Source organism: Pseudomonas sp. MWU16-30317 (genome assembly GCF_020515695.1).
In the GTDB taxonomy this organism is placed as follows: Bacteria; Pseudomonadota; Gammaproteobacteria; order Pseudomonadales; family Pseudomonadaceae; genus Aquipseudomonas.
Genome location: NZ_JAIWJA010000002.1, coordinates 112,172 through 168,488 on the forward strand (window position 1 = coordinate 112,172; position 56,317 = coordinate 168,488).

The window sequence follows — 56,317 nt, forward strand, 5'->3', positions numbered from 1 at the left end:
TCTGCACGTCGGTGCGGTTGCCCAGATGTGCGACCAGTCGGCGGAACGCGGCGGCTTCGAGCTCCAGGCGTTGTTGATCGGTCATGTTGGCTCCTCGCGAGCAGCGCCTGTGGCGGCGGCGCTGAAGTGAATTATCGAAGGCGCGATGATAAGAGTCGCAGGCCGGGGCGGCAATGCCCCAGCGGCGATCAGCGCTGGGCGGCGAGGGTGATCGATACCGATTCGGCAAAGCGCAGCGCGTGAGGCTTGTCGACCTCGACCTCGGCGTACCGCACGGCCTCGTGCTGCATGACCAGGTCGAGCAACTCCTGAGTCAGGCGCTCGAGCAGGGCGAAGCGATTGCCCTCGACGTGCTGAATCACCGCCTTGGTGATGGTGCGGTAGTTGAGGGCGTGATCGATGTCGTTGTCGCGCACGGCCTCCTGGGCCGGGTAGAGGATGGTGAGGTTGATCAGCACATCCTGCTTGTTGACGATCTCGTCTTCGTTGATGCCGATAAACGTGCGCAAGCGCAGATCCTTGACCCGGATGCGCGCAGTGCCTGGCTCCAGTTGTGGCATTAATCGTTACTCCGTCGAATCAATTGCAGAAATTCCTGGCGAGTGGTGCTCGACTCGCGAAAGGCGCCGAGCATCACCGAGGTATTCATCAGCGAGTTCTGTTTTTCCACGCCGCGCATCATCATGCACATGTGCTTGGCCTCGATCACTACCGCCACGCCGGAAGCTGCGGTAACGCTCTGTATGGCGTCGGCGATTTCGCGGGTCAGGTTTTCCTGGATCTGCAGACGCCGGGCGAACATGTCGACGATGCGGGCGATTTTCGACAACCCCACCACTTTACCCGTTGGAATGTAGGCCACGTGCGCCTTGCCGATAAAGGGCAGCAGGTGATGTTCGCACAACGAGTAGAGCTCGATGTCCTTGACGATCACCATCTCGTCGTTGTCGGAGGCGAACAGCGCGCCGTTGACGATCTCCTCGACCGTCTGGCTGTAGCCGTGACACAGGTATTGCATGGCCTTCGCGGCGCGTTTGGGGGTGTCGCGCAGTCCTTCGCGGTCCGGGTCTTCGCCCAGCTTCTTGAGAATTTCACGGTAGTGGTCTGGCAGATTGGAAGTCATCGCAGGGTCATCCTCGCGGGCGCTTTATTTCAGATGGCGGCCGCCGTTGACGGGCAGAGTGGTTCCGGTGACGTAGGGATTGTCGAGCAGATAGCGCAGGCTCTGGTAGATCACTTCAGCGCCGGGCTCGATGCCCAGGGCCGATTTGCTCAGGGCTTTGGCTCGATAAGCCGCATCGTCATCGGGATTGAACTGGATCAGTGCGGGGGCGATACCGTTGACCTTGATCGCCGGGGCCAAGCGGGCGGCGAATGACAGGGTCAGGCTATCGAGGCCGGCTTTGCTGGCGCAGTAGCCGATGTGTCGGGCACTGCCCTTGCGGGTGACATCGTCACTGATATGGATGATGTCGGCCGGGCCGCCGTGCTGGAGCAGCTCGGCGCAGTGCAGGTTGATCAGGTAAGGGGCGCGCAGGTGCACATTGAGCATGCGTTGCAGCGCGTCCTCGGCGTCGTCGGTCAGCCACAGCGATGCGTTGTGGACGATGGCGCGTAGCGTCGCAGTGGTGGCCTTGAGCGTGGCAATGAAGGCTTCGATGCCGGCCTCGGTGGCGAAATCGGCAAACAGCGTTTGCGCGCCGGCGGCCTGCAACTGCTTTACCCCAGGGCGTTCGCTGCGATAGCTGGCGATGACCGGCTGCCCCTGTTCCAGCAGGCGCAGTGCGCAATGCAAACCGATGCGCTGGCTGGCGCCGGTGATCAGAATAGGGGCGGGGGCAGGCATGACGGGCTCGTGGTGTGTGCAAAGGGCCGTGGCATCCTGGGGCCGGGTAGCACGGGGTTTGCAGCAAAGTTATACCACTGGCCAGTCTTGTACAACCTTACCCGTGCATTAGCGTGTGGACGTTGCGGCCTGCACAGGGGACGCTATCGCGGGCTTCGGCGCCGGATGCAACCAGCCGGCCAGCAGGCGCGAAGAGAGCGGTATGAACCAGCACACCATGATCGGCGTCAGCACCAGGGTGCTGAGCATGATTCGTGGCACCAGGCTCATCTCGCTCAACCAGTGGCCCAGCAGAAAGTTGAAGGCCAGGTTGACCGGGAAAAACGCCAGCCACACGGCCACGGACTGCTTCCAGCGCGGTGGGTGAGAAGGGTGGGCGACGTTGCCGAACCAGCCGTCGGTGCCGGCCACGCGGTGCTCGTGGGGCTGGGCGAACAGACCGCTGCCACGCTGTAGCCAGGATTGGCGCGAGGCCGAATGCTCCCAGGCGTGCAGGGTTGCTTCATCGGCGAAGCGGAAGATGATCTGGAATTCGTCGTCGTCGGGGGGCGGAGCCAGCACGCCGGAACCCAGGTAGCCAGGAAAGTCGGTGGCCAGGTGTTCGCCTTCGTGCAGCCAGGCAATCAGTTCCTGGTAATGACCTTCGGCAGCGCGGCGCGCGACCATGAGGGTGACGGGTGAGGTCGACATTGTGTATCTCCGTACGTATCGAGCGTCCTGGGTAAGGGGCTCAAAAAAAGCGCAGCGCCGGGGTGGTGGGCTGTGCTTCAGGGCTGGGCGGCTGCAGGTAGTGCAGCCATCGGCGATAACGCCTGATCAGACAAGCAAGGATTATTCCGGATTGTGAGGTGTGTTGCAGCATGTATCGGACAGGCCGACGAATTCAGCGGCGCTATCCTGCACGAGCGCCATGAGGGTTAGAATGTCGGCACACTCGCTAACCCTCGGTTTTGCCCGCAATGACTGATTTCTCCTCCGATCTGCGCGATAGTCAGGCTCTGCACAGCGAAGAGCTGTTCCCGATTCGCGAGGTGTCGCGAGTCACGGGTATCAATCCCGTCACGCTGCGGGCCTGGGAGCGGCGCTACGGTCTGATCCAGCCAACGCGCACTGAAAGCGGGCATCGCTTGTATTCGCGCGCCGATATCGACGACGTCCGTACCGCGCTGATGTGGATCGAGCGTGGCGTAGCGGTGAGCAAGGTCGGCAAGATTCTTGCCCGCACCCATGGCGCTCATGGCGACAACGCCGAGCAGGGCGGTGCCCGTGCCGAGTGGCATGAGTGGCAGGCCCAGGTGCGCCGGGCCGTGGCCGCGTTCGATGAGCCACAGCTGGAGCGCATCTACGGCCAGGTGTTCTCCAGCTACCCGCTGGTGGTGGCATTTCAGGAAGTGCTGATGCCGGTCTGGCAGACCTTGCTGGGGCGCCAGGAAGGCTACGGGCATACCAGTGAATGGCTGTTTCTTGACAGTTTTCTGCGAGCCCGTGCCCTGCAGCGTCTGCAGCTTACCCGTGGGCATGGCCAGGCCTGGGTCGTGGTGGTGGCCGCCATGCCCGGGCCGACCCGCGAACTTGAAGTGCTGGTGGCTGGCTTGATGCTGGCCGGTCCGCAGGTGGACGTCCACGTGCTGGCGTTGGGGCAGCCCTTGAACGAACTGAGCCTGGTGTGCGAGAAGATCCAGCCCCATGCTCTGGCGCTGTTCTCACATCGCCCGCTCAATGGCGAGCAGCCGCGGCAGTTGCTCAAGCTGGGGATGACGCTCGAGTGCCCGCTGATGCTGATGGGCGAGGCTTCCGAGCTGGCGCATGAAGTGCTGATCGGCACGCAGATCGCTTGCCTGGGCGGCGAGGGGCGATTGATGCAGCGACGTCTTTTGCAATATCTGGAGGGCCATCTGGATACTTGAGCGAAGGCGTTGCATGTGTACAGGCTTCACCGGTCCCCTCGCCGCCGAACGCGCACCCTTGCCCCCACAGGGTTGAGCGTGAGTCGTACGCCCACAGGAGCAAAGCTTGCTCGCGAAGAGGCCAGCGGACGCGACACAAAGCGGCGATCAGGCATGCAGCTGAGGATGGCTCAACTGGTGCTGCTGCAAAATGAATTGCCGCAGGCGCTCGGTTTCCTGTGCGGTATTTTCCTGCAGGCGGTACGCGAACAGGCCATCGGCGGTCTTGCGCTGGCGCTTGCCTTTCATGGCCATGGCACTGAAGCCGTCTGGCGCGAACCACGCCGACAGTACCAGTGGCGCCGCGCGGTCTCGGGCTTCGATGAGCATACCGTTGAACGACAGCTCCCGTGCCCACAGGCCAGTCGGCTTGCCGTCATCGCTCTGCAGCGAGACTGGCGTCGCCAGCGTCAAGCGCCACGGGCGAATCATCGGGCCATCCTCATAAATGGTCGGCGCCCCGAGCTTGATATGCTGGGCGTGAAACTCGTCTTCAACCAGCTGTAGCGGAAAGCTGATCTGCTGGTTTTCGAATTGTGCCTGGATCGTCACGTGATCCTGGGCCACCAGTCGGGTCAGCAAGTCCTTTATCTGCACACCGCCATTCACCAGCAAGCTGGCCGTGGCATCGCGCACGTTCAGCTGCGGGTTGTGTTGCATCGTCTGAATGAAGTCCAGCTCATCCTGTGTCAGGAGGGCGTCAGATTGCATGCTCGTGCTCGACAGATAAAAGACGGAAGGGCGACTATTTCGACCGCAGTTTATCAATTTTGTTACGGCCGCTGGTCACCTTCTTGCTGTTCGCCTTGAAGTGCTGCGATTTGCTTTTGAGCCCGCTCAAGGCTGCGCTCCAGTTCGACGATTCGCTGCCGTGCCGCCACCACGTCGCTGACGTCCTTCTGAATACCGATGTAATAGGTGCGTTGGCTGGCGTCGTGGCGCACCGGGGTAATGGACAGTTCGTTCCAGAACAGGCTGCCGTCCTTGCGATAGTTGCGCAGAATCTGCCGGCTCGGCTGGCCGTTGTCGATCGCCTCGCGCAGCGATCGCAAGGCAGCGTCATCCCGTTCGCCGTTCTGCAGGAAGCGACAGTCGCGATACAGGGTTTCATTGGCCGAGTAGCCCGTGAGGCGCTCGAAGGCCGGATTGGCATAGATAAGGATGTTGTCTTCGCCTTCCTGTTCGGCAATGACGATGCCGTCGTTTGAGGCGTTGACCATCAGCTGTAGCAGATTGGCATTGATCATCGAGCTTTTTTGCTCCACTGATTGGCCCCTATAGGCGCGATTGAGCGGGTATTGCAGAGGATACGCAAAAACCGGCGGCGCGGATCATGGCTAACTGCGATTGGCGCGGGGGCATTCGAAGTCTTTCGGGGCAGCTGGTATCATCTGGCGTTTAACCTGTTACAGGACCTGCGCCATGAAAGTCGCTGTGTTTTCCGGTTCCGTCTACGGTGTGGCCGAAGATGTCGCCCGCCGCGCCGAGTCGCTGTTCAAAGCGGCGGGCTTCGAGGTGTTCTACAGCCCTCGCGCCACGCTCGACGAGTTGCTGGGCTTCGCACCCCAAGCGCTGCTGGCAGTAACCTCGACCACGGGCCTGGGTGAATTGCCGGACAGCCTGCAAGAGCTCTACGGACAATTGCGTGATCAACTGCCGGCGGCCTTGCGCGGTTTGCCAGGCGCGGTGATCGGCCTTGGCGATGCCAGCTACGACGACACCTACTGCGGCGGCGGCGAGATCATCCGTGAGCTGTACGCCGAGCTGGGCGTAGAGGAAGTGCAACCGATGCTGCGCCTGGATGCCAGCGAGACGGTCGACCAGGAAGACGATGCCGAGCCCTGGTTGCAGGCACTCATCGCCCACCTCAAGGGCTGACCGGCGTCAGTCCACGTTCGCGCAGCAATTGCAGCCAGGCTTGGGCCGCCCGCGACAGATAGGCGCCCTGGCGCCAGATGAACGCGATATCCCAACGCAGATGGCTCGCCTCCACCAGTCGCAGGCGAATCACCCCCGGCCGCACCAGGGCGCGGGCGACCACGCTGGGCAGCAGCACCACGCCTTGGCCAGCCGCCACCAGTGCCGCGAGGAAATCCGCCTGGCCGCTGCGGCCGCCCTCCTTGGGCGTGAAGCCTGCCGCCTGGCACGCTTGCAGCAAGCGATCGTTGAGTACGAAGCTGCGCTGATATAGCAGGAACGGCGTATCTGCCAGTTCCGCCAGGTGCACTTGTTGATTACCTGCCAAGGGATGGTCGGCGGGCAACAGCGCATCGAGCGGCTCATCGCAGAACGGCTGGGAAGCGAACGCCGGATTGTTCGAGGTCAGCGCACCGCCCAACTCGAGCTCACCGTTGAGCACCGCTTGCTCGATTGTCCGGCTGCCGCCTTCGAGCAGGTGCACCTCGATGTTCGGATACCGCAGGCGATAGGCCGCGAACAGGCTGGCGAACAAGGTGTTGCTGCCCAGCAGCGGTAGCCCCACGCGCAGCTCGCCGCGGGCCAGTTGGCTGAGGTCGTCGAGTTCGCGGTGCATCTCCTGGCGCAGCCGCAACATGGCGTCGGCATGTTGCAGGACGGTATGGCCGGCTGCCGTCAGTTGCAACGGTTGGCCCTGGCGCTCGATGAGCTTCACCCCCAGGCTCTGTTCAAGCTGCGCGACCTGTTTGCTCACTGCCGATTGGCTGATATGCAGGGTCAGGGCCGCTTGGGTGAATCCGCCTTGGCGTACCACTTCGGCAAAGCTGCGTAACTGCTTGAATTCCACGATGCAGCCCCATTGGCATTCCGGATTGGAATCGAGTGTAGTCTAATAATTCTCTTTTGGGATGGTGGGGTGGTTCGTAAACTGCCTCTACTGCAGAGGTCCAATCGATGAATCCCACCCGCGTTAAATACTGGTCCAGGGCCGCCACCGAAATGGCTATCCTGCTGGCACTCTGCCTGTTTGGCGGTCAAATGGCTGCATGGTTTCACTGGCCCATTCCGGGTGGCGTGATCGGCCTCGGTTTGCTGCTGCTGGCTTTCGCCTTCAACGTGGTCAAGCCCGCTTCGCTGCAACTGGGCGCCGGGCTGTTGATGGCCGAAATGCTGCTGTTCTTCATACCGGCGCTGATGAGCATGCTCGACTACGGCACTCTGCTGCGTCAGGAGGGCCTGCGTATCGGCGTGGTGATCGGCATCAGTACCCTGGTGGTGATGCTGGTGACGGCCTTTACCGTGGATGCCGTATGCCGCTGGAAAATGCGCCATGACGCCTGAACCTATGCCGTTGTTCTGGCTCGCGCTGACGTTGCTGGCCTATCTGTTCAGTCGCTGGTTGTATCGACGGACTCGCCGCTACTTGTTGTCGCCGCTGATTCTGGTGCCTGCGCTGCTGTTTGCGGTGGCAGTACCGATGCACACAGGCTATGCCGAATATTCCAGCAGTACTCATTGGTTGCTGCTGGTGCTGGGGCCGGTGACCGTGGCCTTTGCTATTCCGATCTGGCAGCAGCGGGCGTTGCTGGCGCGGCACTGGCTGGCGTTGCTGCTGGGCATGCTGGTGGGCAGCTGCGCCTCGATCGCCAGTTCCTGGTGGTTGGCGCGGGCCTTGGCACTCGACAGCTCAGTGGCGCTTTCGCTGGTACCGCGCTCGATCACCACACCGTTCGCCATGCCGTTGTCCCATGACCTGGGTGGCTTGCCGGATCTAACGGCGGTATTCGTGCTGTTCACCGGGGTATTCGGTGCGATGCTCGGCGGTATCCTGCTCAAATGGCTACCCTTGCGCAGCCCGCTGGCGCGTGGCGCATTGTTTGGGGTAGGCGCACACGGCGCGGGCGTCAGCCGTGCGCAAGAGGTCGGCAGCGAAGAGGGCTCGGTGGCGGGCCTGGTGATGGTGCTGACCGGCCTGCTCAACCTCTTTGCCGCGCCACTGCTGGGCGCGATTATCTGATCAGCGGTGACGTGTCTGGCAGCCATGGTCTGAGGCGTTGGCGCCCTCAGGTCGCGCCTTGGCGCCCAAGGCCTGACTCGCAAGGCCATGAAGCTGGCTGCCAAGGCAACTGCCCGCTGCCTCTTGCTCTGCGTAGACTCGCCCCAAGGACGCACAAGCAAGTGCCTGGGTGAATGCCATGATTGCAATCCGTATAGGCGCCGTCGCGCGTGCCTCATCGACGATACCCGACGCCCCGCACTGCGCAATCCCGCGCAGTGGCGGCCGTCGACAGCCGGGGCAGCGATGATGCCCCTGGGCGAGATCCCGCTGGGCGTCTGGCGCACGCGGTCGCAGGCTTTGAGCTTCAATGGCCACAGTATCCGCTACTGGGCTGCGGGGCGCGGCGAGCCGTTATTGCTGTTGCACGGCTTTCCCACCGCCAGCCACGATTGGCATTATCTGTGGAAGCCGCTGGTCAGCCAGTACCGTGTGATCGCCTGCGACATGCTGGGGTTCGGCGACTCGGCCAAGCCCGGTCGCCACGCCTACAGTCTGCTGGAACAGGCTGATCTGCAGCAGGCACTGCTGGCGCATCTGAATATCACCGAACCCGTGCATCTGCTGGCCCATGATTACGGGAGCAACGTCGCTCAGGAGCTGATATTTCGCCATACCCAGCAGCAGATCCGAATTGCCAGCTGTGTGTTTCTCAATGGTGGGCTGTTCGCCGATGCCCATCGCCCCGCCAGGCTGCAGCGGTGGCTATCAGGGCCTGTGGGGTGGTGGGTGGGGCGGGTCTTCGATCGCGCCGCTCTGGTGCGCAGCATTCCCGAACTTTACGGCCCCGACACCGGCCCCAACGAAAGCGAGCTGGACGATTGCTGGCAACTGCTGACGCGCAATCAGGGCCCGCGGGTGTTTCATCGTTTGATGGGATATCTGCAAGAGACCCGCGCCCATGGCGAACGCTGGACTCAGGCCATGCAGGAAGGGGGCGTGGCCATGCGCATGATCGTCGGCGGCAGCGACCGTATCGCCGGTGTGCGCATGCTCGAGCGCTATCGGCAGCTAATGCCCGGTGCCGATACGGTGTTGCTGCCGGATATCGGCCACTACCCGCATACCGAAGCGCCGACCCAGGTGCTGCGCCATTTTCGCGAGTTTCATGCACCCGTCACACGTCGCGTTGCCGTGCTTTGACGCCACGCGCAGCTGTGTGCAAGTGATCAACCCCCACAAAATGCAGGCATAAAAAAGGCCACTGCATAGGCAGTGGCCAAAACAAGACGTTCACTTGAAGGAGCAACAAAACGTCAGAACAACGGAACAACACAGGAGCAAACAAACACAGTTCGACAACAAGGGCAGGATGCAGCGCTTTGATTAACAGAGCGTTAACCGCCGTGATCGTCGATCAGTGAGTTGATTTTAGGCGCTTGAGGTGTCGGGAAAAACTACTGATCGCGACATTCACTGTTACCTGCACCGCAACAGTAAGGACTGCGCCATTTCAGTGCATGACGGTGACGGCCGTCGGCAGGTGATGCAAACGGTCGGTCAGGCGCAGGCGCTGGATCGGGTCCTCTGTGAGCAACAGGGCGTGCTCCAGATCGTAGCGCTCGGCCTGCGGGCACTCGAGGCGCTGGTACAGTCCGGCCCTGGACAGGTAATCGGCGGCGGTGGCCGATCCCAGCTCCATTACGCGTTCGGCATCCTTGAGGGCCGCGATGGGATTGTCGTGGCTGGCATGCAACTGGCGCAGATTGCGTGAAAGCCGTTGCAGCATCTGGCGTCCCGAGGCTTCCAGCAGGTGATCGGCTTTCAGGGATACCTGTGGGCCGAACTGGCGACCGAGCAGTTCGCGGCAATCCACAGGATAGAGACGGCGCCCACCGCAAGGGTCCAGCAGGTGATCGGCACCGGGCACACGGAGCAGAAAGTGACCGGGAAAATTCACGCCTGTCAGTGGAATATCCAGGCGACGCGCCAGCTCCAAAGCAATCAACGCCAAAGGCAGGGATTGCCCGCGCTTGCGCTCCAGCACTTTGTCGAGCAAGGCGGCCTGGGGGCGCAGGGGGTGGAAGTCGTCTTGTTGAAAACCCAGGCTGTTGAGGCGGCGCAACAAGGGTTGTGCAAGTTCGCTGACGGGCAGCATAGGCAGCCCGATACTGACTTCCAGCTGTAATTCGCGAAAGCCGCGCAGGATCTTGTCGGGATGCACTTGCGGGTCGTGCTCGGCGGCGATCCACAGCGCCGCCTCAAAGGTCGCGACAGGACTGCGCGTCAGGCATTCGAGGCAAGCATTGCGTGGGCTCATGGCGGTCTCCGCGTTTGCACCAGTTTTAGTCCTGCCAGCGAGTTTCGTCCAGTGTCACGGGCGCCAGTGGTGAAGAGATCGTCATTCATGAATCTTTCTGCATGGCAACGGCGGGCTCCTATACTCATCCGATAACAAAAAACCGGAGCTCGCCGATGTTCGCGCTGATGCAAAGCACCCGTACCGAGTCCGTGCACCTGGCCTACGACCAGCCCACCGGGTTGCGCGCCGTCATCGCTATTCACAACAGCAGCGCCGGCCCCGCCATTGGCGGTTGTCGCTACCTGGCGTACCCCGACGACGAGAGCGCCATGGGCGATGCCATACGCCTCGCCCAAGGGATGAGCTACAAGGCGGCGCTGGCTGGCTTGCAGGTGGGCGGCGGCAAGGCCGTGATCATCCGCAGCCCCCATGTGGAGAATCGCGCGCTGCTGTTCGAGGCGTTCGGGCGTTTCATCGAGGGGCTGCAAGGCCGCTATGTGACCGCCATCGACAGCGGGACTTCAACGGCGGATATGGACTGCATCGCCCAGACCACCCAATACGTCACCAGCACCTCCGCTGCCGGCGACCCCGCGCCACATACGGCCATGGGGGTGTTCGCCGGCATCCGCAGCACGGCCATGGCGCGCTTGGGCACTGATGACCTGCACGGTTTGCGGGTAGCGATACAAGGGCTGGGGAAAGTCGGCTATGCCTTGGGCGAGCAGTTGCATGCGGCGGGTGTGGAGCTGCTGGTCAGTGATCTCGACCAAGGCCGGGTACAGTTAGCGATGGAGCAATGGGGCGCCCGCCCGGTGGCGGCGGAAGCTTTGCTGTCGACCCCCTGCGATATCTTCGCGCCTTGCGGGCTGGGTGGCATTCTGACCGGGCAAAGCGTTGGTCAGCTGCGCTGCGCCGCCATTGCCGGTGCCGCCAACACCCAACTGACCACCTTGAACGTCGCCGATCAGTTGGAAGCGCGGGGGATACTTTACGCTCCGGACTACGTCATCAACGCAGGAGGATTGATCTACGTCACCCTCAAGCATCAAGGCGACGCGCTTGGCAGCATTACTCAGCGCCTGGCCGGGATCAGCACGCGGCTGACCGAGATCTTCGCCCATGCACAGGCCGAGAAGCGCTCACCGGCGCGAGTCGCCGAGTTGCTGGCGGAGCGCTTGGTGTACGGGGCTTGACGTAGTCGGGGCCAAGCTCCTCGTTACACCAATCCCCTGTAGCGAAGGGCTGCCCCCAAAAAGGCCCTCACGCGGCCGCAACACGGCGCTGATTACTCATCGGCAGCGTTCTCGGCACCCAGTTCGGCCAGCGCGCTGGCGTTGTTCTTGAAGGCGGCGGCGAATACCGCGCGATTCTTGGCCATGTAGATACTGGCATCTTCGGCATTTTTTTCCGAAAGTCCCGGGACATTCTTGAGCAAGACTTCGGTCAGGGATTCAGCCAGCTCGAGCATTTGGTCGTGTGCATCGGCGAGTTTACGATCCACGAATGTCGTCTCCAGGTCTCGGGTGCTGCGATACAGGGTTTCAACAGCCATTGTTTGGCCTCGTCGTCAGTTGCAGTGAGGGAGGCGAAGCTGCCTCGTCAAGTACTGTGTATTTATACAGTTAAATGTCAGGCAGAGCAATACCTCTGGCCTGCGAGGTTTATAGCAGCCCAGCGACATCACGCCACGTGCCTAAGCATCGCCGACAACCATCTTATTGAACGCAATGGCCTTTTTTCTGCATGGAAGGGTCATGTTCGTCCCGTACTCTGCCTCACGGCGCGACGCCGTATCAGGGTCTTCTCAGCTACCGAGGTGTGATCGATGGAAATGAAATGGGCCGACAGGCTGCGCAAGACCCTGCATTCGCAGGCCGATTCCCTGGGCAATCTGTGCGTGGAGGCATTCCACTACCTGGCCTTGTTCGGGATCGGCGCAATTACCGCCTATGCAGCAGTGGCGACGTTTGTCGGCATGCTCGAGAAGGGCAGCGTATCGGTAGACGACATCCTGCTGCTGTTCATCTACCTGGAGCTGGGGGCGATGACCGGGATCTATTTCAAGACCAACCACATGCCCATCCGCTTTTTGCTCTACGTCGCCATCACTGCGTTGACACGCCTGCTGATTGGCGATGTCTCGCACCACAATCCACCGGATCTGGGCATCATCTATCTGTGCGGCGGGATTTTGTTGCTGGCGTTTTCGATCCTGGTGGTGCGCTACGCATCGGCGCGTTACCCATCGGTCAAGGAGAAGGCAGAGGGCTGATCAGCGCGTCCGCGAATAGACTGCGCACCATCGCCACCCAGAGCGCCCATGCGTGGGCCTAAGTGGTGCGGTCGATAGGGTAGGGGATTTCCCAAACCCGGTCGGAAACCGGGTGTTGGCAGGTGATGAATCAAAGCCCGGCGAGGTTGGCGGATCGGTTCCAGCCCTTGTCGGGCTTGGGCAACAGCGCGGGGCTGTCGCGATCGGTCATGGCGGCGAGGATGGCCATGGCGCTGTCGCCCTGCTCGATAGCGATGCCGAATTGCACGCTCTCGATCAGACGTTTCAGGCGCTTGGGATCGTTGCGCTGGGCGGCACTGATCATGCGCTTGGCGACCACCCCGGTTTCGTTGGACAGCGTCAACATGATGCTGCCGTCGAGGCGCTCGATGCTCAGATTGACCCGATACTGAGGTTGAAACGCGTCACTGATACTTTGAAAGGGATTGTCCATGGCGTTTCACCTGATCTGTTCAAGACTGCACTTATTGACTGGGCGTGATCACGATTAGTTCGCCGCGCCAGACCACTGGTGGGTCCTCTGCTCCTTGCTGGCAATTTGACTTCGAGATGTACGTCAAGCGTCGTTTGTAACAGTAGTGATAAAGCAAGGGCCATGCCGGTTTTGTCAGACAATCGATTGACGGTCATAAAAAAAGGCGAGCCCTTGGCTCACCTTTTTTGTGTGGACAATCAATCAACTATTGCGTAATTGCTCTTTCTCGAGGAATTCCTCTTCAAGCAGAGCGTCGGCTTCGCTGCCCTCGGTCGAGGTGCCGGGAGCGGATGCGCGCCGCTGGCGAAGTTTGCCAAACAGGTGCTCCAGTGCGTGATCGAGCTTGACCGCCGCGCCGTCCACTGCCAGGTCCAGGGTGGGTGCCTTGTGGGTCACGGAAATCGGTTGGTGGCCCTTGGGCCGTGCTTCCATCTGGCAGCGTTTGTCCTGCGGACCGGCCTTGTCGCCGTTCTCGTCGCTGAGATGGACTTCAATACGGGTGAGGTCTTCCTCGTAGCGCTCCAGCGTGCTTTCTACTGTGGTTCTTACCCACTCCTCCAGTCGGATGCTGCTTTCGATATGGTTGTCGCTATTGACTTGGATTTGCATAGTTCAGCCCTTATTCAGCTAGCTCGCAAGAAGTCGGATGGACCATCGCGAAACGCGGGTATTTCCATCCGCTCTTGATTACAAGGTCAGGCACCGGGAGTTGGAATTCAACCCCCAGAACTAAATAAATAATTAGTGAACGTTTCAGAAAGCCACAGAAGTCTGGAGATAGACGGTTCGCGGCTGCCCTACGTACTTGCCCTTGTTGTTGTCGTCGTACGAGCGCGTAAAATACTCGTGGTTGAACACATTCTTGACCCCCACGGCGACGTTCAGGTTCGATAACTGCGGGCCGAAATCGTAGCCCGCGCGGCCATTGAACAACACGTATCCGGGGATTCGCCCGGTGCTGCCGTCGGCACTTTCAGCCACGGTATTCTCGTTGTCGGCGAACTGGCTGCTCTGGTACTCGCCATCGACGTTAAGCTTCCATTGGCCCTTGGTATAAGACACGCCCAGGGTGCCTTTGTGTTTTGACGAGAACGGCACGCGATTGCCGTGGTTGACCCCCGCTTCGCGGATAGTCGCGTCAACATAGGCGTAGGTGGCATACACCTCGTAACCGGCCAGCGCCGGGCTCAAGCCATCCAGCGCGTAGTTGATGCTGCTCTCGATGCCTTGGTGGCGGGTCTTGCCGCGCGCGATGACGGTGTCGTTGGTCTGGTTGCTGTCGTACTGATTGTCGAAGTCGATCAGGAAGGCGCCCAGTTCGGCCTTGATGCGCCCGTCGTCATAGCGAGTCCCCAGCTCCCAGGTGCGTGCTTTCTCGGGTTTGACTTCGCCGCTGGTGACGCGGTTGGGCATCTGGCTGTACTGCACGCTGCCGAACGACCCCTCGGTATTGGCGTACAGATTCCAGCTGTCGGTCAGGTGATACATCACGTTGAGTGCCGGCAGCGGCGTGTTGTAGCTGCCGGAGTACTTGGCGCGGGTGAGCAGGTTGGTCTGCTGCGAATCGATCATCTCGTAACGAATGCCGGGGGTGAACGTCCACTTGCCGATGTCGATGCGGTCATCGATGAAAAACGCATGGGCTTCGGTCGAGCCGCGGGTATCTCGGTCGTTGCGGCTGTCGGTGCTGGGCATCAAGCCTGAGGCGATGGACTCGCGATAGCGTAATTCGTGGCCGGCTTCGCTGATATAGCGATAGCCCATGCCTACCTCGTTCCAGCTGTCACCCAGGGCGAAACCCTGAGAGAAGTGGGTCTCGACCCCGCGCACCCAGTATTCGCGTGGCGACAGCGACATGAACGTGCCCTGGTCGAGGTAGCCGCTGCGCAGGGTGTTGGTGAAGAAGCTGTTGACGGTGAACTCGCGGGCATCCTGCTGGTAGCGATAGCCGACGTTGAACAACGTGCGACGGCCCCAGAACTTGTCTTTCAGGCGTGTGGACTGGTAGGGATCGTCCTTGTAGGCCGCACTGCTCAGGCCGCCGGGCATGTCCGCTTCGCCCTCGTAGTACTGGGCCATGGCGTGCACGCTGTTGGCCTCGTCGATCTGATAGTTGCCCTTGAGGATCAGGTCGTCGATCTGCGTGTCGCTGTGTTCGCGCCAGTCGCCGCCGCGCACCCCGGAGTAGAGGATCGCGCCGCCCAGGCCGTTGGCGTTGGTGCCGCCGGCCATCAGGTTGCCGGTGGTCTTGAAACCGTCGTGGCTGGAGGACGGCGCGGTTTCGGTCTGCAGGCCGCCCTTGAGGGTCGGCTCGTCGGGAATGGCGCGAGTCACGAAGTTGACGATGCCGCCGACGTTCTGCGGGCCGTAACGCACCGCGCCGCCGCCGCGCACTACATCGACGGCGTCCATGTTGCCCATGCTCACCGGCGCGAATGACAGTTGCGGCTGGCCGTACGGTGCGAACGGCACCGGGATGCCGTCCATCAACACGGTGGAGCGGGTCGCCAGACGTGGATTGAGGCCGCGGATACCGAAGTTCAGCGCCATGTCATGGCTGCCGGTACCGTTGTTGAGCGGCGCGTTGACCCCAGGGATGCGATTGAGGACTTCGCGGGCGCTGGTCGCACCGCTGCGCTCGAAGGATTCACGGCGAACCACGTCGCGTGCACCCGGATGTTCGAAGACGTTGGTCTGGTCGGCCTGGCCCAGCCAGTCGCCGACGACCGTGGAGGCGCCCAGCTCGATAGGGGCATTGACCGTGGCAGCCGCGCCGGGGGCTTTTTCGAGACTGTAGGCATTGGCGCCGGACGCCTTGGCTTGCAGGCCAGTGCCTTGCAGCAGCCGTTGCAGCCCCTGTTCGACGCTGAATTCCCCTTCCAGGCCGGGGCTTTGCAGACCGCCGACGCTGTCGGACGCGAAGGAGATCAGCACGCCGGTTTCCCGGCCGAATTGATTCAGGGCGCTTTCCAGCGAACTGGGCGCGATGTGGTAGCTGCGGGTCGGCGTTTGCGCGCCATGGGCCAGCGGCAGGCCGCTCAAACTGAGGCTCGCGCCCAGCAACAGGCAACGCAGTGAACGGGCGATCGGAGTGGGCGTGAATGACATCGCAGAACCTGTATGAGGGGCGGTGTAGAGGGGAGTTACCCTCTCTGTCACGCGAGATCGGCAAATCGGCTCATGCGGGTGCAAAAAATTTCGTTGAGGCCCTTGAATCCGCCCTCAAACCCGCGCTTCGACACTGACCCAGTAGCGCGTGCGCCGCGTGATCTGCAACGGCAGCGCAACGGTCAGCAGATCAAGAATGCGGTCGGTGTCGTCCAGCGGATAGCTGCCGGAAATCCTCAAATCGGCAACCCGCGGATCGCACTGCACATGCCCGCGGCGATAACGGCTCATTTCCTCGATGAAATCGCCCAGGCGCATGCCGGCGGCGACCAGCATGCCGTCGATCCAGGCGCCGCCGTTGGCATCGGTCACAACTGGCGGCGACCACTGCTGGTGGCTGAACCGCGTTTGACGGCCGCGCTGCAGCACCAATGGATAACCGCGCAGAGCTTGCGGGCTGACATTGGCCACACCCTCGAAAACCGCGACCTGGGTTTGCCCGGCCAGTTGGCGGACGTCGATGCGGCCCTGCTGTGGACGGATCACACCCTGCGCCGTGGTGATGTACAACGGCCGCGGATCGGGCGCGACACTCAACAGAAGCTGGCCTTCGAGCAAGTGGATCAGCCGGCGCTGGCCATCGAAGTGCACGTCCACCGCGCTGGCGGTGTTCAAGTGCAACTGCGAACCGTCATCCAGCGGCATCTGCCGGCGCTCGCCGAAGGGGCTGCGGTAATCGGCCAGCAAGGGCGGCAACACTTGCTGCTGGCGCAAGCCCAACCCGGTTGCGCTGGCCACGCCCAGCACCAGCAGGGCCTTGAGTGCGCGGCGCCGGGCTGCCGAAGGCGGTGCCTTGAGGGTGGCATGGGCCAATGGTCCAGGCACCCCGCGCAAACGCAGATTGATCTGCTGAATATGCTCCCACGCGCGGCGGTGCTCGGCGTCGGCCTCCAGCCAGCGCTGCCAGGCCTGCTGGCGCTGGCTGTCGGTGGCGCCTTCCTGCAATTCCACCAACCAGTACACGGCCTGCTCGGCGACATGGCTGGAAAAGCCGCGAGACGCTGCGTTCATTGGCGCTCTCACAGGGCGAAATAGCAGCGCAGGGCGGCTTTGCCGAGGTGCCGCTTGACCGTAGCAATACTGATGTTCAGCTCGCCGGCGATTTCGCCGTAGCTCAAGCCGTCGACCTGCGCCAGCAAAAACGCGCGCTTGACCGCTACCGGCAGGTCGTCGAGCAATTCGTCGAGTTCGGTCAGGGTCTGCAGAATGATCGCCCGGTATTCCTCGGACGGCACCAACGCTTCGGGCAGCTGCGCCAGGGCCTGATGATAGGCGCGCTCGAGATCCTGGCGACGGTAGTGGTTGAACAGCACGCGCTTGGCGACCGTCGTCAGAAACGCCCGCGGCTCGCGCAGAGGCGGGGTTTCCCGCGCCGTCAGCAGGCGCACGAAGGTGTCCTGGGCGAGGTCGGCTGCCGAGTGCGGGCAGCCCAGGCGATGCCGCAGCCAGCCGGTCAGCCAGCTCTGATGAGCGACGTACAGGCCTTCGACCGTCGAAGAAGCGTCTGAGCTGGGGTGCGACAAGGCGGATCTCCGACGCGCAGCATGCGTTAAAGAATAAGAATTGTTCGCATTGTAATCTTTGTTCAGGAAATTCAGCAATCGATCGTCTTAGCCGGTCAGCAAGTACCGCACGACGAAGCCGTAAACGGCCTTTGCGTATGAGAATATTTATCATTAGACTTGGCGCCTGTTTTTTTGCCGTGCAACGGATGCGCGCGCCATTCCCAAAGGGGGCCGAGATGGCCAGTAAACTTAACGGTGTGCCCGTCAGTTACCGCCTTGCGGTGGCCTCGCGCATCGTCGCAGCGGCGCTGGGCGGCTACGCGCTCGCAGCGCTGGCGAGCATCTGCCTGGCCTGGACCTTGCCACTGACGCGTCCTGAAGCCGTGGTCAGCAGTATGATGCTGGCCTTTGTCGTCTATCTGATCGTGGTGCTCTGGTGCTTCGCCTGCCGCAGCGCCTGGCGGGCCTGGGCGGGCATCGCGCTGCCGGGCCTGCTACTGGCCGTCGCCGATAGCGCCCTGTACTGGATGAACACGCCATGAAGGAAGGACTGCGGCAATCCATGGCCTGGCTGCACACCTGGGCGGGGCTGGTGTTCGGCTGGCTGCTGTTCGCCATCTGGCTGACCGGCACGCTGGCCTATTTCCAGGAGGAAATCACTCACTGGGCACACCCTGAAATCCCCGTGCGCGCACTCGATACCCGCGCGAGCCTTGCCAGCGCGCAGACCTTCATCGACGCCCACGCGGCGGATTCGCCGAGTGTGTATATCGCCCTGCCGAATCATCGCGATCCGGTGCTGGGGGTCATGTACAAGGATCCGCAAAAAACCGGCCGTGGCAGCTTCACACGGGCGATGGTCGACCCACAGACCGGCCTCAAGCAAGAAACCCGCGAGAGCCGCGGCGGCGAGTTTTTCTATCGCTTCCACTTCGAATTGCAGATGGGCTACCCGTGGGGCCGCTGGCTGGCCAGCATCGCGGCCTTCGTGATGTTCTTCACTCTGGTGAGCGGCATCATCACTCACAAGAAGATCTTCAAGGAATTCTTCACCTTCCGCCCCGGCAAGGCCCAGCGTTCGTGGCTCGACGGGCATAACGCGATCGGCGTGCTGATCTTGCCGTTCCATCTGATGATCAGCTATAGCAGCCTGGTGATCTTCATGAGCATGATCATGCCGGCCAGCATCATGACCAGCTATCACGGCGACTCCAAGGGCTTCTTCAGTGATGTATTCCCCAGCGTCGCGCCAGCGGCGGCCACTGGCGAAAACACGCCACTGATGCCGCTCACCGAGCTTTACGACAAGGCCCGCCAGCAATGGCCCGATACCCGTATCAGCCGGGTCGAGCTGGAGCGCCCGAAAGACAGCGCCCCGACCATCGAATTCACCCGTGACGACAGCGAAAGCGTCGCTTACAACTATGGCAACAATTTGGTCCTGAACGCTCAGACCGGCGCAGTGCTGAGTACGCCGCGCGCGATCCCGGTGCCGATGCTGATCGGCGGCGGCTTCTACGGCTTGCACATGGGCCACTTCGCCGGCCCATTGCTGCGCTGGCTGTATTTCTTCGGCGGTATCGGCGGCACCGTGCTGATCGGCACCGGCCTGGTGATGTGGCTCAACAAACGCCAGCTCAAGCATGCCAAGTCCGGCGTGCAGCCTTTCGAATTGCGTCTGGTGGAAGTGCTCAACCTGGCGAGCATGGCGGGGCTGCTGTGGGCGGTCCCGGGTTTCCTGTTGGCCAACCGGCTGCTGCCGGTGGCGCTGGAGGCCCGTAGCGACTGGGAAATACGTGTGTTCTTCGGGGCCTGGTTGCTATCGCTGCTGCACGCTCTGTTTCGCCGCGGTCGTCAGGCCTGGATCGAGCAATTAATGACGGCAGCGGCGCTGCTGGCGGCGATACCGCTGGTGAGCGCCCTGACCACCGACCACGGCCTGCTGCGTTCGATAGCGAGTGGCGACTGGGCCATGGCCGGGGTCGACCTGACCGCCTTCGCCGCCGCACTGTTCCTGCTGTGGACGGGCCGCAAGTTGATGAAAAAAACCGTCGTGGCCAAGCGCAAGCCGGCGCAGCGGGAAGCCGAAGCGGTGCTGGAAAGCGAGGGCGGTCGATGATTCCGGCAGTGTTGTTGTCGTATGCGGGGTTCACCGCCCTGTGCCTGGCGATGGACAAGCACCATGGCGAGTTGCTCAGGCGCAAGCCTGATGCGCTGCAGCGCAGGGCGCTGACGGGAGCGGGATGGCTGCTGCTGGGGCTGGCCTTGGCCGCTGCCGTGAATGATGCTGGCTGGGCCATGGGCCTGGTCAACTGGACGGCCGGGATGATGGCCAGCGCGGTATTGCTGGTGTGGTTGATACCGTATCAGCCGCGCCTGGCGCTGGGCATCGCCGCCGCCAGCCTGCTGGTCAGCCCGTTGGCGGCGCTCGGCCTGACCTAGGCTCTCAAGCCTGGCACTGCCCCTTGCAGGCTTGCGCAAACTACTCCAGCTTAGCCAACGGCTCCTGAAACCTCAGCAACCGCCCGGCATTGCCCAGCACCAGCAAGGTGCTGAGGTTGTGCAGCACTGCCGCGATCATCGCCCCCGCCGCGCCCAGCAAGCCGAAGGCCGCCAATGCGACGATGGCCAGGGTCCAGCCCAGGCCGATCACCACATTCACGTGCAAGGTGTGCCGGCAACGACGGCTCAGGCGCACGCAGGTGCCCAGCCGCCGCAGGTCCGAGCCGATCAGCACGATGTCGGCAGAGGCCAGGGCGATATCCGCACCGCCTGCGCCCATGGCCACACCGACCACCCCGGCCTTGAGCGCCAGCGAATCGTTGATGCCGTCGCCCACCACCATGGGCCGGAAGCCCTTGCCGATCTCGGCGGTAACACGGTCAAGCTTGTCTTCGGGCAGGGCCTGGGCAACCACGTCGCTGATGCCCACCACCTGCGCCACTTCGCTGGCGACCCGCTGGCGGTCGCCAGTGAGCAGCACTTGCCGACCCAGGCCCAGTTCGCGCAATTCGCTCAGCGCCAGGCGCGCCTCCGGCTTGATGCTGTCGGCCAGTTTCAGCCAGCCCAGAAACCGTCCGTTGAGGGCCAGTCCGGCAATCGGGCCGCCATGGTCCGGCACGGGCGGCAGATCGATACCCAACTGCGCGAACAACTCGGCGCGTCCCAGTGCCGCCGTGCCTTGCGCGGTCTGCGCGACCACGCCCAGGCCCTGGCGCTCGTGCAGGTCTTCGAGCGCCAGCCAGTGCGCCTTGGGCACCAGAGTGGCCAAGGCACGGCTGACCGGATGGCTGCTGGCCGCACCAAGGCTGGCTGCCAGGCGCATGACCTGAAACTGGCCAGCAGCGATGCCGGGCGGTATAGCGTCGGCGTCGGGGCCGACTATCTCCTGTGCCGCCTCGGTGAGCTCAAGGTCTTGCAGGCGCAGCGAGCCGTAGGTCAGCGTGCCGGTCTTGTCCACCACCAGCGAGGTCAGGTCGGCCAGCTCTTCGAGGAACGCCGAACTGCGGATCAAAATGCCATGGCGCGCCGCCACGGCGATGCCGGCGATGGCGGTGGCCGGCGCCGACAGCACCAGCGCGCAGGGGCACGCTGCCACCAGCACCGCCAGCATCGCCTGGGCATCGTGGGTGACGAACCAGGTCACGGCGGCGATCATCAACACCAGAATCAGATAACTCCCTGCATAGCGCTCCAGCACGCGGGTGATCGGCGGCTTTGATCGCTCGGCGTTCTGCATCAGGGCGATGACTTTGCCCAGCGTCGAGTCGCTGCCGGTGCGGGTCACTTCGACGCGCAGCAGCCCGTCGAGGTTGATTGCGCCGCCGAAGACCTGCACGCCGACGCTGGCTTCGACCGGCACCGACTCACCGGTGATCGGCGCGGTATCGAGGCTGGCCTGGCCGGACAGCACCACACCGTCAGCGGGCAGGCGATCGCCAGCGCGGACTTCAACGATGTCGCCGGGCTGCAGCTGGCTGTTGTCGATCTCGCGCACCGAGCCGTCGGGCAGCAATTGGCGGGCGTTGCTGTGGGTCAGTTTGCCGAGGGCGTGGATGGCTTCCTGGGAGCCGATCACGCTGCGTTCTTCGAGCACGTGGCCGAAGATCATGATGATCGGTAGCAGGGCGGCGGTCATCAGGTCGCCGGTGGTCCAGGCGGCGATCAGCGCCAGGGCGATCAGCTGATCGGTGATGCCATGCAGGCTGGGGTAGCGCAGGCTGTACCAGGCCGACCGCAGCACCGGCACGGCCACCAGCAGCGAGGCGACGCCGAGCAGAATCTGGCTGACGCCACTTTGCAGCGGGTCGTACCAGCGCCACAGCAGACCCAGCGCCAGCAGACCGAGGGCAAGCATGGCCAAGGTCAACTGGCGTGCGGCGCTGCGCTGTTCGGCGCGCGTCAGCAGGCTGGGGTCGAGTGCCTCTGCAGGCGCGTGATCATGAGCGTGGCTCTCGGCTGCTGCAGGGTCGTGAGAGTGAGCTGTCATCGATCGGCTCCCTGGAGGATCAGGTGGTCGCTGTCGGCCGGGTCGACCGTGGTCACCGAGCCGGCTTGATGGAGGATGGCCGGGATGCGTTCGCGGTACAGGCGCAGCAGTAGGTCCGGGTCGGTGGCGGCGGGGTTGGCTTGCGCCAGGCTGTCGATGGTCGCGGTCTGCGCCTGGGCCGTGGCCAGCCGTTCACTGGCCTGAGCGTGGGCCACTTGCAGGGTGCGGTCGGCTTGCTGGGTGGCAGCCTGGGTGGTCTTGGCGGCATCGGTGCGGGCGTTGGCCACGGCCTGATCGGCCTGCTGGCTGGCGGTCAGCACGGCGTTGAAGGCGGCGACGGCCGGGGTCGGCAGGCTCGATTGCACATCCACCCGGTCGACGCGGATGCCCAGGCTCAGGCCTTCATCCTTGAGCTTGTCGAGTTGCGCGTTGATGCCTTGCACCAGGTCGCCGCGCAAACGTTCGCGGCGCTCGGCGGCCTGGCTGTCGCTGCCGATCAGTTCCGGGCGGGCGACGAGGATGGTGTCCAGGTCGCGGGCGGCGCTGAGGGCCACGGCGCTGCGAGTCACCACGCGGTCCAGGGCGGGCAGCACGTGTTCGCCTTGCAGCACGTAGGCGTAAGCATCGTTGACCTTGAAATAGGCGCGCACGTCCAGTTGCACCACGCCGGCATCACCGGTCAGCAGATAGCCCGAACCGGCCAGTGCGTCGCTCAGCGGGTCGCCAAAAGTGGCCATGCGTTCAGCCTTGAGCGCCTCGGCGGAGCGCAGCAAGGGCTCGATACGGCGTTCGATCACGCGGTCGGCGGCAGGCAGCAGCACCACTTGTTCGAACGGCTGGGGCCAGGCCAGCAGCAGGCCGGCGTTCTGCACGCGATCGAGGGCGCCCATGCGCAGTACCACCGCGCGGTTCTGCGGGGCGATTTCGCGGATGTTCGAGGTGGCCCAGGCCAGCGCGGCCACGAGGGTGACGCCATACAGCGCCAGGAACGTCAGGCGCCCGGCCTGTTGCCACGGGCTGGCGTCGCGAGGGGCGAGGGCGTCATCGTTCATGGCTGTGTACCGGAAGGCTTTTTATCCTGCGTTGGCTTGTCGAGCGTTGGCGGCCCGTCGACCAGCACCCGGAACGGCGCCGCATCGGTACGCAGCACCAGGCGCGTGCCCGGCGTCACCACGGTGCCGAGGGTGTCGAGCGAGCGCAGCAAGCTGTAGAGCTGCGGCGCGCGGGCATAGGCCTGGCCGTAGATCTTGGCGGCGTCGACCCGCGACTGCGCTTCGATATCTGCGGCTTTGACGCTGGCGTCGGCTTGCAGCATGCGCGCATCGCGTTCGGCGCCGGAGCGAATCTGCGCCGCCTCGCGCTTGCCGATCGCGGTGCGCTCGGTGGCGATGGTCTCGCGCTCGGCACGCATGCGGTCGACGGTGGCGTTGAGGGTCACCGAGGGCAGGGTCAGGCGCTCGATGCCGACCTGGGCCACGCGCACGCCATAGGTGGCGAGCAATTGCTGGCTGATCTGCTGGCGCAGTTGGGTTTCGAACTCGGCGATGCGCACTTGGCTGGCATCGGTATTGATCAGGCTCGACAGATCGAAACTGCTGGCAGTGGTTTCCAGCGCCGAGCCGATGAAGGTGCGGATCTGCCGCGCGGCTTCGTCCGGCTGGTTCTGCACAGCACGCATGAAGCGCTTGACGTTGTCGTCGTCGCCCTGCACCTGCCAGGCCACATAGGCCTGCACGATGATCCGCAGGCCGTCGCGGGTACCGACATCCTGCAGGCCGCTGGAGGTGGTACGCAGGCGCAGATCCACCGGAATGCTGGCCTCGAACGGTGCCGGCCAGCGCCAGTTCAGGCCTGGCTTGAGCAGCACCCGCGCCGGATCGCCGAAGCGGGTGACCACGGTGGCCTCGCCGGAATGCACCTGCACCAGGCTGGCGGCCGCAATAGCGAACAGCACCAGTACCAGAGCCAGAATCATGCGGCGCCACAGCGCGGCACCGGACACCGGATCGCCGCCGTGATGATGGTGGTGATGACCGTGGCCGTGCCCATGGCCGGCGTGGCCGCTGTGGTCGTGGCCGCCGTGGTCATGGTGATCGTGAGAATGCAGCGAGCTCAAGGGATGACTCCTAAGGGGCGGTCTTGGGTGGCGACACGGGGTCGACCGGCAAGGCGAATGTGCGCAGATCAAGGGTAGGCGCCTGGCCGGCACCCAGGCGGTGGTCGACCACCAGCAGCTTGGCGTTGACCAGGCCCAGGCTCAGCTGGCTCAGGTACTGCTCCAGCAAAAAGGCCTGGCCGGCACTGGCGAAGGCCTGCTGCTCGGCACTGAAGCGCCGGTCGGCGGCCAGCGCCTGGGCGTTGACTTCGCGGGCGCCGGCATTGGCGTTGTCTTGCAGGGTGCTGGCTTGCAACTGCGCTTCGTTGCGCTGCTGGCTGGCGGCGCCGCGCTCGCGGGAGATCAGCGCCTGCGCGGCGATCTGCGCGGCCTGCACGCCGTGGTAGGCATTGGCTGCGCCGGCGGGCGGGTGAATGGCCTCGACCACGGTGGCGAGGATCTCGACGCCGCTGTCCAGTTGCTGCAGGTCGTGCTGGACCGCCGCGCCAATTTGCGCGCCCAGGTCGTTGCGCTGTTCGCCGAGCAGTTCGTCCAGCGTGCGGCTGGCGAAGGCATGCACCAATACGCGGTTGGCGGTGCTGCTGATCAGCCCGGGGATATCGGCGTTGTGGTAGGTAGCGGCCAGCACCTGGTGGTCGTCCAGGCCGATACGGTAGACGAAACGCACATCCAGATTGACGATCTGAAAGCCCTGCTGACCGCCCTGACTGCTGGCGATCACCTGGGATTTATCATTGAAATGGGTGCCGTCCCACAGGCGGTCGGCGCTCTCTGGGGCCGGGCCCTCGGCGGCGACTGTCACCGGGGCGCTGGCTCCGGCCTCGACGCTGGTGGCAAGCTCATGCACCTGGCCGTTTTCGGCCGCGATCACTTGCCCGAACGGCCACGGCAGGCCCAGATGCAGGCCAGGGCTGAACACCATGACCGGCTCGCCGAAACGCTCGTAGATGCCGCGGCCATCGACCGGTACTTCGCGCACACCGGTCAGGGCCCAGCCAATCACTGCGATCACCATCAGCACCGGCCAGAAGGCGCGGCGCATGTAGGTGAAGGCCCAGACTTGCCGCAGGTCGATACCGAAGCGGTTGCGCAGTTCATCCTGCAAGGCTTGCAGCGGCTGCGGCGGCCAGCGCAGCAGGTTGGCGGTCAGGCTTTCGCCCAGCAGGCGCGGTTCCAGGCGAGGCTGACGCGGGCTGAACAGTGAGGCAATGGCGCGAATCAGCAGCTCGACGGCCATCAGCCCGGGCAACAGGCCGATCAGCACCGCCAGGCGCACCGGCCAGACGGCCTCGGCGTTGCGCAAAAATACCGCCAGGGCGCTGAGCAGCAGCGTGGCCAGCAAGGCTCGCAGCAGCTGCGCCAGGGCGCGAGCTTCGGGCCATTGCTCGCTGGCCTGCTGGGTCAATTGGCGCTCGAACACCAACAGCCCGAACGCCAGCAGCAGCAACAGCCCGGCACCGAGGTTGCTGGCTGCGGTCGCTGCGGCCGCTGGCAAGGTCAGTTCCCATACTTGATAGAGGCTTGCCAATGCCAGCAGGCCCCAGCCCGCGAGCCATAGCGTGGGTGCCCCGATCTGCGCGAAGGTGCGCTTGCCAACGTCGCCAAAGCGTTCCAGCAGGCGCTCGTACCAGCCGCCTTCGGGCACCTCGTCGGGGAGGTCGGCCACCGGCAATTCGGGATCGGCGCCGATAGCGTCAGCGCGCCACAGGGCGACCTGTCGCGCGCTCTGCAGCCCGGCCAGCACGATGAATGCGGTAGCGGCGTTGTTGGTGAGTACCGCCGGCCAGATCGAGGTCGGCGAGAACAGGTCGATCAAAAAGGCCAGCACCAGCGCCAGGCCTGCCAGGCCGATCAGCACCTGGCTCAGGCGCAGCAAGCGGCTGCTCTGCGCCGTAGCACTCTGAAATCGCGGCAAGCTGTGAGGGTGAATGTCGTCGGCGTCTAGATCGATACGCATTGAATAAAAGGGCCTTATTAGCGCAAATGCCTGCCGAGCGAGGCCTTGTCGGCCAAGGAGACGTTGAGTCAGGGGTGTAACAGTATAACGATGCTCTTGAAGAGATCGATTAGGTTACTGAGTATTACATCAAAATTTCATTTATCGAGCCGGTCAGTCGAGGCTGTATGGAGGCTACTGGCGTCTTCGCGGGCAAGCCTTGCTCCCACAGCCTTGGCAGACCCAGCGGCGTCCACTTGTGGGAGCAAGGCTTGCCCGCGAATGTGCCCTATCTGTCTGCCATGGCCAGGCGATACTGCCCCGGCGTGACCTTCAGCGTCTGCCCGAACCGATGGGCAAAGTGGCTAGCACTGGCAAAGCCACAGGCCAGGCCGACCTCGCTCAGCGGCAGGGCCGTGCCCTGCAGCAACTGCCTTGCCCGGTGCAGTCGTCGCGCCAGCACGTATTGATGGGGCGGCATACCGAAGCTGCTGCGGAACATCCGCGCGAAGTGGTATTCGGACAGGTTGCACAGCTGTGCCAGCGTACCCAGGCTCAACGGCTCGGCCAGGTGCGCATCGATGAACTCCACCAGGCGCCGACGCTGATGCGCCGCCAGGCCACCCTTGAGGCGCAGGCCATCTCGAATGCCCACCTGGGTCAGCAGCATGTGCCCGAGCATTTCGTGGGCCAGGCTGCTGGTCAGTATCCGCTCGCCGGGTTCTTGCCAATTCAGGCGGGTCAGGTGATGGAAACGTGCCGCCTGCAGTGGATCGTCGAGGAAGGTGCTCTCGCGCAGTTGCAGCTCGCGCGGTTCACAGTCCAGCAGGGTGACGCAGCCGTGGGCGAACTGCGCCTCGCCGAAATACAGGTGCGCCAGGCGCAGCTCACCGTTGATGACCCACTGCGAGTCGTGCCCGGCCGGCAGCACACAGAGTTTGTCGGGGCTGCCTTTGCGATCCGGGCGATCGCGGCGGAAGGTGCCGGTGCCGCCGGCCATGTAGCACGACAGCGTGTGGTGGCTGGGGCCCTCGTAGCGCTGGGCGTCGTGGCGGTTGTTCCACAGCGCTGCGACCATGCCGTCGCCGAGCTCGGCACAGTGCTCCAGCCGCGCGCTGCTGGAGCCATGCAGAGCTTGGAAAACCTGAAGGTGGGCGAGTGGGAGCATGGTGTTCGGCGCGGCTGAGGGGTCGAGTGCCCATCCTACTGCCAGCGAGCCCCGTTGCCATCCTCCTGGGGAACAAATGCGCAAGATTGTGAAAGCACCAACCCAGGTGCGAGCCCGACACTGGCGACCTGACAAAGGAGCCCTGCCGCCATGAATCTCGCCTTGTACCTGCTCACCGTGGTCATCTGGGGTACCACCTGGATCGCCCTCAAGTTGCAACTGGGCGTAGTCGCCATCCCGGTCTCGATCGTCTACCGCTTTGCCCTCGCGGCACTGATCCTGTTCGCCATTTTGCTGGTCAGCCGCCGACTGCAGCCGATGAACCGCCGCGGGCATCTGATCTGCCTGGCCCAGGGGCTGTGCTTGTTCTGCGTCAACTTCATGTGTTTTCTGACGGCCAGCCAGTGGGTGCCGACGGGCCTGATCGCCGTGGTGTTTTCCACCGCCAGCCTGTGGAATGCGCTCAATGCGCGGTTGTTCTTTGGTCAGCCAATCGCCCGCAACGTGCTGGGCGGTGGTCTGCTGGGGCTGGCGGGGCTGGGGCTGTTGTTCTGGCCCGAGCTGAAAAGTCATCCGGCCAGCGCACAGACCCTGCTTGGCCTGGGCCTGGCCCTGTTCGGCACGCTGTGTTTCTCGGCCGGCAACCTGCTCTCCAGCCTGCAACAAAAGGCGGGCTTGCGGCCACTGACCACCAACGCGTGGGGCATGCTCTATGGCGCAACGATGCTGGGACTGTACTGCCTGCTGCGCGATATTCCCTTCGCCATGGACTGGAGCACGCGCTATGTCGGCGCGCTGATGTATCTGGTCATCCCCGGCTCGGTCATCGGTTTTACCGCCTATCTCACCCTTGTCGGGCGCATGGGCCCTGAGCGTGCGGCCTATTGCACGGTACTGTTCCCGCTGGTGGCGTTGAACATTTCGGCGGTTATGGAGGGCTATGTGTGGACGTCCCCGGCGTTGCTTGGGCTGGTGCTGGTGATGTCAGGAAATGTCATGGTTTTCCGCAAGCCGCGCCCGCCAGTGCTGTTAAAGTCGGCGCACATGAATGGCTGACGCAGGCACCGATGAACTGGATCAACCGCGCGTGTGCAATGGCTTTAGTGCTGTTGCTGAGCGCCTGTAGCAATACTCCGAACACGACCGATCAGGCCGGCAAGCCCTGGCGAGAACAGATCGACAGCGTGCTGGCAGACCCCGCGCTGGACGGCGCGCAGGTGTCGTTGACGGTGCGCGATGCCAGCAACGGCAAGATGCTTTACCAGCATGAGCCTCGGCGCCGAGGGGTACCGGCTTCGAGCCTGAAACTGCTGACCTCGGCTGCGGCCATGAGCGTGCTGGGTGCCGATTATCGCTTCGCCACCGAGCTGCGCAGCAATGCGCTGCCGAGTGCCGGCGTGTTGAACGGCAATCTGTACCTGCGCGGTACCGGCGACCCGACCATGACCCCCGCCGACTACCGCGAGCTGGCGGCCGCGCTGGCCCGCAGCGGCGTACGCACGGTGCGTGGCGATCTGCTGCTGGACGACACCTGGTTCGACGCTCGCCGCCTGGGCACCGAATGGGCCAACGATGACGAAAGCGAGCCCTATGCCGCGCAGATTTCGGCGTTGAACATCGCGCTGGATGATCACTACAACGTTGGTTCGGTGCGCTTGACCGCCACGGCTAGAGGCGCGGCTCGCCCTGGTCTGTTGGTCGAACCCGCCAATGCGCTGGTGCAAGTGATCGACCATGGCGGCACTGGCGCCTTCACGGTCGAGCGCGAGCACGGCAGCAATCGTATTGACGTCAGCGGCAGCCTGGCGCCGGGGGCGGTGGACAGTCGCTGGCTGAGTGTCTGGGAACCCACCGCGCTGGTGGCCGACGTGTTCCGCCAGGCGCTGGCCGAGCAGGGCATCGTCGTGCAAGGCCAGACGCGCCTGGGTGTCGTGACCCCGCCGAGCGCGTCGTTGCTGGCGCAGCATCGCTCGATGCCGCTGGCCGAGCTGATCAAGCCGTTGCTCAAGCAGTCCAACAACGGCATCGCCGAGGTGCTGCTCAAGAGCATGGGTCAGCAGACCGCCCATGCAGGCACGGCCGAAGCCGGGATCGTGGCGGCCTCAGGGTTTCTCTCGAGCCAGGGCATCGACGCCGAGCAACTGCGCCAGTTCGACGGCTCCGGCCTGTCGCGGCGCAACCTGATCTCGTCGCAGACCTTCACCGACGTGCTGATCGCGGCTCGCCGTCAGCCGTGGTTCCCCGCCTGGTATGACGCCCTGCCGATTGCTGGCACCGGTGATCGGCAGACCGGCGGTACCCTGCGCAATCGGTTGAAAGGCACAGCGGCGCAGAACAATCTGCATGCCAAGACGGGCTCGATGGGTTCGGTGTCATCGTTGACGGGGTATGTGACGACGGGGGAGGGTCGGTTGCTGGTGGTGTCGATGGTCAGCAACAACTTCCTGAGTTCAGAGGGGCGTGTGAAGCGGCTTGAGGATCAGGTGGTGCGCGCGTTGCTGGTCAGTGGGGATTGAAGTTGTCTCGAGTGATTTTATATCTGCTCTCGCGAACAGTATCCGCTGGAAGATAGGCCGTTGGCGATATCTGCTTTCTAGGAAATCAGAATCTATCAAATCTACTAAGTGTACATCGCCTCAAGAATTTCTTATGTTAGTTTGGGGTGAGTTAAGTAGAGGTTGATATGTTCGGCGCCCCTATTGCGATATTGTTGGCTGGGCAACGGCTATCGAACTTGCGATCCCGTTGTTATGCGATTTCACTCACCGGATAGATTGAGTTCGTTTGGTAGGGGAGGATTGAATGCTTATGCATTTTGCAATGCTGATCCAGTGAATAACTCCGATCCTTCTGGGAAGGTTTCGATCTCTGCTTTTACTACTGCAACGCGCGTCCAAAAATATTTTTCGAAGCTTGGCGCTTTCAAAGCTTCAAATGAACTCGTATTGGTTAATAAGTATCGAGGGGGAGGGAGGTTAGCAAGGGAGTTTGGCGATATTGCTGGGTTTGTCAAAGCACGTTTAACCCTCGAAGTAACCGTGGTTCGTGCCCGGAAGGACATTGATGTCATGAGTTTTGGAGATGGTCTTATGCATAAATATGTAATCACTGAGCGGGGTGAATTCATCATAGGGAGTACGCATCCGTACCATGAGATTTCCCATGCTGCATTTGCGCAATATGTTAATAATTCAGCCTCCGATAACAATCTGTTTCAGGAGGCCTGTTTGCTAACTACATCGCTCTTGACGCTGAAGCTCAATCCTTGAACACCTGCGGGTTCACCAGATCCTGCGGCCGCTTGCCCAGCAGCGCCGCCGTCAAATTCTCCAGCGCCCGCTCAGCCATGGCCTCGCGGGTCTCGGTGGTCGCCGAGCCGATATGCGGCAAGGTCACCGCGTTGTTCAGCTTGAACAACGGCGACTCCGCCAACGGCTCTTTCTCGTAAACATCCAGCCCGGCACCGCGAATGGTGCCGTCCTGCAACGCCGTGATCAGCGCCGCTTCGTCGACGATCGGCCCACGGGCGATGTTGACCAGGATCGCGTTTGGCTTCATCAGCTCCAGCTCGCGCTTGCCGATCAGGTGCTTGGTCTTTTCGCTCAGCGGCACCACCAGACAGACGAAATCGGCTTCGGCCAGCAATTCGTCAAGGCTGCGAAACTGTGCGCCCAGCTCTTGCTCAAGGGCGGTCTTGCGACTGTTGCCGCTGTACAGGATCGGCATGTTGAAGCCCAGGCGGCCACGGCGGGCGATGGCAGCGCCGATATTGCCCATGCCGATGATGCCCAGCGTCTTGCCGTGCACGTCGGTACCGAATTGCGCGGCCGGGACCGAGGCTTTCCAGTGGCCGGCCTTGGTCCAGGCGTCCAGTTCAGCGACGCGCCGTGCACTGCTCATGATTAGCGAGAAGCCCAGGTCGGCGGTGCTCTCGGTCAACACGTCAGGGGTGTTGGTGAGCATGATGCCGCGCTCGTTGAAGTAGTCGACCTCGTAGTTGTCGTAGCCCACCGACACGCTGGAGACCACCTCCAGGTTCGTCGCCACCGCCAGTTGCTTGCGACCCAGCGGCCGCCCGGCGCCGATCAGGCCATGGGCCTTGGGCAGCGCGGCGTCGAACTGGGCGGCGACATCACCTTTTTTGGGATCCGGCACGATGACCGTGAAGTTCTGTTCCAGGCGCTCGATCAGGGCTGGGGCGATGCGGCTGAAGGCAAGTACGGTCTTTTTCATTGGGCTTGTTCTCGGCAGACGCTAGAGGGAAGGCCAAGGTTAGCAAGCTATCGATCCGCTTCGCAAACGCAGCAACGGATGATGATTGCGAGCAACAGACAATTTTCGAGGCAGTACGTTGGTATTTTTAGATAGATGTCAGCAATGGCTTATTTTTTAGATTGTCTTTGGGTGTAAGTATCAGCTATTTGCGATTGTGTCTAGCTATCAGAATTGAGAGGTGGCTCGGATTTCGAACGGCTTTATGTTGACGATTATCTAGGATTTGTGGGATGGAAAGTCATGGCTATTCACGATAGAAAATTACTTCTGACGGACAAAGCGGATTCCCTAATGTTATCTATATCCAACGGACTCGTTGTTGATTCTGCCTGCACTGCGTATGGGTATATGCTGGAATCTTCTTGTTTTCGGTCGTTTCTCGGGTTCAATGGTCAAATCAGAGAGCCTTTATATGACGGGTATGCGTTGGGCAATGGGGTTCGGTCATACCTGCCTGTGCTGATACGGTTTGCCTCTCCCGATTCAATGAGTCCGTTTGGCGAAGGGGGGCTAAATAGTTATGCTTACTGTCTTGGCGATCCTGTCAATCGCGTCGATCCCTCCGGCCAGACGTCGATATTCCAAGGGGTAAAAAGCTTGTTTTACAAGAAGCTGAGCAAGTCTCGGATTCGGCGGGCCTCTCCAGTTGGAAATCATCTGTCCGGAGCAATGGCGGCCGAATATTCGTCACTTCAGAAAGGATTGTCTGAATCTGTTATAAATATCACGGTCGTCCATAGTTCTGCTGATATGAAGAGACTGAATGCTAGTGGGTTTCAGCATAAATATGTGATCGCTGATGATAATACATTTGTTGTCGGGAGCATGAAACGTCCGGCGGAGTTTTCTCATGCCGCAATTGTTAAATATGCTAATGAAAAGCTAAATGCGAGTGCCAAAATTGTAAGCGCAGGAGGGCTGAAGATGGGTATTAAAGGTGTTGAGGTAGATAACTTTACGGGCCACTATCTTATGCCTCGTGATCGAATTGCGCTCGCCAAGTTTAGGATTCGTGGGCTAGGGATGCGAGCGCGCAACGGAATCAACGTTCAGTAGTAACCGATTGAATGCGCGTTTTTGACGCTATCGATCCGCGCCGCAAACGCGGCTCAGATCGCCATGTGCAGTTCGTGGATCTTCAGGTCCGCTTCATGGGCGGCGAGCATGTCCGGCAGCGAGGCGCGCAGGTATTCCACCCAGGTGCGGATCTTCGCGTCCAGGTACTGGCGCGAGGGGTAGATGGCGTAGAGATTGAGCTCGCCGGAGCGGTACTTGGGCATCATCCGCACCAGGCTGCCGTTGCGCAGGCCGTCGATGGCAGCGTAGATCGGCAGCACGCCGATGCCCATGCCGCTGGTGATGGCGGTGGTCATGGCGTCAGCGGAGTTGACCTGGAACGGCGCGTTGGTGATGTTGACCATTTCCTGGCCATCGGGGCCGTCGAACAGCCATTTCTCCAGTTGCAGCACGGGGCTGATCAAGCGCAGGCAGGAATGTGCGGGCAGATCGCTGGGCTTGTAGGCCATGCCGTAGGTCTGCACGTATTCGGGCGAGGCACAGGCGATGCTGTAGGTAATGCCCAGGCGTTGCGAGACGAAGCCCGAATCCGGCAGCTCGCTGGCCAGCACGATAGACACGTCGTAGCCCTCGTCGAGCAGGTCCGGCACGCGGTTGGCCAGAGTCAGATCGAAGGTGACATCCGGGTGGGTCTTGCGGTAACCGGCGATGGCGTCGATGACGAAGTGCTGGCCGATACCAGTCATGGTGTGCACCTTGAGCTGCCCGGCGGGGCGCGCATGAGCATCACTGGCTTCGGCTTCGGCCTCCTCGACATAGGCGAGGATCTGCTCGCAACGCAATAGATAGCGCTTGCCGGCCTCGGTCAGCGCGATGCGCCGCGTGGTGCGGTTGAGCAAGCGGGTCTGCAGATGGGCTTCCAGATTGGAGACGGCGCGGGAGACGTTGGCAGTGGTGGTATCCAGTTGCACGGCGGCGGCGGTAAAGCTGCCCGCCTCGGCGACGCAACTGAAAGCGCGCATGTTTTGCAGGGTATCCATGTGTCACTCTCAAGATCGACGGCAAATTGTCGCATGAAGTTACAATTCAGTCTTGTGAATAACGCCGTATTATCGCGTTATCGGTAACAAAGAATCGCACGAAGCGCTGCTTATCGGCACCCTTGGCGAGCCCTAGAATTGCCGCTCCAAAGGTCTTTCTTCTCTATTCTCCCCGGGAACTCGCCGCTGTGCCGCCTCGCACCATCCGTCAGCTGAATGCTCTCAGTGTTTTGGCCTTTACCTTGATCATCAGCGGCTGCGTCGGTACGGGGGGCATTGCACCACAAAGCCGACCCATGGCTGCCGATACTCTGGCCACCGACGCGGCCATCCAGGCTGCCGCCCGGGATGCCCACTGGCCTGCCGCGCAGTGGTGGCAGGGCTATGCCGATCCGCAGCTCGACCGTTGGATCGACTTGGCCGTGCAGGGCAGCCCGAACCTGGCCGCGGCCCTGGCGCGGGTGCGTCAGGCCAAGGCCATGGCCGGAGTGGCCGAGGCGGCCGAGTCGTTGCAGATCAATGGCAAGGCGGCGCTGGATCGGCATAATTGGCCGGCGGATCAGTTCTATGGGCCGGGGGAGTTGTCCGGGGCCACCACCTGGGACAACACCGCCGGCGTCGGCCTGAGCTACTCGCTCGATCTGTGGGGCCGCGAAAGCAACGCCAGCGAGCAGGCGGTCGATATGGCCCACATGAGTGTGGCCGAGGCTCGTCAGGCGCAGCTGGAGCTGGAGAGCAATATCGTGCGGGTGTATATCCAGTTGTCGCTCAACTACGCGCAACGGGACATCGTCCTGGCCACCCTCGCTCAGCAGCAGCAGATTCTCGACCTGGCGCAAAAACGCCTGGAGGGCGGTATCGGGACGCATTTCGAGGTCAGTCAGGCCCAGACGCCGTTGCCCGAAACCCATCGCCAGATCGATGCCTTCGATGAGGCCATCGCGCTCAATCGCAATCAATTGGCCGCCTTGGCCGGCAAGGGGCCGGGTGAGGGCGCGCAGTTGCAGCGTCCGACGCTGGTGCTGGGCGCCGAGCTGAAGTTGCCTTCGGCCTTGCCAGCGCAATTGCTCGGTCAGCGCCCCGACGTGGTGGCGGCCCGTTGGCAGGTGGCGGCGCAGGCGAGGGGCATCGATGTCGCCCACGCCAATTTCTATCCCAACGTCGACCTGACGGCGAGCTTCAGCTACATGGCGACTGGCGGCAGCATGCTGGGCTTTTTGACCGGCAGCAAATCCAGCTACAACGTCGGCCCGGCCATCAGCCTGCCGATCTTCGACGGTGGTCGCCTGCGCGGCCAACTGGGTGAGGCGAGCGCCGGTTATGACCTGGCGGTGGCGCACTACAACCAGACGCTGGTCAACGCCCTCAAGGATATTTCCGATCAGTTGATCCGCCGCGAATCGATGGCCAAGCAGCAGGGTTTCGCCGCCGAGTCGGTGGCCTCGGCGCAGAAGACTTATGACATTGCGATGATCGCCTATCGACGCGGCCTCACCGATTATCTCAATGTACTCAACGCGCAGACCTTGCTCTTCCACGAGCGCCAGGTCGAGCAGCAGGTGCAGGCCGCACGCCTGACTGCCCATGCCGAGCTGGTCACGGCGCTGGGCGGCGGTTTGCAGGCGGGGGGCGATGTGCCCTCAGCTGCGCAGGCTGCACCGGGTGGCGTCAAGGCCGGCCTGGTGGCTGCCCTTGTGGGCGCGGGCTCTACCCGCGAAGGCGTCAGATCAGACGCCGAGTCGAACCCGTCGCGGGCAGCGCCCGCTGCCACATCGGCCTCGGCCTTGCCGGCTGCGGCCGGGGCGCAGTCGCGGCCATGAAAGCATTGATGGCCCTGCCTTGGCGGCGCACAGCGTTCGATTGGGTGCGCAGTGACGGCGTGACCTGGGCGTACATCTTCAAGGTGTTGCTGGCGGCGTTCATCACCCTGTGGCTGGCCATGCGCCTGGAGTTGCCGCAGCCGCGCACGGCGATGATCACGGTGTTCATCGTCATGCAGATTCAAAGCGGCCACGTGTTCGCCAAGAGTTTCTACCGCTTCCTCGGCACCTTGGCCGGCTCGGCGGTGTCGGTGCTGCTGATCGCGCTGTTCCCGCAGAACTCCGAACTGTTTTTGCCCTGCCTCGCACTGTGGATCGGCATTTGCTCGATGGGCGCAATGCGCCATCGCAACTTTCGCGGCTATGGCTTCGTGCTGGCGGGCTACACCGCGGCCTTTGTCGGCCTGCCGGCGCTGGCGCATCCCGACGGGGCCTTCCTGGCGGCCATGTGGCGGGTGCTGGAAATCTCCCTCGGGCTGATCGTCTCGACCTTCGTCAGCGCTGCGGTGCTGCCGCAGTCGGCCAGTGCGGCGATGAACAACGCCCTGTACCAGCGGTTTGGTGCCTTCGCCGGGTTCGCCACGCAGGCGTTGCGCGGTAATAGCCAGCGCGAGCTGTTCGAGAGCAATAACGTGCGCTTCATCGCCGAAGCCGTAGGGCTTGAGAGCCTGCGCGGCATCACCGCGTTCGAGGACCCGCACATGCGCCGGCGCAGTGGTCGTGTGAGCCGCTTGAACAGTGAGTTCATGGCCGTGACGACGCGCTTCAACGCCCTGCACCAGTTGCTCGAGCGCCGTCGCGTGCAGGGGCCGCAAGTGATCGCCGCGCTGAACCCGGCGCTGCTGGGGCTGGCCGATATTCTCGATCGCTATGCCGGGCGCGGGCTGACGCTCGAAGACGCGGCGCGGCTGGTGCACGCCTTGGCGGATTACCAGCGCGAGCTGCCGACGCAGGTGCGCAACCTGCGCGCGCAATTCCTCGAGCTCGACCCCAGCGCCACCCGTCTGCTGGATTTTCATACCGCCAGCGAGTTGCTGTTCCGCCTGGTCGACGATCTGCAGAATTACGCGCAGACGCATGCTTCGCTGGCCGACCACAACCACGTCCGCGAGCGTTGGGATGAGCCCTTCATGCCGCAGACCAATTGGCTGGCCTCAGCGGCGTCGGGGATTCGCGGCGCTACGGTGGTGATGCTCCTGGGCAGTTACTGGTTGCTCACGGCGTGGCCCAGTGGCGCAATCATGACCATCGTCGCGGCGGCCACGGTGGGCCTGTCGGCCGCGACGCCAAACCCCAAGCGGTTCTCGTTCCAGATGGCCTGCGGCACGTTGCTGGGGGCGGTGGTGGGCTTCGCCGAAACCTTCTTCGTACTGCCCTGGATCGACGGCTTCGCGCTGTTGTGCGTGGTGCTCACGCCGGTGTTCATGTTCGGCGCCTTCCTGGCTTCGCGCCCGCAGTACGTTGGCTATGGCGTCGGTTTGCTGATCTTCTTTTCGATCGGCTCGGTGCCGGACAACCTGACGATCTACAACCCCTACAGCTTCATCAACGACTACATCGGCATGGTCCTCGGCATGCTGATCTGCGCTGCGGCGGGGGCGATCATCCTGCCGCCCAACGCGCGCTGGCTGTGGCGGCGCATGGAGCAGGATGTGCGCCGCCAGGTGGTGTTCGCCATCAGCGGCAAGCTGCGCAACCTGGGCACGTCATTTGAAAGCCGTACCCGCGATCTGGTGCATCAGGCGTATGGCCTGGCCGCCGGGCAGCCCCAGGTGCAGCGCGATTTGCTGCGCTGGGCGCTGGTGGTACTGGAAGTCGGCCGGGCGATCATCGACCTGCGCCGCGAGCAGGCGCAAATGCCGGTGCACCCGTCCTACGCCGAGTCGCAGCCGTGGCGCCAGGCGATCCGGGTCATGGGCCGTTCGTTGATCCGCCTGTTCATTCAGCCCAGCCAGGCCAATCTGGAGCGCAGCCTGTACGCGGTGGATCAAGCCATCGAGGCCGTGCAGAACGCCGACGAACCCTTCGGGCCGCATTTCGAGACGTCCGTATTGCGGCGCGTGGCCAGTTACCTGCATTTCATCCGCACCTCTTTGCTCGACCCCCATTCGCCCCTGGCCGCGCTGGCCCCCAGCGATGCACCCGCAGGACTGCCCCATGCCTCGTGAAATTGCCTTCCACGGCGTGTACATGCCGACCATGACCTTGATGTTCCTGCTGGCCGCCGGAGTCACCTGGGCACTGGATCGGTTCCTCAGCGGCCTGGATGTCTATCGGTTTTTCTGGCATCCGGCGCTGCTGCGGCTGTGCCTGTTCGTCTGCATTTTTGGCGCCATGGCGCTCACTGTTTACCGTTGAGACCTGACTGATGAAAAAGCTTTTCAGCCTGATCGGCACCTTGATCGTCCTGGCCGTCGCCGTGTTCATCGGCCGCGCGCTGTGGGTGAATTACATGGACACCCCCTGGACCCGCGATGGTCGGGTGCGCGCCGACATCATCAACGTCGCGGCGGATGTCAGCGGCTACGTGGTGGCGGTGCCGGTCAAGGACAACCAACTGGTGAAAAAGGGCGATGTGCTGATGCAGATCGACCCGGAGCATTACCAGATCGCGATCAAGCAGGCGCAGTCGTTGGTGGCATCGCGCAAGGCCACTTGGGAAATGCGCAAGGTCAACGCCAACCGCCGCGCCGACCTGGATGCCTTGGTGATCTCCAAGGAAAACCGCGAGGACGCCAGCAACATCGCCAGCTCGGCCGAGGCCGACTATCAACAGGCCCAGGCGCAGCTCGATGCGGCGCAATTGAACCTCAAGCGCACTCAAGTGCTGGCGACGGTGGATGGTTACGTCACCAACCTCAACGTGCATGTCGGTGATTACGCGCGCACGGGTGACGCGAAGATGGCAGTGGTCGACAAGAATTCGTTCTGGGTTTACGGCTTCTTCGAAGAGACCAAGCTGCCGCACATCCGCGTGGGTGATCAGGCGGATATGCAGATGATGAGCGGCGAGTTGCTCAAGGGGCACGTTGAGAGTATCTCGCGCGGGATCTATGACCGGGACAACCCGCAGAGCCGGGATCTGGTGGCGGACGTGAACCCGACGTTCAACTGGGTACGGCTGGCGCAGCGGGTGCCGGTGCGGATTCATATCGATGAGGTGCCGCAGGGGATGCTGTTGTCTGCCGGCACGACGTGTACGGTGATCGTCAAGGAGTAACGGAGGTGCGCGCGGCTGCCTGCCTGCCGTATTTCTGCTGCTTGGGGGGCGTGGTTGGGGGCTATATCGGTGGCGTCTGCTATTGAACACTGGGCTAGGCCGGGAGGCTTTTTGGGGCGGTTGCGGGGCTGCTGAGATTGGGGTAGTTCTGCTTTCGGGCCGGCCTTGGGGTCGCGGGCCCCGCCATTGGCCCTTCGCCTAGGCTCAGGATGCCCGCGCTCCGGCACGCTTGCGCAGGGCACGCCCCGATGGGCCTTCCATGGCCCAACGGGGCTTAGCCGGCATCCATGCCGGCTATCCCTGCGCAAGCGCACCTCCACGCGGCCTGCTGGAAGGGGGCCGCGACCCCAAGGCCGGCCCGAAAGCAGAACTCGGAGATTGGGGCGCGTGGGTGGGTATCTGTGGAGTTTGCGGTGAAGCGCTTGGCCTTTTCGCCGCCGATCAAGCGAGCCCGCTCCCACAGTGCCAGCCGTTCCGGAGTCGGACACCTGTGGGAGCAAGGCTTGCCCGCGAAAGGGCCATCCGATTCAGCATCAATGTTTCTGGTTCAAACCAAATCTCTTCATCAACACTCGGTCCAGCCATGCGGTTGGCACTAACGCCGCTAGCAGTGGTAATGCCCCGCAGCCGTTGCCGACTCGCACCAAGGCTGGTGGGGTAGCGCGTTGAGCTGCTTCGATTACTTTGCGGGTGACCTCTGATACCGGTGTCGGCCGATCCTGCGACGCGCGCGAGCGTGCTCGAATGCCTTCACGCCACGGCCACCAAGGTGAGGTGGGTGCGATCAGCAGTTCCGCCTGCGCCCCTGCGTTATCGGCAAAGCGCGTATCGATCGCGCCCGGCTGCACCTCCATCACTCGCACGCCCAGTGGCTTGAGCTCCATGCGCATGCCTTCATTGATGGCATGCACGGCCGCTTTCGACGCGCAGTAAACCCCAGCAAACGGCGTCACGAACAGCCCGGAAACGCTGCCGATATTCACCACCAACCCCTGGCGAATCCGCAGCGCGGGCAGCAGTGCGCGTGTCACCTCCACCACCGCAAACACATTGGTCTCGAATTGCCGCCGGATCGTCTCGGCACCGCCATCAAGCAGCGGCCCGATAGCGCCATAGCCCGCATTGTTGATCAGTACATCGATACCGCTGCCGTCTTGCGCCAGGCGTTCAGCCAATGCTGCCAAGGCGGCTGCATCAGTGACGTCCAGTTCCAGCGCGAAGAAGCCCTCGGCGTGTAACCGCGCAACATCCTCGACCTTGCGCGCCGTCGCCCAGACGTCATAGCCAGCGTTCTTGAAGGCATGGGCCAAGGCGTGGCCGATGCCGCTGGAGCAACCGGTGATGAGGGCGATGGGCATGGGTAAAGCCTTTGGGCAGATAACGAAGGAGGGAGATCTTACCCCAGACGATTAAAACCGACGTGCGTGCGAACATCCCTAAGCAAATCAACCCCGCAAATCCCAGGCAATAAAAAACCCGCCGAAGCGGGTTTCCGAAGACCATTCCACATCCTGTGGCAGCCCTCCGGGCCATGGTCGATCATCCTTGATCCAGCAGCGCTGCCTGCGTTGCTGTCGATGGGTTTAGATTACTGCGTCACCACGTTGCGCCATAGAGCCAAACACCACCACGGCGTGTAAGCGTTTGGCTATAGGCGCGTGCCCTCTCTTCAGGCGTCTGCGCGCGGGTACCCTGAGCCTAGGCGAAGGGCCAATGGGCAGGGCGAGCCGCACAGGCCCGGACCAAGCAGGGCCAGTACACAAATCTCAAACCCACCGCCAACAATCTTTCGCCGTTGCCGTTGCCGTTGCCGTTGCCGTTGCCGTTGCCGTTGCCGTTGCCGTTGCCGTTGCCGCACAAAAAAGCCCCCGATCCCCTCGCTGCGGATAGGGTACGCAGCGAGCGGATCGGGGGCCTGTTCCAGCCGTGACGCTTATTGAGCGATGGTTTTCACCGACACGCCGCGGTCGATCGGGGTCGACCGGCCGTAGATGTCTTCGAAACGCTCGATATCGTCTTCACCCAGGTAGCTGCCAGACTGAACCTCGATGATTTCCAGCGGGATCTTGCCCGGGTTGCGCAGACGGTGCACCGACGCGATCGGGATATAGGTCGACTGGTTTTCACACAGCAGGAACACGTTTTCGTCGCAGGTCACTTCTGCCGTGCCCGACACCACGATCCAGTGCTCGGCACGGTGGTGGTGCATCTGCAGCGACAGGCAAGCGCCTGGCTTGACCGAAATATGCTTGACCTGGAAGCGGCCGCCCATGTCCACCGAATCGTACGAGCCCCATGGGCGGTACACTTCGCAGTGGTTCTGGGTTTCGCTGCGGCCCTGTTCGTTGAGAGTCGCGACCATCTGCTTGACGCCCTGGACCTTGTCCTTGTGAGCAATCATCATCGCGTCCTTGGTTTCGACCACGACGATGTTGTCCAGGCCGATCACCGACACCAGCTTGCCGTTGCCATGGATCATGCAATTGCGGCTATCCTGGATGACCACGTCACCCTTGCTGACGTTACCGTTGTCGTCCTTGGCGTTGACTTCCCACAGCGAAGCCCAGCAACCGACGTCGCTCCAACCGGCCGACAGCGGTACCACACAGGCGCGCTGGGTTTTTTCCATCACCGAGTAGTCGATGGAATTGTCCGGGCACAACGCGAAGGTGGCATCGTCGATCTCGACGTTGTCGCCTTCATGCTTGCTGCGCTCCAGAGTGAGCATGCAGTTGTCGTAGATGTCCGAATCGTGCTTTTTCAGTTCTTCGAGGAAACGACTGGCGCGGAACAGGAACATGCCGCTGTTCCAGAAGTAACCGCCGGCTTCGACAAACTCGGTAGCGCGTTTTTCGTCGGGTTTTTCGACGAAATGCGCGACGCGGCTGACGCCCTCAGGCAACAGCGCATCGTTGGTCGACTTGATGTAACCGTAACCGGTTTCCGGGCGCGTGGCCGGCACACCGAACAGCACCATCTCGCCACGCTCGGCGGCCACAGTGGCCAGGGCCAGGGCGCGCTGCAGGGCTTTCTGGTCTTCGATGACGTGGTCGGCGGGCAGCACCAGCATCAGGTCGTCGCGGCCTTCGTTGACCAGCTTCATGGCGGTCAGGGCTACGGCCGGTGCGGTGTTGCGGCCGAAGGGCTCCATCAGGATGCCCTGGGTCTCGAGCTTGAGCTTGGCCAACTGCTCGTTGACGATAAAGCGGTGGTCCTTGTTGCAGACCACGATCGGCTTGTCCATGCCGTCGAACACCAGTCGTTCCAGGGTTTGCTGGAACAGCGTGTGTTCGCCGGTCAGGGCCAGAAACTGTTTAGGGAATTGCTTGCGCGAAAGCGGCCAAAGACGTGAGCCGCTACCACCTGACAAGATCACCGGAATCATGTTGTTTCTCCTAGATATTCGTATGGGCTGACTGTTGTTGCCGTTTCTGTCTTGTTGTTGTTCCCGGTCGACCGGCCACCTGGCCAGTCGACGCAATACTCATCACGCTAAAGGCTTACTTGCTCGCCACTGGCGGCTTGACCCACACCGGCGACAGGCTGCTGCCGCTACCGGTGACGTACAGCACGGCCGCTTCGCCGCGTTCCAGGGCAACCGGCTTGAGGTCCGAAACCTTCTTGTCGCCCTGATACAGCGCCAGAGTGACTTTCACCGGGTTGATTTCACGATCGCCGTGGGCCTTGGGTGCCACGGAAGGGACCACGTCGGTTTTACCGTCGGCGGTTTTCAGGGTCAGAGGCGCGTCGGTAAGGTTCTGCACGCGCACCAGGGATTTCTGCTTGTTCTTGAACGGAGGCTCATCCACCAGTACAGGCTGGCCACTGCCGTTGTTGACGATGGTGTAGTACTGGTCCGAAGCCAGCTTCACCGGCAAGGTAGCGCTGCCGATCTTGGCGCTGTAGTCGCCCTGCGGCATGAAGCTGAAAGCGCTGCTGCCCTGCACGGGGATTTCATTGAGGCTGGTATTGCCGACGCTCGCGGCGACCGGTTGGTTGCCAGCGTTGTAGACCCGCACGAAGGTCGAGCCCTTCGGCGCGGTAGGGCCATACAGAGCCGAGTCACCGGCAGCGAAGGCCTGGACCGACAGCAGGCTCATGCCTGCGACCAGGGCGCAGGCCTTGGCGATACGTTTGACAGCCGGGGTACGGGTGGCGGCAGTAGCGTTAGTCATGCGTCATTCCTCTTGCAATAAATTCGAATGTGGGCCGCGGTGCAGCTCAATTGGATTGGCCCACGGCCAGGTTCTGGTTGTTGGTGTCCGAGCTCTTCTTCAAGTTGGCGACCCATTTGGGATCGAACTCGCTCAGATCGTTCTTCATCGGCAGATAGCGTTCAGGGAATTCCCAGATCAACACCTGTGGCGGACTGTTCTTGAAAGCATCGGTTTGCAGGTACTTGAGCATCGGCAGGATCGGCCCGTGGCCGTCTTCTGCGTAATTGACAACGTCACTTTTCAGCGACTGCTGCAATGCGCCCAGGAAGTTCCAGTGTGGATTGGCGCTGTAGCTGGTACCGACCAGCGCCACCGGAATATCGTTGTTGGCGAACAGCGCTGCATCACCGGCATCGCTGCTCGAATCAGCCGAACTATTGACCACAGTTGTTGCACGTTGTTGCAGATCATCCGGCTTTGGCAGCAAATTGCTGAACAGCGGATCGAGCGGCAGGAACGTGGTCAGGTCGCCCTTGTAGGGCTCGGTTTTCACGGCGGCGGTCTGATACTGCTGCGGCGTGCCATTGAGCGGCATCTGCGCGGCGATGGTCTTGCTCAGGTTCTGCGCCACTACCTCGGCGCCCATGGGCGTCCAGTGCGTATCGGTACGCAGAAACACCTGACCCTGCTGCTTGGCCTGCTGCAACGGCGCCAGCAGATCAGGAGCTACGATGCCGGCCTGTTGCGCCTGGGCATGGAACTGCTGGTAGAGGTCCGCGTGCAGGCTGGCAGGCGTCTGCGCGCCAATGTGCTCGGGGTACAGACGCGCCTTGGCCGGCACGATCGCCATCACCAGTTGCACACCGTGCTGCTTGAGCTGGTCGCGCACACCACGGATCAGCGCGAAGTTCTCGGCCTCGATCTGTTCACTGTTGGCTACTGGATCGAACTCTTCGTCGGTGTACAGCCACTGGTCCTTGCCGAGGATCACGCCTGGGCGGCCTTCGTTGAACACTTTGAAATCCAGCGCCGCCCAGATATTGGTGCCCAGGCGCTTGATCGGGAACTCGTCGTCGTAGTGAGTCTCGACGGCCTTGGCCCATTTACCGTTGAGCAGGGTCATCTGCTCGGTACGGTTGAAATTGCCGAACGCCGTCAGGGACCAGATCCCCAAGGCCAGCAGCAGCCCCAGAAACAAGGCGATGTAGAGGATGCGTAATGAACGGGTCATGATTCGGCCTCCCTCAGAACTGGAAGTAAAGGAACGGCGAGAAGCTCTGCGCCGAAAGTTTGAGGATCGAGGCTGCGAACATCAGCAGAATCAAAGCGCGCATCACATAGCGCGGCCAGTCGGCGACCCAGGCCGAGGCCTGTACGTCATGGCCGTGCGCATAGGCGGCGACCTGCGCCGGCTGATCGCCCGGTGTGGCGCGCAACAAGCCTGGCTGGGCAGTCGCCGGGCCGTTGGCCACGTCGCTGTCGGTGGCTTGCGCCTTGGGCGACTTGACCTGCAGTGGCTTGCGGTACAGATCGCGCAGGCCGAAAAACGCCAGCGTGATATAGGCGACCACCAAGGTGGCAACCTGCAAGCCGGTCAGGCTCGCCGCGTTGAGCTCGGACAGCTTCCAGTCGCCAAAGCTGAACATGGCGCCGTACATGCGGCCGGCCACGTGCAGGTTCTCGGAGCGGAAGATCACCCAGCCCATGATCACCAGCAAAAAGGTGAAGGCCCAGCGGATCGGATTCAGCGCCCGCGGCGTGGTGTTGATACCCAGTGCCCGCTCGATTGCCAGCCACACACCGTGCCAGGCACCCCAGACGATGTAAGTGATGTTGGCGCCGTGCCACAGACCGCCCAGCAGCATGGTCAGGATCAGGTTGCGGTAGGTCGCGAACGTGCCGCCACGGTTACCGCCCAGCGTGATGTACAGATAGTCGCGCAGCCAGGTCGACAGGCTGATGTGCCAACGCCGCCAGAACTCGGTGATCGACTGGCTGATGTACGGCTGCTTGAAGTTCTCCATGAACCGGAAGCCCATCATCAGGCCCAGACCGATGGCCATGTCGCTGTAGCCGGAGAAGTCGAAGTACAACTGCGCGGTGTAGGCCAGCGCACCCAGCCAGGCGTCGCCGGTGGTCGGGTGGGTGAGGGCGAAGGAGTGGTCGGCGATCACCGCGATGGTGTCGGCGATGAATACCTTCTTGATAAAGCCCTGCATGAACCGCGTCGCGCCCTCGGAGAATTTGTCCAGGGTGTGCGTGCGGTTGTTGAACTGATCGGCCAGGTCCTTGAAGCGCAGCACGGGGCCGGCGATCAAGTGCGGGAAGATCGCCACGAAGGCGGCAAAATCGATGAGGTTGCGCGTGGCCGGGGTGTCACCGCGGTACACGTCGATGATGTAGCTGATCGACTCGAAGATGTAGAACGAGATACCGATCGGCAACAGCACATGAGTCAGGATGAACGGCTCCAGGCCGAACGAATGCATGATTGCGTTGATGCTCTCGACGCCGAAGTTGGCGTACTTGAAGTAGCCAAGGATGCACAGGTCGACGGCCACGCCCATCAGCAGATAGCGCTGGGCGGACTTGGTCCGTACCCCGGCAGCCCCTACGCGCAGGCCGATCCAGTAGTTCCACAGCGTGACCCCTGCGAACAGGGCCAGGAAGTCCACCCGCCACCAGGCGTAGAACACGTAGCTGGCGACCAGCAGCAGCAGGTTTCGGTAGCGGTTGCCGCTCAAGTAGTACAGGCCCAGGAAGACCGGTAGAAACAGGAACAGGAACACGTTGGATGAGAACACCATCCCGATCTCTCCTTTGTTGCGACTTGCAGTCAGGGGCAGCAGTCACAGGCCGCGCCCCCCCCCAACCCCCCCGCAGGAGGGTCCATGAAAATTCTTGTTCTACTGCGCTCCTGTGGGCGCGAGTCTTGCTCGCGAATTCGCGGGCAGAGCCCGCTCCCACAGGGAATGCGTTTGCGGTATCAGGAGCCAGCGTCGCCCGAGCCACCGCTGTCTTCGGCGCCGCCTTTGCCGCCCTTGTCATCCGCCGGATCGAACACGCGAGTCAAATCGCCGCCCAGACGGAAGGTCTTGTAGGGCTGGCCGACGTGACGGCGTTCGATGGTGTCCGGGGCGCAGGCGTACAGCGAGCAGTAGGGTTCAAGCCAGGCCCATTTGCTCTGCACCTTGATCTCGGTCATGTCCGGGCTCTCGCCGTTCTTGGACTGGAACTCGTTGGGGTCCTTGACACCATTGAGGATCACGTTGCCCAGGCGCTGCAGGGCGCCGTTGTTTTCCGGGCGCAGATCCACGCCATTGGCCTGAGCGAAGACGGCGATCATGGTCAGCGGCGCGACCGCGTAGGCGTGATACGCCAGGGCGCGTTGCTTGCGCTTCAGCTCGTTGGGCAGGAAGCCCTGAGCGTCGACCTGACTGGCACCCTCTTTGAATTCCTTGACCGACCAGTCGAACAGGTCGCGACGGTTGAGCACGATCGAGGTCGACATCACCGACCAAGCGGCCCAATAGGTGTGGTTGTTGTTCTTGTCCAACGGCAGGTTGTCCCAATCGCTGACGACCTGATCGGCCAGCCGCCCAAACCAGGCTTCGATCGGTTTGGTTTGCGCGTCCTTGCCTGCCAGTGGGTGGGTGTCGGCGAACTTCAGTTGCAGGTAGGCCGAGGACATGCTGCCCAGTGCCCATTTGCGCATCGACTTGCCGGTGTGGTTGAAGTCGGTGGACATCAGCGCGTTGGCGTTGGCCCAGGTGTCGAGCCAGCTCAGGGCGCAGTCCAGCTGCTCCGGCCGGCCATCACGCATATAGGCCATGACCACCTTGCTGGTGCCACGCTCCATGTTGGTGATGTCCTTGGTCGCATCGCGAAATGCGGCGTCGGAATCGGCATTGAACGTTGAACGATCCTTGCCCGAACCTTCGTACTTGCTGCGGAACTGCAAGCTTTCGGTGTAAGGCTTGGGCGGCGAATCGCAGCTGAAATTGCCCGGCTTGACCTTGGGTTTCTCGATGCCGCTGAGGTAGCCCTTGGGCGGTACCAGATCAGCGGCCTGCGCGGCCACTGCCGGGCCGAACAAGGCCAGTGTCAGCAGTGAGGGTGCGAGCCATTGGCGTGTTGCTGTTTTCAAAGTTTGCATAGGAACCTCATAGCCCGGCCTGAGCCTGTTGCGTTTTCACGCCGGGGAACACGTTGCGTTTGCATACTTTCGCTTCGACCTTCTGCGGTGCGGCGCCGGCTTCTTCCGGCCCCTGGATTTCCAGGGCCAGCATGTTCTGCTGCGGCCAGTCCTGGTCATCACGCATCTCGAAGGCAAAACGCCCGTCGGTATCGGATGTTGTCGGTTTTTCGATCTTCAGTTCCTCGTGGCGACCATTGAGGTACCAGAGGGTGGCCTTCAGGGTTTTCACCGAAGTGTCGGCAAATTTGATGTCGATCTGGTGGGCACCGTTGTGGACATCGATGATGCCGTTGCGACCGTTGACCAGCAGTTCGTTCTTGCCGGGCTTGAGCGTGATGCTTTCGCTCATCTGCGTCGGCTTGCCCTCACAACCGTTGTCCAGCAAGGCCATCATCTGGCGATAGATGGTTTCCTGATCCAGGCGATACAGCGGCGAGAATTCCCAGACCAGAATCTTCGGCGGCCGTTTCTGGAAATCTTCACTGCCCAGGTACTGCAGCATCGAGCCTTCCAGGCCACCGCCGGGGAAGGCCACGTTGAGCACATCGGCACCGGTGTCCTGCTCCAGGAAGCCGGCGAAGTTGTAGTTCTTGCCGCTGTGGCTGGTCCCTACCAGGGTGATCTCGGGGTTGCCGGAATCACCGAACAGATCGCCATCGGCTGCAGACCCTTTGGGCTCGGTGGAGAACTGGTCCATGTACTGGATCGCATAGCTGGAGCCGCACAATTGACCGGCCATATTGTGCAATGTTCCGGTCTTGCCCATGCGACCCGATATACGGGTCTCGAATTCCTTCTTGGGAATCGACGCGAAGGCCGGGATCTTCTTGATGCTCTCGGCCACGATCTTGGCGGTGCGCTGGGCGCCGTAAGGGGTCCAGTGCTGATCACCGCGGAAGTAGAAGTCGTGGGCCTGTTGCTCGTTGGTCAACGGCGACAGGTCCGGCACGGTGTAGCCCATGGAGGCGAAGCGACCGAGCATGCCCTTGTAGTTCTTCAGCGCCGTGTCGTAGTCGAACTTGTCGCGATCGGCCGGGAACATCTTGTTGCGATCCACCAGCCCGCGGGTCGGTTGATAGACGATCACCAGTTCTACGCCCTTGCTCTTGAAGGCGTCGTGCAATTCCTTGAGGCGGCGATAGCCTTCCGGCGAGGTGTCGAATTCGGTGCGCAGGTCTTCGACGGTACGGAACAGCCAATCGCCTTCGCCCTGGAACAGGGTGGTGAAGTTGCGCTGATAGCGGGTCACGTACTTGGAGGCATCATGGGCCTCAGGGCAAACATTGCAGCACGGCTCGGCGGTGAATACCGGTGCCGGTGTCGCGGGCGCAGCCTGGGTCCCGCCGGTGGCGGCCATAAGGCCAGCGGTCAGGGCCGAAAGGCTGAGCAGCTTGAGCGATATGAAAGATGGCGTTCGCATTTGTTTTCCTCAGTCCTGCATTTCGGTCTGGCGTTCGACAGGGTCGATCAACACAGCTTTCTTCTGGCGCACCAGCATGTCGAGGATCTCGGCCTGTTTGTCACCCAGGATGCCGTTGAAGCTGATACCGCTCGATTTGCTCGGCGCCAGCATCGACACGCGATACAGCTCCAGGCTCAGGGGCGAGTCGATCGCCAGTGGGCCGGTGCCGTTGGCGGTCAGTTCGCCGCCTACCAGGATCAACGAGACTTGCGCATCGAACGGGTCGAGGGCGATGTCGCGGTCGGTATCGCTGAGGTCCTTGATGTGCCCATACACGCCGGTCAGGCCGTTGGCCATCGAGATGTTCTCGTACAGGCGGATGTTGGTGCTGTTGCGCACGCGGATACCGTGGCGCTGATTGCGGATCACTTTGTTGCCCCACAGCAGGTTGTCACCGCTCTCGTAGAGAGTGATGCCGTCGGAGTGGTTGTTGTAGACCTCGTTGTAGGCCACCAGATTGCCGACGCTGTTGCGGTCCAGGACGATGCCCGAGAGGGTGTTGTCGTGGGTGCGGTTGTTGATGATGAAACTGTCGTTCACCTCCCGCGAAACGATGATTCCGTGCTTTTTGTGACTGCCGGAAACATCGTTGTCGGCAATGATCAAACGCTCGGAACGGTCGTGGGGGTCGATGCCGTAGATGATGTTGTCTTTGTAGGTGTTGCTCTTGACCACGAAGTCTTGGGTTTCATAGCAGTAGAAGCCGTACCACATGTCGCTGAAACTCGAACCGATGATCCAGCCGGTCGGCTCGCTGCGGCCCATCTGCGCTTTCATGTTGGGCGTGTACTGGGAAATGCTCACACCGTACGACTTGCTCTGGTTGTAGCCAAAGCTGGCCATGGTGGTGTTGACGATATAGGTCTCGGTGCCACCCCAGGACAGCAAGAACGGGCGAAATTCCTTGGGCGCGCGGAAGGTTGCCGGGCCGTTGTCCTTTTCACGCCAGCCGGTCACCTTGGTGTTGCTGGTGAACAGCTTGCCGTCGTTGATGATGAACGCGCCGCCCTCTTGCGAGAGGCGCAGTTCCTGGGTCTGCTTGTCGATTTCCAGGACCGCCTTGTTGCCGACGATGATCGGCAGCCGCGCCAGATAAACGCCTGGCGAAGTCTCGCTGAAATACTGCTTGGGGACGGTCTTGGTCAGGTCTTTGAGGTTCAGGTAGCCGTTGTCGATGAAGATCGCCTGAGGGATGCCGTGCTGACGCGCGACCCACTCGGCCATCTTGTTGTTGCCGCCGATGAATTCCTTGAGCACGGTTTCCTGCATCATGCGCCGGATGCTGACTTTGGCGTGGGGGCCTTTGCGCAGCGGCGCGACCTTGGCGTCGGCGGCCTCGGCGGTGTAGCCAGTGAGGTCCGGCAGCTTGGGCGCGGCCATGTCGAGCGGCGCGGTGGGCGCCGACGACACGGTGTAGGTCTTGGCCTGGTGCAGCTCCTTGACCACGCCGGGCTTGCCAGCTGCCTGTGCGGTGTCCGCCGAGTTGGCGCCAGGCTTGGGCACCGGCGCCGGGCTGTTGGCCAGGGCGACGCTGCTGGCCAGCAGCAAGGCGCCGGTCAGCAACGACTCGCGCCAAGGCCAACGGCTGCTGAGGCTTGAATGATTCATTGCATGCACTCCCTTCGCGTTAGGCATCAGAAGCGCCAGATCACATCGACAATGGCGCGGTGCATGTAGTTGTCGACGCCGCTGCCGTAGGCATCACCCGGCTTGAACAGACCTGCACGCAGACGAATCAGCGCCGAAGGCTCGTCGATCGACTGGCTCAAGGCAGCGGGCAGCAACCCTTGCTTGAAATACTTGGTCACGACCAGGTCGACTTCCTGACCCAGGTCCTTGCTGCCCGAGTTGAGCGGCAAGGTGTTGAAGCTGATGTCGTTGTTGTTATTGATGTCTTCCTGCACGGCGTTGATGTTGCTGCCGCCGATGCCGGAATTGCCGTCGACACGCCAGAATTTGTGGTAGATCAGCGAGGCGTCGTATTGATCCTCTTGCTGCCACGAAGCGAACACCGAGGCGACGCGGGTGTTGCCCATCTGCGCCTGGTAGGCCTCGCCGAAGCGGCTGATGCGCGAGCGGGTGCCGGTCCAGGTCGAGCGGTTGCTCTGCAGGCCGTTCTGTTCGTAGTTCTTGCTCGCCTGAGAATAGGCACCGCCGACTTGCCATTGCGGGTCGAGGCGCAGACGAATACCGAGGTCCGATCCCCAGCCGCTCAGGTCGCGATTGCTCTTGGGTGATGCGAGGGTGTGGCCACTGGCATCGGTCGTCAGGTTGTTAGCGTCATAGGCGGCACTGTTCAGGTCCTGAGAGCCGTCCATGAACGTCACGCTGCCCCAGTAGTTGACCTGGTTGAGGTTGCGGTAGTTGTAGGCGTCACTGTTGGCGTCAAGGCCGACCCAGCCGATTTTGCTGTTCACGCGCTTGTCGAGGTCGTCGACCACTTTGCCGGCATCGGCGAGCTTGCCGTCGTCCTTCACGTAGTGCGCGCGCACCCCGATCCATTGCCCTGGCATCCACTGGTAGTAAGCGTCGCCGAAGGCGTGCAGGCGTTGCTTGTCCTGTGCCGACAGTTGATCGTAGTCGGTGCGGTAGTCGCTGAAACGCTCGGCCACACCCAGATGGCTTTTGAGCAGGGTGGTGTCGAGGTTCCAGGTCAGCGCTTCGATGTTGTCATCGCGCCACTGGCCGTCGTCATTGCGCAGGCGCTGGCGGCCGAACTTGGCGTTCTCGCCAGGGTAGGGGGTGAACAGCCCTTGATAGCTGACCCAGAACTCGCGCATGGCGAAGTACGCGTCGTTGCCGTCGCGGGCCGAATTGTGGTTGATGCCGGAGGTGTTGACGCTTGGCGCGGTAGCGTTCTGTTCATCCAGCGGGTCGGTCTGGATGACGTCGCTGGCGGCGACTGCCTGACCCATCGCGTAGAACGCCCATTGGCCGCGTTCGAGGTAGGCCCAAGGGCGCAGGTCGATACCGACACCGTTGACGTCACCGCCCGAGCGCGTGCCCAGGTCGCGGTCGTCTTCGGACTGGCCGGTGGCTTTGACTTCGATGCCGAAATTCTGCGACGCGGTCAGCGCCGCGAGCGTAGGGCAAGACCACAAGGCGGCAAAGCCGAGACCGATCCCGGCCTTCATCCATTTATTGAGTTTCATAGGGATTTGTCCTCACCGATGGGGTCTGCAGGCATTTCTTGTTGGGCCAGGGCGCTGTTGGCCTGGCTGATGCCACCGCGAGCCTTGAGTTCTTGCTGCATCAATTGCTGCGCCTGAGCCTTCTGGCCTGGCTGCAGTTCGGATTCGATCAGGGTGTTGAGATCGGTCACCGGCTGTTGCACATCCGGGCGCATTTTCGCCAGTTGCACGAATACGTAGGCGTTGACCAGATTGGGCTTGGTGCCGCGGCCGCCCGAATAGAGCTGCGCAAGGGCGAAGTCGGCGCTGTTCTGGCCACTGCGAGCGGCCTTGAGCAGTTCGTCCACGGCCTTTTGCGGCTCGGGCTTGCCGAGGTAGCCGCGGCGGTAGATCTGGCCCATGTAATAGTGCGCGCTGACCTGGGTGCCTGCGGCTTTTTGCAGATGATCAAGGGCTTTGTGGGCGTCGGGGATGACCACCTTGCCTTCGTAGTAGACCTTGCCCAGCAGCAGCTCGGCCCGCCCTGGGTCGGCGCTGTGGCCCTTGTCGATGTAGTCCATCAACTTGTCGACGTCGCCCAGCTCGGGGAACTGGTACAGCAGTTGCGCGAGGCTGATGTAGGCCGCCGGATAGGTGTCGGTGACGCTTTCGAGCAGGGTTTGCGCAGTCTTCTCGTCGGTCTTGCCGAGGGTCGGATCGGACAGCACCCGGGCCACGCCGTCGATGCGCGCAGCCGAGGCGGTGCCGCCGTTGTAGGCCGACTGCAACTGCTTGACCAGTTCGGCCTGGCGATCGGCCTGGCCGCGTTTCTGGTAGACGGTGGCCAGTTCGACATAGCACACGTCGTTGGCGCTGAGGGCAGCCTTGCAGATGCGCTCGATGTCATCCAGGTGCTGATCGTAGGTACCTTTGGCGCGGTAGAGCATGACCTGGGCCAGGGGCGCATCCGGATAACCGGCGGCGAGCCATTGGTCGATCTGCTTCTGAGCGTCGATGTTCGGGAAGCTTTGCGGGTATTGCAGGTAGAGCGTGGCCAGCGGCAGCAAAGTGCCGGTCTCGCCGTTTTGCGCGGCCTTCTTCAACCAGCTCTCGGCTTCGTGCTGCTCGGCGACGGTGCTGCCCGGCTTGGCTGCCAGCAGGCGCCCCAACCGTACCTGAGCACGGGGGGAGGTCTGGGCAGCGGCGCGGTAGATCGCTTCAGCCTTGCGCATGGCTTCTGGGTCACCGGTGTTGACCTGGATATCGGCCAGGCCGATTTGTGCATCGGCATAGCCCAGGTCGGCCAGTTGCTGGAAGTTCTGCTGCGCAAGTTCGGTGTCACCGTTCTGCAGCGCCTGATTGGCCAGGCGCTGGTCGGGAAGCCCGGCGCAACCGGCCAGGCTGATTGCAATGGCCAGGCCCAGTAGCGCGGGATGCGTCAGGGTTCTTCTCGTTGCCACAGGCATTCTCCTTCGCACGCTCAACTTAGAGGCCTTTGGCCGTGGCTTTGTCGATCAACCAGTTCATCGAGCCACGGTCGCTGTAGACCTCCACTGGACGACCGGCCAAGGCGCTGCTGATCGGCGCGTCGGGTTTGATCTGTACGCGCAGGTCGGAGGACAGGGCATCTGGCAACAGGTTGGTGCTGGAGACGATCTGACCTTCGCGGGTGGCGTCTTCGCCGGCGATCTGGAAGCTCACGCGGGTGCCAGGACGCACGTCGTTGATCTGGCGATAGGTGAAGCGCGCATCGATGTTGGCCTGGGCATCACGCGGCAGCATCTTGTAGATGATGTCGCCCTTGCTGGCGAACTGACCATCCGGGACAAGTTGCTCGGCGACGATGCAGTCGCACGGCGAGGTCAGGGTGCCGGTCAGTTGCTTGCCGAACATTTCGGTGATTTTCGCCGGGGTCAGCTGGGCGTCGTCCAGGTGGTCCTTGAGCACGTCGAGCATGCTGGTGCTGAACGTCGCCAGTGGCGCGCCCTTGGCAGCCTGGGCATTGACGGCAACCAGGCTGTTGACTGTGCCGTCGCGCGGCATGGTGATGTTGCTCGACGGGATGGTCACCACGCCCGATACCGCGTGGCTGACGAAGTACAGACCGTAAACCGATTTGGCCACGAAGCCGAAGGCGGCCAGGCCGACCACGAAGATACCGAGGCTGAAGGTCACCGCACGCAAGCGGCCGAGGGTCGACATGCCATGGTTGGTGCCGCCGCGCTTGCGCGCCTTGGTGAAGTTGTCGCGCTGCAGGGTCCCCAGCACGCCGCCCATGGTGACCAACTCGCCGCTCAGGTGCGAGGTGATCAGGTGGCGCAGGGTGGCGATGTCCTGTTGGTCGAGGTTCTGGAAGGCGCAGCCGGCGCGGCCGTCGCTGTCGAGCGAGCGCACCTGGAACTCGATGTCCATGCCCAGGCCGAGGTTGTCGATGACGAACATCATCCGGCCTCGGTACACCTCGCCCTGTGCCAGGGTTTTCTTGGTGACGATGCTGAAGCCACCAGCAGAAAGGTCCTCGACCTTGGCTTCGAAGGTTTCGCGATTCGGGCCGATGTAGCGCAGCTTGGCCGGGATTTTGACCCGAGCGTGCTGGCGCTGAGCTTCGGATTCATGGACAACATTGACGTTCACGGCTGTATTCATGGCGATTATTCCTACTTAATCCATTGGGTTCCGGCTCAGACCATCACGAACAGCACAGCAACAAAGATGCTGGCGGCCGAGAAGGTCATGGTCCGGGAGGACCAGGTGTTGAACCATTGTTGAAAGCTGGCGAGATCACGCTTGAGCGAGGTGGGCTGACGCGTCCAGGATTGCTTGTCGAGGCGGAAGAAAACGTAGATTTTCATCATGGCGCCGACGATCTGGTTGTAATACAGAATCATTGGGTAAGCCGGCCCGACCTTGTGCCCGGAGCACAGCAGCATGACGGTCAGGATCAAACGGGTGATGCCGATCCACAACAGGTAAACCAACAGGAAGTTGATGCCATACATGAGGCTGGCGATGATTGACGCCGTGAGCCCCAACAGACTGGTCCACATCGAAACACGCTGGTCGAACAAGACCACGGAGGTAAACAGCCCCAGGCGTCCTACGCCCAGGCCCAGCGCTCGGGAGTTCTGCCGCAGGTTGTTGCCGTACCAGCGGTACATCAACTTGCGACTGGCTTTGAGGAAGCTCTTTTCCGGTGGGTGCTCAACGGTGTGAATGTTGGCATCCGGTACGTAGAAGGTGTCGTAGCCCAGGCGCATCAGGCTGAACCAGCTGGACTTGTCGTCGCCGGTCAGGAACTTGAAGCGGCCCAGACGCCAATGGTCGATCGAGTCGCTTTCGACGTCGGCGATGAATTCCGGGTTGGTCACCACCGAGGCGCGGAACACCGACATCCGCCCGGTCATGGTCAGCACTCGCTTGGACAGGGCCATGGAGCACATGTTGATGTGGCGCTGGGCGAAACGCAGCTTGTGCCATTCGCTCATGATGTAGCCGCCGCGTACTTCGCAGAACTCGTTGGTGGTCAGGCCACCGACGTTGCCGTACAGGCGGAACCACGGCACGGTCTTGCGCACTACGCCTTCGGCCAGCACGGTATCGCCGTCGATTACCGCAACCACTGCATCGTCGTCCGGCAGGTGGCGCGAGATGGCGCGGAAACCGTAGGCCAGGCCGTCGCGTTTGCCGGTACCGGCGATGCGCACGAAGTCGAGGGAAACGCGGTCAGGCGGGGCCATTTTCTGCCACAGGCTCTTGACCAGCAGTTCGTCGGACATCTCGACCAGCGAGCAAACCACAGTGGTGGGGTAGCCGCAGTCGATGGCTTCGCGAATCACCGAGCTGTACACCTGGGCGGTGGTCAGGGCGTCGATACGGAAGCTGGTGACCATCAGGAATACGTGGGACGGGTCGGCATCGTCACCCAGCTTGCGCACTTTGCGCCGCAGGTGCGGATAGACCACGTAGAGGAACAGCATGCCGCGCACGAAGTGCGTTGCACCCATCGAGTAGCGCCAGATGCCAATGGCGCCAATCAGGAAAATGAAGTCTTTCGACGCGGGGTCGAAAGTGGTGGCCGGCAGCATGAGCGCCAGGGCCATCAGGAACACCAGGTAGAACATCCAACCGGAAGCCTGGAGTAGGCCGTGCTTGAGCCTTTGCATGATCTGCATCCATGTGGGAATCGGGCCAGTGATAACGGGTCATTGATTGGCCCGAATCGTTCAAGGCATGCGCAGGGCCCGAAGGCCCCGCGCAGGTCCAGCCTTACTTACCAGCAGATGCCTTCGGTACGGGCAGCGGCGTCGGTGGTCTTGGTCATGAAGCCGACCAGGTCGATGACCTGCTTGCCTTCCGGTACGTTGCTGGCCAGGGCACGGAAGCGCTCGTCACGGTTGCCGAGGATGATCACATCGGAATGGGCGATCACCGCGTCGAAGTCCGAGTTGAGCAGGGACGAGACGTGGGGGATCTTCGATTCGATGTAATCCTTGTTGGCGCCGTGGACGCGAGCGTATTCGACGTTGGCGTCGTAGATGCTCAGGTCGAAGCCTTTGCCGATCAGCATTTCGGCCAGTTCCACCAGCGGGCTTTCGCGCAGGTCATCGGTGCCGGCCTTGAAGCTCAGGCCCAGCAGGGCGACTTTGCGCTTGTCCTTGGAATTGACCATGTCGAAGGCGTTCTGCACCTGGGACACGTTGCTGCGCATCAGCGAGTTGAGCAGTGGCGCCTCGACGTCCAGCGAGCTGGCGCGGTAGGTGAGGGCGCGCACGTCCTTGGGCAGGCACGAACCACCGAAAGCGAAGCCTGGGCGCATGTAGTACTGGGACAGGTTGAGCGACTTGTCCTGGCAGACCAC

Annotated in this window: 51 protein-coding genes and 2 pseudogenes (2 of these 53 cut by a window edge); 18 read left to right on the plus strand and 35 right to left on the minus strand. The window is 62.3% G+C overall.

Translation table 11 applies throughout. From position 1 onward, the window contains the following. The 5 genes from LIX93_RS05260 to LIX93_RS05280 all read right to left on the minus strand — a co-directional run. Window positions 1-85, minus strand: the 5' portion of a protein-coding gene (locus tag LIX93_RS05260) for a DUF1244 domain-containing protein (RefSeq protein WP_226502963.1). Its footprint begins 212 nt before the window's first position; only the first 85 of its 297 coding nucleotides appear in the window; its start codon is at window positions 83-85; the stop codon falls past the left edge of the window. A gap of 103 nt (window positions 86-188) precedes the next feature. Further along, window positions 189-560 (minus strand): dihydroneopterin triphosphate 2'-epimerase, encoded by a 372-nt coding sequence (gene folX, locus LIX93_RS05265; protein WP_226502964.1) that lies wholly within the window; start codon window positions 558-560, stop codon window positions 189-191. Next, window positions 560-1,123, minus strand: a complete 564-nt coding sequence (folE, locus tag LIX93_RS05270; protein ID WP_226502965.1) for a GTP cyclohydrolase I FolE — start codon at window positions 1,121-1,123, stop codon at window positions 560-562. Before folE ends, folX begins: the two co-directional genes overlap by 1 nt. Before the next feature lie 24 nt (window positions 1,124-1,147). Then, entirely contained in the window at window positions 1,148-1,846 is a 699-nt protein-coding gene (gene folM, locus LIX93_RS05275; protein WP_226502966.1) for a dihydromonapterin reductase, read from the minus strand. A gap of 108 nt (window positions 1,847-1,954) precedes the next feature. Beyond that, window positions 1,955-2,536 (minus strand): antibiotic biosynthesis monooxygenase, encoded by a 582-nt coding sequence (locus tag LIX93_RS05280; RefSeq protein ID WP_226502967.1) that lies wholly within the window; start codon window positions 2,534-2,536, stop codon window positions 1,955-1,957. Window positions 2,537-2,805: 269 nt separating this feature from the next. Between LIX93_RS05280 and LIX93_RS05285 the strand changes: the two genes are divergently transcribed. Then, window positions 2,806-3,753, plus strand: a complete 948-nt coding sequence (locus LIX93_RS05285; protein ID WP_226502968.1) for a MerR family transcriptional regulator — start codon at window positions 2,806-2,808, stop codon at window positions 3,751-3,753. Window positions 3,754-3,900: 147 nt separating this feature from the next. On the opposite strand, the gene LIX93_RS05290 is transcribed toward LIX93_RS05285, so the two are convergent. After that, entirely contained in the window at window positions 3,901-4,503 is a 603-nt protein-coding gene (locus LIX93_RS05290) for a hypothetical protein (protein ID WP_226502969.1), read from the minus strand. 62 nt (window positions 4,504-4,565) lie between these two features. Continuing rightward, window positions 4,566-5,039 carry a PAS domain-containing protein gene (locus LIX93_RS05295; RefSeq protein WP_226502970.1) on the minus strand — a complete coding sequence of 158 codons (474 nt, stop codon included), beginning with the start codon at window positions 5,037-5,039 and terminating at the stop codon, window positions 4,566-4,568. A gap of 175 nt (window positions 5,040-5,214) precedes the next feature. On the opposite strand from LIX93_RS05295, the gene LIX93_RS05300 reads away from it, so the two are divergent. Next, window positions 5,215-5,670 (plus strand): flavodoxin, encoded by a 456-nt coding sequence (locus tag LIX93_RS05300; RefSeq protein WP_226502971.1) that lies wholly within the window; start codon window positions 5,215-5,217, stop codon window positions 5,668-5,670. On the opposite strand, the gene LIX93_RS05305 is transcribed toward LIX93_RS05300, so the two are convergent. Further along, window positions 5,660-6,556, minus strand: a complete 897-nt coding sequence (locus tag LIX93_RS05305) for a LysR family transcriptional regulator (RefSeq protein ID WP_226502972.1) — start codon at window positions 6,554-6,556, stop codon at window positions 5,660-5,662. The genes LIX93_RS05300 and LIX93_RS05305 overlap by 11 nt on opposite strands. A 107-nt stretch (window positions 6,557-6,663) precedes the next feature. Between LIX93_RS05305 and LIX93_RS05310 the strand changes: the two genes are divergently transcribed. From LIX93_RS05310 to LIX93_RS05320, 3 genes are all read left to right on the plus strand, one after another. Then, window positions 6,664-7,050 carry a CidA/LrgA family protein gene (locus LIX93_RS05310; protein ID WP_226502973.1) on the plus strand — a complete coding sequence of 129 codons (387 nt, stop codon included), beginning with the start codon at window positions 6,664-6,666 and terminating at the stop codon, window positions 7,048-7,050. Then, complete coding sequence (locus LIX93_RS05315) at window positions 7,040-7,726, plus strand: LrgB family protein (RefSeq protein ID WP_226502974.1); 687 nt, start codon at window positions 7,040-7,042, stop codon at window positions 7,724-7,726. The genes LIX93_RS05310 and LIX93_RS05315 overlap by 11 nt, the downstream gene beginning before the upstream one ends. 288 nt (window positions 7,727-8,014) lie before the next feature. Beyond that, window positions 8,015-8,908: an alpha/beta hydrolase gene (locus LIX93_RS05320; protein ID WP_226503671.1), complete on the plus strand. Its 894-nt coding sequence runs from the start codon at window positions 8,015-8,017 to the stop codon at window positions 8,906-8,908. 310 nt (window positions 8,909-9,218) lie between these two features. On the opposite strand, the gene LIX93_RS05325 is transcribed toward LIX93_RS05320, so the two are convergent. Then, the gene (locus tag LIX93_RS05325) at window positions 9,219-10,025 is read right to left on the minus strand and encodes a transglutaminase family protein (protein WP_226502975.1); all 807 of its coding nucleotides are present in this window, start codon (window positions 10,023-10,025) and stop codon (window positions 9,219-9,221) included. 155 nt (window positions 10,026-10,180) lie between these two features. Between LIX93_RS05325 and LIX93_RS05330 the strand changes: the two genes are divergently transcribed. After that, window positions 10,181-11,203 carry a Glu/Leu/Phe/Val dehydrogenase dimerization domain-containing protein gene (locus LIX93_RS05330; RefSeq protein WP_226502976.1) on the plus strand — a complete coding sequence of 341 codons (1,023 nt, stop codon included), beginning with the start codon at window positions 10,181-10,183 and terminating at the stop codon, window positions 11,201-11,203. 92 nt (window positions 11,204-11,295) lie between these two features. Here LIX93_RS05330 and LIX93_RS05335 read toward each other — a convergent pair whose 3' ends face one another. Next, window positions 11,296-11,562 (minus strand): YebG family protein, encoded by a 267-nt coding sequence (locus LIX93_RS05335; protein ID WP_226502977.1) that lies wholly within the window; start codon window positions 11,560-11,562, stop codon window positions 11,296-11,298. A 273-nt stretch (window positions 11,563-11,835) separates the two neighbouring features. Here LIX93_RS05335 and LIX93_RS05340 point away from each other — a divergent pair, with 273 nt between their 5' ends. Further along, window positions 11,836-12,282 (plus strand): phosphate-starvation-inducible PsiE family protein, encoded by a 447-nt coding sequence (locus LIX93_RS05340; RefSeq protein WP_226502978.1) that lies wholly within the window; start codon window positions 11,836-11,838, stop codon window positions 12,280-12,282. A 130-nt stretch (window positions 12,283-12,412) separates the two neighbouring features. Here LIX93_RS05340 and LIX93_RS05345 read toward each other — a convergent pair whose 3' ends face one another. The 5 genes from LIX93_RS05345 to LIX93_RS05365 form a co-directional block, all read right to left on the minus strand. Next, entirely contained in the window at window positions 12,413-12,736 is a 324-nt protein-coding gene (locus tag LIX93_RS05345; protein ID WP_226502979.1) for a DUF3509 domain-containing protein, read from the minus strand. A gap of 243 nt (window positions 12,737-12,979) precedes the next feature. Beyond that, window positions 12,980-13,387, minus strand: a complete 408-nt coding sequence (locus LIX93_RS05350) for an HPF/RaiA family ribosome-associated protein (protein ID WP_226502980.1) — start codon at window positions 13,385-13,387, stop codon at window positions 12,980-12,982. A 144-nt stretch (window positions 13,388-13,531) separates the two neighbouring features. Next, window positions 13,532-15,886 (minus strand): TonB-dependent Fe(3+) dicitrate receptor FecA, encoded by a 2,355-nt coding sequence (gene fecA / locus LIX93_RS05355; protein WP_226502981.1) that lies wholly within the window; start codon window positions 15,884-15,886, stop codon window positions 13,532-13,534. A 114-nt stretch (window positions 15,887-16,000) separates the two neighbouring features. Next, complete coding sequence (locus tag LIX93_RS05360) at window positions 16,001-16,957, minus strand: FecR family protein (RefSeq protein WP_226502982.1); 957 nt, start codon at window positions 16,955-16,957, stop codon at window positions 16,001-16,003. A gap of 8 nt (window positions 16,958-16,965) precedes the next feature. Next, a complete protein-coding gene (locus LIX93_RS05365; RefSeq protein ID WP_226502983.1) occupies window positions 16,966-17,469 on the minus strand; it encodes a sigma-70 family RNA polymerase sigma factor in 504 nt (167 codons plus the stop codon). 218 nt (window positions 17,470-17,687) lie between these two features. On the opposite strand from LIX93_RS05365, the gene LIX93_RS05370 reads away from it, so the two are divergent. The 3 genes from LIX93_RS05370 to LIX93_RS05380 are packed head-to-tail and all read left to right on the plus strand — an operon-like array spanning window position 17,688 to window position 19,893. Continuing rightward, window positions 17,688-17,993, plus strand: coding sequence for a DUF3649 domain-containing protein (locus LIX93_RS05370; RefSeq protein ID WP_226502984.1), 306 nt, complete (start codon window positions 17,688-17,690; stop codon window positions 17,991-17,993). Next, window positions 17,990-19,570, plus strand: a complete 1,581-nt coding sequence (locus tag LIX93_RS05375) for a PepSY-associated TM helix domain-containing protein (RefSeq protein ID WP_226502985.1) — start codon at window positions 17,990-17,992, stop codon at window positions 19,568-19,570. The genes LIX93_RS05370 and LIX93_RS05375 overlap by 4 nt, the downstream gene beginning before the upstream one ends. Then, entirely contained in the window at window positions 19,567-19,893 is a 327-nt protein-coding gene (locus LIX93_RS05380) for a DUF3325 domain-containing protein (RefSeq protein WP_226502986.1), read from the plus strand. Before LIX93_RS05375 ends, LIX93_RS05380 begins: the two co-directional genes overlap by 4 nt. Window positions 19,894-19,933: 40 nt before the next feature. Here LIX93_RS05380 and LIX93_RS05385 read toward each other — a convergent pair whose 3' ends face one another. From LIX93_RS05385 to LIX93_RS05405, 5 genes are all read right to left on the minus strand, one after another. After that, complete coding sequence (locus tag LIX93_RS05385; protein ID WP_226503672.1) at window positions 19,934-21,808, minus strand: cation-translocating P-type ATPase; 1,875 nt, start codon at window positions 21,806-21,808, stop codon at window positions 19,934-19,936. 128 nt (window positions 21,809-21,936) lie between these two features. Continuing rightward, complete coding sequence (locus LIX93_RS05390; RefSeq protein ID WP_226502987.1) at window positions 21,937-22,992, minus strand: protease modulator HflK; 1,056 nt, start codon at window positions 22,990-22,992, stop codon at window positions 21,937-21,939. Then, window positions 22,989-24,056 carry a protease modulator HflC gene (locus tag LIX93_RS05395; protein WP_226502988.1) on the minus strand — a complete coding sequence of 356 codons (1,068 nt, stop codon included), beginning with the start codon at window positions 24,054-24,056 and terminating at the stop codon, window positions 22,989-22,991. The genes LIX93_RS05390 and LIX93_RS05395 overlap by 4 nt, the downstream gene beginning before the upstream one ends. A 10-nt stretch (window positions 24,057-24,066) precedes the next feature. Next, window positions 24,067-26,013 (minus strand): protease modulator HflK, encoded by a 1,947-nt coding sequence (locus tag LIX93_RS05400; protein ID WP_226502989.1) that lies wholly within the window; start codon window positions 26,011-26,013, stop codon window positions 24,067-24,069. A gap of 268 nt (window positions 26,014-26,281) precedes the next feature. Further along, window positions 26,282-27,160, minus strand: a complete 879-nt coding sequence (locus LIX93_RS05405; protein WP_226502990.1) for an AraC family transcriptional regulator — start codon at window positions 27,158-27,160, stop codon at window positions 26,282-26,284. Between the two features lie 150 nt (window positions 27,161-27,310). Between LIX93_RS05405 and LIX93_RS05410 the strand changes: the two genes are divergently transcribed. From LIX93_RS05410 to LIX93_RS05420, 3 genes and pseudogenes are all read left to right on the plus strand, one after another. Further along, window positions 27,311-28,216 (plus strand): DMT family transporter, encoded by a 906-nt coding sequence (locus LIX93_RS05410; protein WP_226502991.1) that lies wholly within the window; start codon window positions 27,311-27,313, stop codon window positions 28,214-28,216. 11 nt (window positions 28,217-28,227) lie between these two features. Beyond that, window positions 28,228-29,676, plus strand: a complete 1,449-nt coding sequence (gene dacB, locus LIX93_RS05415) for a D-alanyl-D-alanine carboxypeptidase/D-alanyl-D-alanine-endopeptidase (RefSeq protein ID WP_226502992.1) — start codon at window positions 28,228-28,230, stop codon at window positions 29,674-29,676. Between the two features lie 198 nt (window positions 29,677-29,874). Then, window positions 29,875-30,021: pseudogene (locus tag LIX93_RS05420) on the plus strand (RHS repeat-associated core domain-containing protein); the annotation flags it as partial. A gap of 397 nt (window positions 30,022-30,418) precedes the next feature. Here LIX93_RS05420 and LIX93_RS05425 read toward each other — a convergent pair. After that, a complete protein-coding gene (locus LIX93_RS05425) occupies window positions 30,419-31,393 on the minus strand; it encodes a D-glycerate dehydrogenase (RefSeq protein ID WP_226502993.1) in 975 nt (324 codons plus the stop codon). Between the two features lie 282 nt (window positions 31,394-31,675). On the opposite strand from LIX93_RS05425, the gene LIX93_RS29700 reads away from it, so the two are divergent. Beyond that, entirely contained in the window at window positions 31,676-32,491 is an 816-nt protein-coding gene (locus LIX93_RS29700) for an RHS repeat-associated core domain-containing protein (protein WP_346015217.1), read from the plus strand. Between the two features lie 53 nt (window positions 32,492-32,544). Here LIX93_RS29700 and LIX93_RS05435 read toward each other — a convergent pair whose 3' ends face one another. Next, the gene (locus LIX93_RS05435) at window positions 32,545-33,492 is read right to left on the minus strand and encodes a LysR family transcriptional regulator (RefSeq protein WP_226502994.1); all 948 of its coding nucleotides are present in this window, start codon (window positions 33,490-33,492) and stop codon (window positions 32,545-32,547) included. A gap of 188 nt (window positions 33,493-33,680) precedes the next feature. On the opposite strand from LIX93_RS05435, the pseudogene LIX93_RS05440 reads away from it, so the two are divergent. The 4 genes and pseudogenes from LIX93_RS05440 to LIX93_RS05455 all read left to right on the plus strand — a co-directional run. Continuing rightward, window positions 33,681-35,132 (plus strand): annotated as a pseudogene (locus LIX93_RS05440) (efflux transporter outer membrane subunit); the annotation flags it as partial. Window positions 35,133-35,308: 176 nt separating this feature from the next. Continuing rightward, complete coding sequence (locus tag LIX93_RS05445) at window positions 35,309-37,480, plus strand: FUSC family protein (protein WP_226502995.1); 2,172 nt, start codon at window positions 35,309-35,311, stop codon at window positions 37,478-37,480. Then, window positions 37,470-37,670, plus strand: a complete 201-nt coding sequence (locus LIX93_RS05450; RefSeq protein ID WP_226502996.1) for a DUF1656 domain-containing protein — start codon at window positions 37,470-37,472, stop codon at window positions 37,668-37,670. Before LIX93_RS05445 ends, LIX93_RS05450 begins: the two co-directional genes overlap by 11 nt. A 10-nt stretch (window positions 37,671-37,680) precedes the next feature. Next, window positions 37,681-38,532, plus strand: coding sequence for an HlyD family secretion protein (locus tag LIX93_RS05455; RefSeq protein WP_226502997.1), 852 nt, complete (start codon window positions 37,681-37,683; stop codon window positions 38,530-38,532). Between the two features lie 533 nt (window positions 38,533-39,065). Here the strand turns inward: LIX93_RS05455 and LIX93_RS05460 are convergent. From LIX93_RS05460 to LIX93_RS05520, 13 genes are all read right to left on the minus strand, one after another. Continuing rightward, window positions 39,066-39,890 (minus strand): SDR family oxidoreductase, encoded by an 825-nt coding sequence (locus LIX93_RS05460; protein WP_226502998.1) that lies wholly within the window; start codon window positions 39,888-39,890, stop codon window positions 39,066-39,068. 575 nt (window positions 39,891-40,465) lie between these two features. After that, window positions 40,466-41,917 (minus strand): mannose-1-phosphate guanylyltransferase/mannose-6-phosphate isomerase, encoded by a 1,452-nt coding sequence (locus tag LIX93_RS05465; protein ID WP_226502999.1) that lies wholly within the window; start codon window positions 41,915-41,917, stop codon window positions 40,466-40,468. Between the two features lie 115 nt (window positions 41,918-42,032). Then, complete coding sequence (locus LIX93_RS05470) at window positions 42,033-42,707, minus strand: alginate O-acetyltransferase AlgF (RefSeq protein WP_226503000.1); 675 nt, start codon at window positions 42,705-42,707, stop codon at window positions 42,033-42,035. A gap of 46 nt (window positions 42,708-42,753) precedes the next feature. After that, window positions 42,754-43,920 carry an alginate O-acetyltransferase gene (locus LIX93_RS05475; RefSeq protein ID WP_226503001.1) on the minus strand — a complete coding sequence of 389 codons (1,167 nt, stop codon included), beginning with the start codon at window positions 43,918-43,920 and terminating at the stop codon, window positions 42,754-42,756. Between the two features lie 13 nt (window positions 43,921-43,933). Beyond that, complete coding sequence (locus LIX93_RS05480) at window positions 43,934-45,496, minus strand: MBOAT family protein (RefSeq protein WP_226503002.1); 1,563 nt, start codon at window positions 45,494-45,496, stop codon at window positions 43,934-43,936. 179 nt (window positions 45,497-45,675) lie between these two features. Beyond that, a complete protein-coding gene (locus LIX93_RS05485; RefSeq protein ID WP_226503003.1) occupies window positions 45,676-46,845 on the minus strand; it encodes a mannuronate-specific alginate lyase in 1,170 nt (389 codons plus the stop codon). A gap of 7 nt (window positions 46,846-46,852) precedes the next feature. Then, entirely contained in the window at window positions 46,853-48,307 is a 1,455-nt protein-coding gene (locus tag LIX93_RS05490; protein ID WP_226503004.1) for an alginate O-acetyltransferase, read from the minus strand. A gap of 9 nt (window positions 48,308-48,316) precedes the next feature. Next, complete coding sequence (gene algG, locus LIX93_RS05495) at window positions 48,317-49,957, minus strand: mannuronan 5-epimerase AlgG (RefSeq protein WP_226503005.1); 1,641 nt, start codon at window positions 49,955-49,957, stop codon at window positions 48,317-48,319. 26 nt (window positions 49,958-49,983) lie between these two features. Beyond that, window positions 49,984-51,501 carry an alginate export family protein gene (locus LIX93_RS05500; RefSeq protein WP_226503006.1) on the minus strand — a complete coding sequence of 506 codons (1,518 nt, stop codon included), beginning with the start codon at window positions 51,499-51,501 and terminating at the stop codon, window positions 49,984-49,986. After that, window positions 51,498-52,925, minus strand: a complete 1,428-nt coding sequence (locus tag LIX93_RS05505) for an alginate biosynthesis protein AlgK (RefSeq protein WP_226503007.1) — start codon at window positions 52,923-52,925, stop codon at window positions 51,498-51,500. The genes LIX93_RS05500 and LIX93_RS05505 overlap by 4 nt, the downstream gene beginning before the upstream one ends. A 19-nt stretch (window positions 52,926-52,944) precedes the next feature. Further along, window positions 52,945-54,105 (minus strand): alginate biosynthesis protein Alg44, encoded by a 1,161-nt coding sequence (locus tag LIX93_RS05510; RefSeq protein ID WP_226503008.1) that lies wholly within the window; start codon window positions 54,103-54,105, stop codon window positions 52,945-52,947. Window positions 54,106-54,140: 35 nt separating this feature from the next. Further along, a complete protein-coding gene (alg8, locus tag LIX93_RS05515; RefSeq protein ID WP_226503673.1) occupies window positions 54,141-55,625 on the minus strand; it encodes a mannuronan synthase in 1,485 nt (494 codons plus the stop codon). Between the two features lie 104 nt (window positions 55,626-55,729). Next, on the minus strand, window positions 55,730-56,317 hold the end of the coding sequence (locus LIX93_RS05520) for a nucleotide sugar dehydrogenase (protein ID WP_226503009.1). 729 nt of this gene lie beyond the right edge of the window; 588 of the gene's 1,317 nt are visible here — the last part of the coding sequence; the start codon falls outside the window, past its right edge — the gene reads right to left on this strand; the stop codon is at window positions 55,730-55,732.

Excerpts from the sequence above, each read along its gene's own strand:
- folX (WP_226502964.1), bottom strand. The coding sequence starts at position 560 with ATGCCACAACTGGAGCCAGGCACTGCGCGCATCCGGGTCAAGGATCTG.
- folE (WP_226502965.1), bottom strand. The coding sequence starts at position 1,123 with ATGACTTCCAATCTGCCAGACCACTACCGTGAAATTCTCAAGAAGCTG.
- folM (WP_226502966.1), bottom strand. The coding sequence starts at position 1,846 with ATGCCTGCCCCCGCCCCTATTCTGATCACCGGCGCCAGCCAGCGCATC.
- LIX93_RS05280 (WP_226502967.1), bottom strand. The coding sequence starts at position 2,536 with ATGTCGACCTCACCCGTCACCCTCATGGTCGCGCGCCGCGCTGCCGAA.
- LIX93_RS05285 (WP_226502968.1), top strand. The coding sequence starts at position 2,806 with ATGACTGATTTCTCCTCCGATCTGCGCGATAGTCAGGCTCTGCACAGC.
- LIX93_RS05290 (WP_226502969.1), bottom strand. The coding sequence starts at position 4,503 with ATGCAATCTGACGCCCTCCTGACACAGGATGAGCTGGACTTCATTCAG.
- LIX93_RS05295 (WP_226502970.1), bottom strand. The coding sequence starts at position 5,039 with ATGATCAATGCCAATCTGCTACAGCTGATGGTCAACGCCTCAAACGAC.
- LIX93_RS05300 (WP_226502971.1), top strand. The coding sequence starts at position 5,215 with ATGAAAGTCGCTGTGTTTTCCGGTTCCGTCTACGGTGTGGCCGAAGAT.
- LIX93_RS05310 (WP_226502973.1), top strand. The coding sequence starts at position 6,664 with ATGAATCCCACCCGCGTTAAATACTGGTCCAGGGCCGCCACCGAAATG.
- LIX93_RS05315 (WP_226502974.1), top strand. The coding sequence starts at position 7,040 with ATGACGCCTGAACCTATGCCGTTGTTCTGGCTCGCGCTGACGTTGCTG.
- LIX93_RS05320 (WP_226503671.1), top strand. The coding sequence starts at position 8,015 with ATGCCCCTGGGCGAGATCCCGCTGGGCGTCTGGCGCACGCGGTCGCAG.
- LIX93_RS05325 (WP_226502975.1), bottom strand. The coding sequence starts at position 10,025 with ATGAGCCCACGCAATGCTTGCCTCGAATGCCTGACGCGCAGTCCTGTC.
- LIX93_RS05330 (WP_226502976.1), top strand. The coding sequence starts at position 10,181 with ATGTTCGCGCTGATGCAAAGCACCCGTACCGAGTCCGTGCACCTGGCC.
- LIX93_RS05335 (WP_226502977.1), bottom strand. The coding sequence starts at position 11,562 with ATGGCTGTTGAAACCCTGTATCGCAGCACCCGAGACCTGGAGACGACA.
- LIX93_RS05340 (WP_226502978.1), top strand. The coding sequence starts at position 11,836 with ATGGAAATGAAATGGGCCGACAGGCTGCGCAAGACCCTGCATTCGCAG.
- LIX93_RS05345 (WP_226502979.1), bottom strand. The coding sequence starts at position 12,736 with ATGGACAATCCCTTTCAAAGTATCAGTGACGCGTTTCAACCTCAGTAT.
- LIX93_RS05350 (WP_226502980.1), bottom strand. The coding sequence starts at position 13,387 with ATGCAAATCCAAGTCAATAGCGACAACCATATCGAAAGCAGCATCCGA.
- fecA (WP_226502981.1), bottom strand. The coding sequence starts at position 15,886 with ATGTCATTCACGCCCACTCCGATCGCCCGTTCACTGCGTTGCCTGTTG.
- LIX93_RS05360 (WP_226502982.1), bottom strand. The coding sequence starts at position 16,957 with ATGAACGCAGCGTCTCGCGGCTTTTCCAGCCATGTCGCCGAGCAGGCC.
- LIX93_RS05370 (WP_226502984.1), top strand. The coding sequence starts at position 17,688 with ATGGCCAGTAAACTTAACGGTGTGCCCGTCAGTTACCGCCTTGCGGTG.
- LIX93_RS05375 (WP_226502985.1), top strand. The coding sequence starts at position 17,990 with ATGAAGGAAGGACTGCGGCAATCCATGGCCTGGCTGCACACCTGGGCG.
- LIX93_RS05380 (WP_226502986.1), top strand. The coding sequence starts at position 19,567 with ATGATTCCGGCAGTGTTGTTGTCGTATGCGGGGTTCACCGCCCTGTGC.
- LIX93_RS05385 (WP_226503672.1), bottom strand. The coding sequence starts at position 21,808 with ATGCTTGCCCTCGGTCTGCTGGCGCTGGGTCTGCTGTGGCGCTGGTAC.
- LIX93_RS05390 (WP_226502987.1), bottom strand. The coding sequence starts at position 22,992 with ATGAACGATGACGCCCTCGCCCCTCGCGACGCCAGCCCGTGGCAACAG.
- LIX93_RS05400 (WP_226502989.1), bottom strand. The coding sequence starts at position 26,013 with ATGCGTATCGATCTAGACGCCGACGACATTCACCCTCACAGCTTGCCG.
- LIX93_RS05405 (WP_226502990.1), bottom strand. The coding sequence starts at position 27,160 with ATGCTCCCACTCGCCCACCTTCAGGTTTTCCAAGCTCTGCATGGCTCC.
- LIX93_RS05410 (WP_226502991.1), top strand. The coding sequence starts at position 27,311 with ATGAATCTCGCCTTGTACCTGCTCACCGTGGTCATCTGGGGTACCACC.
- dacB (WP_226502992.1), top strand. The coding sequence starts at position 28,228 with ATGAACTGGATCAACCGCGCGTGTGCAATGGCTTTAGTGCTGTTGCTG.
- LIX93_RS05425 (WP_226502993.1), bottom strand. The coding sequence starts at position 31,393 with ATGAAAAAGACCGTACTTGCCTTCAGCCGCATCGCCCCAGCCCTGATC.
- LIX93_RS29700 (WP_346015217.1), top strand. The coding sequence starts at position 31,676 with ATGGCTATTCACGATAGAAAATTACTTCTGACGGACAAAGCGGATTCC.
- LIX93_RS05435 (WP_226502994.1), bottom strand. The coding sequence starts at position 33,492 with ATGGATACCCTGCAAAACATGCGCGCTTTCAGTTGCGTCGCCGAGGCG.
- LIX93_RS05445 (WP_226502995.1), top strand. The coding sequence starts at position 35,309 with ATGAAAGCATTGATGGCCCTGCCTTGGCGGCGCACAGCGTTCGATTGG.
- LIX93_RS05450 (WP_226502996.1), top strand. The coding sequence starts at position 37,470 with ATGCCTCGTGAAATTGCCTTCCACGGCGTGTACATGCCGACCATGACC.
- LIX93_RS05455 (WP_226502997.1), top strand. The coding sequence starts at position 37,681 with ATGAAAAAGCTTTTCAGCCTGATCGGCACCTTGATCGTCCTGGCCGTC.
- LIX93_RS05460 (WP_226502998.1), bottom strand. The coding sequence starts at position 39,890 with ATGCCCATCGCCCTCATCACCGGTTGCTCCAGCGGCATCGGCCACGCC.
- LIX93_RS05465 (WP_226502999.1), bottom strand. The coding sequence starts at position 41,917 with ATGATTCCGGTGATCTTGTCAGGTGGTAGCGGCTCACGTCTTTGGCCG.
- LIX93_RS05470 (WP_226503000.1), bottom strand. The coding sequence starts at position 42,707 with ATGACTAACGCTACTGCCGCCACCCGTACCCCGGCTGTCAAACGTATC.
- LIX93_RS05475 (WP_226503001.1), bottom strand. The coding sequence starts at position 43,920 with ATGACCCGTTCATTACGCATCCTCTACATCGCCTTGTTTCTGGGGCTG.
- LIX93_RS05480 (WP_226503002.1), bottom strand. The coding sequence starts at position 45,496 with ATGGTGTTCTCATCCAACGTGTTCCTGTTCCTGTTTCTACCGGTCTTC.
- LIX93_RS05485 (WP_226503003.1), bottom strand. The coding sequence starts at position 46,845 with ATGCAAACTTTGAAAACAGCAACACGCCAATGGCTCGCACCCTCACTG.
- LIX93_RS05490 (WP_226503004.1), bottom strand. The coding sequence starts at position 48,307 with ATGCGAACGCCATCTTTCATATCGCTCAAGCTGCTCAGCCTTTCGGCC.
- algG (WP_226503005.1), bottom strand. The coding sequence starts at position 49,957 with ATGAATCATTCAAGCCTCAGCAGCCGTTGGCCTTGGCGCGAGTCGTTG.
- LIX93_RS05500 (WP_226503006.1), bottom strand. The coding sequence starts at position 51,501 with ATGAAACTCAATAAATGGATGAAGGCCGGGATCGGTCTCGGCTTTGCC.
- LIX93_RS05505 (WP_226503007.1), bottom strand. The coding sequence starts at position 52,925 with ATGCCTGTGGCAACGAGAAGAACCCTGACGCATCCCGCGCTACTGGGC.
- LIX93_RS05510 (WP_226503008.1), bottom strand. The coding sequence starts at position 54,105 with ATGAATACAGCCGTGAACGTCAATGTTGTCCATGAATCCGAAGCTCAG.